The sequence below is a fragment of the Aquabacterium lacunae genome (genome assembly GCF_004310865.1).
GTDB classification, from domain to species: domain Bacteria; phylum Pseudomonadota; class Gammaproteobacteria; order Burkholderiales; family Burkholderiaceae_C; genus Aquabacterium; species Aquabacterium lacunae.
Map to the genome: position 1 here is coordinate 229,572 of NZ_SIXI01000004.1, position 57,671 is coordinate 287,242.

Below are 57,671 nucleotides of genomic sequence, written 5' to 3' on the forward strand. Positions count from 1 at the left end.
TGAGCGCAGCCCAGGTGGGCCAGGCCGCAGGCGGTGCCCTGATCGGGACGGGACTCGCAGGCTTCGCGGCCGGTGCAGCCACCAACGTGGCCGCCCGAGTGGGTGCTGCAGGTCTGCAGTACAGCACCAACCTGGACAACATCCGCACCGACGCCTACGTGCTGCTGCCCCGCCTGACCTACATCAGCAACCAGAAACTGCTGGGTGCGCACGTGGGCTTCACCGTGATGATGCCCATCATCGAGCGCCAGACCCGCATCAACGGCAGCAACAGCTTTGTCAACCAGACCGCCAACATCGCCGCCGGCTACAACGACACCAACCCGGCCATCAACGTGGGCGCCCCCACGGCTGCGGCCAGCGTCAACGCCGGCATCCAGTCGAATGTGAACAGCCAGGTCGCAGCGACGCTGGCGGGCCGCTCCGGCACGCGCGCCGGCCATGGCGACCTCGAATTCGCCCCCGTGTTCAACTGGGAAATTGGCGACCACCAGACCGCCACCCTGACGCCCACGATCGTGCTGCCCACCGGCCGCTATGACGCTGGCGCCCCCGTGAACCCCGGCTTCGGTGATTTCTACACATTCCGCCCGTCGTTCCAGTACGGGTTCATCGGTGACGGCTGGGACGTGGGCGCTCGCGCCATCTTCTCGTTCAACACCCGCAACAAGGACACCGGCTACAAGAGCGGCACCATGTTCAACCTGGACTTCGCCCTCATGAAGTTCGTGTCGGACGACGTGCGCCTGGGCCTGCAGGGTTATGTGGTGCAGCAACTGACCGACGACAAGAGCGATGTGGCCGCCACCCAGGCCACCATCAACGCAGCTGATGGCGCCAAGATGCGTGCCTACGCCCTGGGCCCGGCCCTGGGCTGGATCGTCAACGGCGGCGAAATGGTCGTCGAAGGCAAGCTGCTCAAGGAGTTTGGTGCACGCAATCGCTCGGAAGGCGGCACCTACATGCTGATGCTGTCCAAGCCTTTCGGTCTGTGATCGGAGTCGAGGGAGTCTCCCATGCATCTGCCAACGATCGCTCCCTCCCGTGGCACCACCGATGAACACGACGGCAGCCGCCGACAGTTCATGGTGAGTGCCGCCGGCGCAGCCCTGCTGCCGTTCGCCACCGAAGCGCAGGCCGACGTCGAATTGGAAGGGGTCACCCTGGAAGAAACCATCACCGTGGGCGGGCGCAAGCTGGTGCTCAATGGTGCCGGTGTACGCCGTCGGGGCTATTTCAAAGCCGATGTGACCGCGCTGTACCTGCCGGAAAAACGTACCACGCCCGAGTCGATCTTCAAGCTGGACGGCTATCGCCGCATCCAGCTGAACATCCTGCGTGATTTCACCTCATCGACCATTTCGCGCATCTTCATCTCCGACTTCAAGCAGGCGGCCACCGAAGAAGAGTTCAAGAAACTCATCGAAGTGATCAGTCTGGTCGGTGGCGCGTACAGCAACGTCAAACGGGTCACCAAGGGCGACGTGGTCGATCTGGACTGGGTGCCGGGCAAGGGCTGGATGGCCTTTCTCAATGGCAAAGGCCTGCAGGTCCAGGGTGCAGGCACTGACGCCATCAACAATGAACTGGCCTACCAGATCTACCTGCGCATGTACATCGGTGCCTCAGCGCCTGAAGACCTGCGCAATGGCCTGCTGGGACTGACCAAGTTGAACAGGGTCTGAGTCTGAGGCCTGCGCCGAGGCGCTTTGTGTCAAGAAGGCCGGAAGCCGTTGGGGTGTCAAGCTTTTGGGAACTGCGAAGCCAGTGCCGGAGGCAGCGGCGAATCCAGCAGCCCCGCCACCAGTCGCAACGCATTGGCGGCTTCGATGCGCATCAGCCCGCCCGGGCTGTGATTCAAGGCCTCTTCCACCCAGGCCCGCAACAACTGCGGCCGTATCGACCATGACAGCTCCTGCACGCCCGCCAGGGCGTGGATCAGCTCGTCGGCGCCCGGCGGCACACAGTCAGGCAGCTGGTCAGCCGGCACGCCGCAACGGCGCATGACCCCACGAAACCAGGCGCGGCCAGTGCCTTCAGGCGGTCCTTTCGGTACGACCACCGGCACCAGCCGGGCCAGGTAAGCCGAGAAAGTGGCCACATGAAACCGCTCGTCTTCGGACAACTGGCTGAGGTCTCGCCCCTGTCCGGTGATGGGTCGGATCAGGCCCAACGGCGCTCCGGCCGCCACCTCACCCATGCGGTGCCGCGCCACCAGCCACCACAGGCGGTCCATGGCTGACACCCGACCATCGGCCTTGAGCAAGTTGCGCAGGCTGATGACCAGGTCCCGACGGCTGCTCAGTGATTCGTATGCCAGTTGCCCCAGCAGACGCTCATACTCGGGCACCCGCCAGGCCGGGGGCAAGGCCAGCACGTCACGCAAGATACCGGGCGCCCAGGGGTGGCCGAAACTCTGCTCACGCCAGAAGCCTTCTTCAGCCTGCTGCCCAGGGCGCACCATGAACGCCAGCAAGGCCAGTCGCCGTTGGAGAGGTCCTGACAAGGCCCGCAGTCGGCCCAGAGCCTCGGTGGCTTCAGGGGTCAAGCCCGGTGGCGTGATCAGGCGGGCTGGCACGCGGGGTGGCAGCGACGCGGGCTCGCTGTCACCCGCCATGCCGGAGGCTCTGAAGGCGCTGTCGTCGAGCGCCATGCGAGGCTCGAGCACAGCGTCCTTCATCTCGAGCAGGGCTGGGGTGGGCAACGGCGGCAACAGGGCCCCGTAGAGGCGCATGACCCGCTCGCTCAAGGGTGGGTGGCCACTGAGCCAGCCGGCTGTGCCGGGCAGGTGCAGCCACAACACTGCCAGGGCGTCAGCGCCAGGGTGGCGAAAGCCGTCGACCTCAGACTGCCTTTCGTGCATCAGCTTGCGGAGCACACGACCCAGGCCATCAACGTCTCGGGTCAGGTGGGTGGCGCGGGCGTCGCAGCGCACATCCAGCTCGCGAAACACCGCCATCGGCAACAGGCGCCCAGCCACCCAGCCTGGCCAACCGATTGCCGCCAGCAACGCGCCTGCTGCCCAGCGCCACGGAGGCACCTGCCCCTCTGCATCAGGGGCCATCAGTCCACGCCCAGCATCGTGCACGCACGACAGGCCCTTCACCATGGCCACGATTTGCCGGTCGGTGCGGCCATGTCGCACGGCCAGTCGGGCGAAGGCATGGGCCAGCAACCCCTGCAACTCGCCGCGGTTCAGCCGGTTCAGCGCACCTTGCGTCACACACAGCGAAGCGTCTGCGGGCTGCCAGCCGGCCATCAGCACATTGATGCCCGGCTCCTGGGGCAGCACGAACACGCGGGGCACAGGCTGCCCGGCGGCCAATGCCACCTCATCGATCACGTTGAGCAAACGGCGGTACAGCGCGTCACCGCTGTCCTTCACCTCGAGCCCTCCCAGACGCAAAGCCAGGCCCTGGCTGCCGTGCCGGCGCAGTCGCCAGCCCTCCCAGGCTGTCACCAACAGCACCCCCAGCGCCAGCACCAGACTCACCAGCACGAACGGGGCCAGCGGCCAGCCGCGATGAAAGGGGAACACTGCCTTGAACACAAGGGCAAGCAGCACATTACCCACCACCAGCAGGGCCAGAAGGTGCAGCATGAAGAGCGGCCAGACCGGCCTGGGTGGCGGAACCTGATCCGACAGGGCCACAGGCGGCGCACGCCGAGTCACCGCACTCATGCGGCGCCTCGCGCAGGCGGCATCGCCTCACCCCAAGTAGGCAAGGTTGGCAAAGGCCGATGCCTGGCCAACCACGACACCACGCGCGAAGGCCAGCGTTCACAGGCCAACAGGTGGACCTGGGCTTCCCGGTTGTAATTCGCCAAGGCGAAGTCCAAGCTCTGCTCAGCCTGGCGCCAAGCGGCATGCTCGCCGTCGCTCAACAGGGCATGCGGGTCGTCCAGTACCGCCAGGGCCACCTCACGGGCGGAGGCCAGGGCCAGGCCACAACTGCGCAAGCTGGCCGCGTCGTGGCGTTGCACTCGGGCCAGCGCCACGGCTGCCTGCAGTTGCTGATCGGCTGCCCGACATCGCTCGGCCAGGTCATGACCACCAGAAACGGCAGCCAGTGCCTCGGAATGGGTCAGCCAGGCAGGGCTGCGCTGCGCCAGCAACAGCGCCACCTGACCAAAGGCCTGTACTGCGTTTTGCCGAAGGGACAACAGGCGCTGATGCACACCCACCGTCCAGAACAGCAGCAACGTGCTCAGCGCCATCAGGAGCCACACCCCCATGCTGACCCCTCAGTTGGCAGGCTGGGCCGCCTGCCGGGCGGCCAGCCATTGTTCATGCCCGTCGCGGCGCAATTCGCATGCGGGACACTGACCACAGCCATAGCCCCACGCGTGGCGCACCAACCGATCGCCGAGGTAGCAGGTGTGGGTGTGCTCTGTGATGATCGCGTTCAGGCGCTCGCCGCCCAGCGAGTCACTGAGCGCCCAGGTCTGGGCCTTGGTCAGCCACATCAGCGGTGTTTCGACCGTCATGGGGGCATCCAGGCCCAGGCTCAGGGCCACCTGCAAGGCCTTGAGGGTGTTGTCCCGGCAATCGGGGTAGCCCGAGAAATCGGTTTCACACATGCCGCCCACCAGCACGCTGGCCCCCCGGCGGTAGGCCAGCGCCGCAGCAAAGTTCAGGAAGATCAGGTTGCGCCCCGGCACAAAGGTGTTGGGCAGGCCATTGGCCGCCATCTCGATGGCTCGGGTTTCGGTCAGGGCTGTGTCGGAAATCTGGCCCAGCAGGCGCAGGTCCAGCAGGTGGTCGTTGCCCAGGCGCTCCCCCCAGGCCGGAAAGGCCTTGCTCAATTCACTGCGCACGCGGCTGCGGCAGTGCAACTCGACCCGGTGGCGCTGTCCGTAGTCGAAACCGATGGTCTCGACATGCGTGTAACGAGACAAGGCCCAGGCCAGACACACGGTGGAATCCTGGCCGCCCGAAAAGACAACGAGGGCGGTGCGGGGGTCCAGGGAATCGAGGGCGGACATGGGCGGGGCGAGCAGTTGCAGACAGGGAGGACAGCACTGTATCGGACTTGCCCCACAGGGCTGGCGCACGCAGCGGCAAAGCTCCCTTGTACACAAAGCCGATCCATCGCCCAAGCCCCTGTTCACCCGGGTTCGCGGGGTGAAAATGCCCATCATTTGCCCAGCCTGCGCGGTTTGCGCGACAATCTAGGGTTTTCGTCAAGAGTGCTCACCGATCATGGCCGCGTTCCAAGAAGAAACCGTCACTTCCGTCCACCACTGGAATGACACGCTGTTCAGCTTTCGCACCACGCGTGATCCGTCGCTGCGTTTTTCCAGCGGCCACTTCGTGATGATTGGCCTGCAGGTCGACGGCAAGCCGCTGATGCGCGCGTACTCGGTGGCCAGCGCCAACTACGAAGAACACCTCGAATTCCTGTCGATCAAGGTGCAGGACGGCCCCCTGACCTCGCGCCTGCAGAAGATCCAGGTGGGCGACAAGATCCTGGTGGGCCGCAAGGCCGTGGGCACCCTGGTGGTCGACGACCTCAAGCCCGCCAAGAACCTGTACCTGTTCGGCACTGGCACCGGCCTGGCCCCGTTCATGAGCATCATCCAGGACCCGTACACCTACGAGAAGTTCGAGAAGGTCGTGCTGGTGCACGGCGTGCGCCTGGTCAGCGAGCTGGCCTACCACGACTTCATCACCCACGAGCTGCCCAACCACGAGCTGCTGGGCGAGCTGGTGCGCGACAAGCTGATCTACTACCCGCTGGTCACCCGCGAAGCATTCCGCAACCAGGGCCGCCTGACCGACCAGATCGTCAACGGCGAGCTGGCCAAGGGTGTGGGCCTGCCGCAGCTGAGCCCCGAGAACGACCGCGCCATGATGTGCGGCAGCCCCTCGATGCTGAAAGACCTCTGCAAGATCCTGGACGACGCCGGCTTCCAGGTGTCCGAGTCGCAAGGCGTGCCGGGCGACTACGTGATCGAACGCGCCTTCGTCGAGAAGTGATGCCGGGGTGACAGGCGCCCCTGCGCCCTGCCCCTCTCATCAGGCCAGCCCCGTGCTGGCCTTTTTCATGCCTGGGCCGCTGGCGAGCGCCGCATGATCCAACGCAATCCGCGGTGCATGTCGGCGCGCAACTTTTCGGCGCGGGGATGATCCCAGTACTTGTCGAAGAAATAGTGCATCACGGTGTTGACGATCGGCTCCACGAAGGTCACGACGCCGGCGATGGTGAGGCTGCCGGTCATGGCATAGGTCACGGAAAATGCGGTGATCACGTGCATGACGCCGAAAGTTGCGGTCTTGGCCATGTGGAACTCCATGCGGTGAGGTGACTGAGAATGGTTCTCATTGTTCACCTCGCCATCCGATCAAGCAATTTGATTCAAACAACAAAACCGATAGCCCATGACAATCAACAAACCCAGCCAGCGCTCGTGGTTGCGCTTCATTGGCTCCTGGCTGACCCCGCTGATCGCCCTGGTGGTGTGGCTGGGCTTCTGGCCTGTGCCCATCCAGCCCGTGGCCTGGCAGGCCCCGACCGATGCGGGCCACACCGCCCCCCATGCGCCCAACACCCGGCTGGCAGGTCTTCAGCAATGGCCGCTGCCCGAGGGCCAGGAAGGGCCTGAGCACATCACGGCCCACCGAGGGCAGGTGTACACCGCCCTGGCCAACGGCGATGTGGTGCGACTGGGCCCTGAAGGCCAGCTCGACAAACTGGCCAACACCGGCGGCCGACCGCTGGGGCTGGAGATCTCGCCCGACGGCACCCTGTACATCGCCGATGCCATGAAGGGCCTGCTGGCCATGCGGCTGGAAGGCGGGGCCAGCACCCTCAAGCCCCTGGTGACCGAGGTGGACCACCCCGTGCCCAACGACCCCATCCGCTACGCCGACGCCGTGGCGCTGGACGTGCGCGGCAATGTGTGGTTCTCTGACGCCACACGCCGCTTCAGCGCCCGCGAAGTGGGCAGCACCTTCGACGCCAGCGTGCTGGACATCCTGGAAAACAGCTGCACCGGCCGCCTGCTGGTGCTCGATCCCGCCACGCAGCGCCACCGCGAAGCCTTGTCAGGCCTGTGCTTCCCCAACGGCCTGGCGTTTTCCGCCGATGGCCGCAGCCTGTTCGTGGCCGAAACCGGGCGCTACCGCATCCTGAAGGTCGATCTGGCTGCCTTGTCCACCACGCGCTCCAGCCAGGGCATGAGCAATGTGCCCAGCCTGAAAGACGCCATGGACCAGGGCGCCGCCCGCATCCTGATCGACAACCTGCCCGGCTACCCCGACAACCTGACCCGCGGCGAAAACGGCCGCCTCTGGACGGGCTTGACCAAACCCCGCAGCAAGCTGCTGGACCTGGCCGCCGACAAGCCCTGGCTGCGCGAGGTGATGGTGCGCCTGCCCAAGGCCCTGTGTCCCGTACCGCCGGCCTACGGCCATGTGATCGCCTTCGACGAGAACGGCCAGATCGTGGACGACCTGCAAGACCCGAAAGGCGCCTACCCGGAAACCACCGCCGCCACCGAGGTGGGCGGCAAGCTGTTCATCCAGAGCCTGCACGCGCACAGCGTGGGCTGGATGCCGTACAGCGGGCCGGCACGCTGAGCCGCATCAACACCGTATCAAGGCCTGAACCAGCCGTCGTACCCGGTCTTGCAGATCAACAGGCCCACCACCACCAGGAACACGGTGCGCACGAACTGCGCGCCGTGTTTCAGGGCCAGGCGGGTGCCCACGCTGCTGCCGGCGATGTTGGCCAGCGCCGCCGGGATGGCGAGCGCCCAGGCTACATGCCCGTGCGGGATGTAGAAGGCCAACGCGGCGGCATTGGTGGCCAGGTTCAAGCGCTTGGCGGCCGCGCTGGCATGCAGGAAATCCCAGCCCAGGCCGCGCACCATGGCGAAGATGAAGAAGCTGCCCGTGCCGGGCCCGAAGATGCCGTCGTACAGGCCGATGACCAGCCCGATCAGGGTGGCCAGCAGCGTTTCCACCGGCGCCGACCAGTGCGGCAGGTGATGCTGCCCCAGGTCCTTGCGCCACAGCGTGTACAGCCACACCGCCGCCAGCACGCCGGGCAACACCGCCCGGAAATGCTGTGAGGGCACCTGCGTGGACAACCAGGCCCCCGTGGCGCTGCCCGCCATGGTGGCCCCGAACGCCCACAGCAGGCGCAAGGAGGGCAGCCGCACGCGGCGCCCGTACTGCCACGCCGACCAGGCCGTGCCGGCAATGGCCGTGGCCTTGTTGGTGCCCAGCAGCGTGGCCGGAGCCGCGTTGGGGAACAAGCCGAACAGCGCGGGCACGGTGATCATGCCCCCGCCGCCCACGATGGCATCGACCAGGCCGGCGCTGGCCGCCGCCAGCAGCATCAGGCCGACGGAAACGGCATCGAGTTCAAGCAAAACGGCAGTCGATCAGAGGGGGGCGGTCAGGTGCGCACTTCGCCCTGGCCCAGCACCACGAACTTCATCGAGGTCAGGCCCTCCAGGCCCACCGGGCCACGGGCGTGGAACTTGTCGGTGCTGATGCCGATCTCGGCGCCCAGACCGTATTCGAAGCCATCGGCAAAGCGGGTGGAGGCGTTGATCATCACGCTGGCCGAATCGACCTCACGGATGAAACGCATGCCGTTGGGGTGGTTCGTGGTCAGGATCGAATCGGTGTGGTGCGAGCCATAGCGGTTGATGTGCGCAATGGCTTCGTCCAGCGAATCGACCACCTTCACGGCGATGACCGGGGCCAGGTACTCTTCGAACCAGTCTTGCTCGGTGGCGTCGACCACCTTCGCGCCCGGCACGTCGGCCAGGATGGCCTTGGCGCGGGCGTCACAGCGCATTTCCACGCCCTTGTCGGCGAAGACCTTGCCGATCAAAGGCAGGAAGGCTGAGGCTTGCGCCACGTGCACCAGCAGCGATTCGGTCGCGTTGCAGGGGCTGTACTTCTGGGTCTTGGCGTTGTCGGTCACCTTCACGGCCAGGGCCAGGTCCACCGCCTCGTCCACGTAGGTGTGGCAGTTGCCATCGAGGTGCTTGATGACCGGCACGCGCGCTTCGTTGCTGATGCGCTCGATCAGGCCCTTGCCGCCACGGGGAATGATCACATCCACAAACTCGGGCATGGCGATCAGGCGGCCCACGGCGGCGCGGTCGGTGGTGGGCACCAGCTGCACGGCATCAGACGGCAGGCCGGCTTCGACCAGGGCGGCCTGCACCAGCTTCCACAGCGCCAGGTTGGAATGGATCGCTTCCGAGCCGCCACGCAGCACGCAACCGTTGCCGCTCTTGATGGCCAGCGAAGCGGCTTCGATGGTCACGTTGGGGCGGCTTTCGTAGATCATGCCGAACACGCCGATGGGCACGCGCATCTGGCCCACGCTGATGCCCGTGGGGCGGCGGCGCACATTGGTGATCTCACCGACCGGGTCGGGCAAGGCCGCCACCTGTTCGCAGCTTTCGGCCATGGTGGCAATCACCTTGTCGGTCAGGCGCAGGCGGTCGACCATGGGCTCGGCCAGGCCATTGGCGATGGCGGCGTTCACGTCTTGCGCGTTGGCGACCTTCAGGGCCTCGGCACTCGCACGGATCTGGGCGCCCAGGGCCAGCAGGGCCTGGTTCTTGGCGGCGGTCGAGGCAGCGGCCATGGTGGTGGCGGCGCGGCGGGCGGCCTGGCCCAGGCGGTTCATGACGGCGTCAACCGAGTCGACGGCTTGATCGGTGGATTGGGCAGCGGTGTTCATGGGGCATGATTGTCGCAAACCCCGCGCCATGACGCACCAGGTCATCCACATTCACCCCGACGCCCCCCGCAAGCCGGCGGAGGGCCAGCCCTGCAATGGCTGTGGCGTGTGCTGCCTGGCCGAGCCCTGCCCCGTGGGCATGGTGATCAGCCGCAAGCGGGTGGGCGCGTGCACCGCGCTGCAATGGCACGAGGCCGAGGGCCGCTACCGCTGTGGCCTGCTGATGCGCCCGGCACGCTGGCCCTGGCAACGCCTGGCCCGGGCCTGGGCCGCGCGGGTGATCTCGGCGGGCAGCGGATGTGACGCCAGCCTGAGCGCCGAGCCCACGCCCGCCGAAGATTGTCCAACCCGCGACAGAGACGAAACAGGGCCCCCATGAGGCGGTTTCTTGGGGCTTGGCCTGGCCCCATGCTTGCATACGATGAAACCATCGAAGCCCGGAGCCCCACCGCCATGCGCAAGCTGCTGCAAAACACCCTGTTCGCCGCCATGACCGCCTGGGCGCTGTACGGCGTTCAGGCCCACATCGAGGGCCAGGAAGGCCACGGGCACATGGCGTTCCTCACCAGCCCCGTGAGCCTGGCTCAGCGGTGACCGAACATCATCAGCTGCGCCAGCGCCTGGCGCGCCGGTGACACCTGCTGAAGCAGGCCCAGCCCCAGGCCCCGCAAGGTGGCCAGCACGGGCGGGGTCCAGGTGAAGCTGCGGGCCAGGAAGTCGGTGCCCGCGATCAGCGCCAGTCGGTCGGGCTGGCGTTTGCGTTCGAAACGCGCCAGGGCTTGCGCCACCGCGGCCCGAGACCCTGCGGCCATGCCCTCGCGCGACACCTGCGCGGCCACCGGGCGCAAGGCCTCCAGCAACTCATGCACATCGCGCAAGCCGAGGTTCAGGCCCTGCCCGGCCACCGGGTGCAGGGTCTGGGCCGCATTGCCGATGCGCGCCACCAGGCCATCGTCGACCAGGCGCGCGTGGGCATTGAGCCCCAACGGGAAGGCCTTCAGGGGCGAGACCTCCAGGATCTCGCCCACCTGCTCGGGGAACAGTGAATTGAGCAAGATGCGGCGCTGGGCGTCGTTCAGCGCCAGCACCGGGTCGTCGGCCTTCTGCACGCACCACACCAGCGCCGCGCGGCGCCCCACGGTGCCGCCGGGCACCACGGCACCTGGCGGCAGAGGCAGCAAGGCGGCCGGGCCAGCCGGCGTGAAGCGCTCATGGGCCACCCCCTCAGGCCCGCCGGCCAGGCGCACCTGACCCACCCAGGCGGTCTGCCCGTAGTCACGGCTCAGCCCCTGCGGCCAGCTCAGCGCTGGCTGGTCGGCAAAGACACCCCCTTCAGCCACCACGGCCAGGTCAAAAGTTTCCGCGATGTCGGCGTCCACCTCGACCCCGCCGTCCACCGGCTTGAAGCCGCGCACGGGCGTGCCAAACCGCAGGTGCAGCCGCTGCCCTTGCCCGACATGCCCGGCCTGGGCAGCCACCGCCGCCTCGTAGGCCTTCTGCAAGGGGGCCACCAGGGTGCCGTAAGCCAGCACCGAGCCCAGCTGCGGCACACGTTGCTCGGCCGCCGTGATGCGCACCACGGGCTGCTGGGCACCCGGCCAGACCAGCGTGGGCTGCTGCTGGGACACCTGCACCTCGCGGATGGGGCACACCTTGCCCGAACCCTCGATGGCGCCCCACACGCCCAGGCGCTGCAGGAACTGCACACTGCCTTGCGACAGGGCCAGGGTGCGCGGGTCGCCCGACACGTCCTTGTCGGCCGGACGGGCGTCGAACACCGTGACGTCCAGCTCGGGCAGGCGCTGGGCGGCCGCCAGGGCCAGGGCCAGACCGGCCGGCCCGGCACCGATCACGGCCAGGCGCAGGCGCGCAGACGGGGTCGATGCATCGCGCACGGCCGCAGGCGGCGTGGCAGCTTGGGAAGGGGCTTGGGGCGAAGTGGGCATGGCTGTCGCTCGGACCAGGACACAGCCCCGATTGTCGCGCGAGCCCGGGCCCGGCGAGGGGTTTCGATGCGGCTTCCTATAATCGCGGGCATCGATTCGGCCCTGATTGGACCTTGCCTGTGGCTTCCCCTGCAACTCCCGTTGATTACCGCGCCCTGATGGCCCCCGAAATGGAAGAGGTCAATGCGGTGATCCATCGCCGCCTGAGCTCCCAGGTGGCCCTGGTCAACCAGATCTCGCATTACATCGTGCAGGCCGGGGGCAAACGGGTGCGCCCGCTGCTGCTGTTGCTGGTGGCCCGCGCCCTGGGCCACGACACGCCACACCGCCATGAAATGGCGGCCGTGGTCGAGTTCATCCACACGGCCACCCTGCTGCACGACGACGTGGTCGACGAATCGGAGCTGCGCCGGGGCCGCCAGACCGCCAACGCCATGTTCGGCAACGCGGCCAGCGTGCTGGTGGGCGACTTCCTGTACTCGCGCGCCTTCCAGATGATGGTGTCGACCGACCGCATGCGCGTGCTGGAAGTGCTGGCCGACGCCACCAACATCATCGCCGAGGGCGAGGTGCTGCAGCTGATGAACATGCACGACCCCGACATCTCGGTGGCCGACTACCTCAAGGTGATCGAATACAAGACCGCCAAGCTGTTCGAAGCCAGCGCCCGCCTGGGCGCCGTGATCTGCGACGCGCCCCAAGCCGTCGAAGACGCCTGCGCCGCCTACGGACGCGCCGTGGGCACCGCGTTCCAGCTGGTCGATGACCTGCTGGACTACGAAGGCACCACGGCCGAACTGGGCAAGAACATCGGCGACGACCTGCGCGAAGGCAAACCCACCCTGCCGTTGCTGGAAGCCATGTCGCGCGGCACCGCCGAACAGCGCGAGATGATCCGCAATGCCATCATCCATGGCGAGGTCGAGCGCATGCCCGACATCGTCGCCGTGGTCAAAGCCACGGGCGCCCTGGAAGCCACCCGCGAAGCCGCCGTGGCCCAGGCCGAGGCTGCCAAGGCCCACCTGGCGGTGCTGCCAGAGTCTGTGTTCAAGGAATCTCTGCTACAATTGGCGATTCATTCGGTGCACCGCTCAGCTTGAGTGGCAGCCGCCGAAAACGGGGTGTAGCTTAGCCTGGTAGAGCGCTACGTTCGGGACGTAGAGGCCGGAGGTTCGAATCCTCTCACCCCGACCAGGACACCTCACAAAGCCCCTGCATGCAGGGGCTTTGTGCTTTTCGGATGCGACCAGTCTGCTGCCTTAGGGACTTCAATTCGCGTGGCGACCGCCACGAGCCTCCGCCCCCAGCCCTTTGCGTGCCAGGTGCACCATCAGCAAAGCCGGTGGCATGCGCAACCAATGCCCGCGGATGTAGAGGGCTGTCTGCGCCAACGGCGTCCAGGCATCGGAGAGCATCGGGTGTTGCGGAACCAACGCACGGTCGAAACATGCGTCGAGTACCGCCTGGCGCCAGCCCTTCGCCTGACCAGGCGCTGCACCAGCCAGCGCCTCCAGACATGCTGCGGGGACCGGCTCCTCCAGTTGCCTTTGCAGCTGCCGCAACGCTTGTCGCAATGGTATGCACAAAGACAGGTGCTGAGCCCGCGACACCAACTGCCCCCAAAAGGCCTCACCACATTGAGCCACGTTGGCGCGGATCAGGGCCTGCAGGTCCAGCAAGCCTCGGAACCCTTGCTCGAAACTGCCCTCATGCATCAGGTGCGTGGCGCTGTGCAACACCATGTCGACATCACCAAGCACCCGGTACCCACCACGCACCGGCACAGACCCGGCCAACAGCAGGGCGGAAGAAGGGCTCAATCGTGCCGTCCGGGGCAAGATGGCATGGTGAACATCGACGACCGTGCCACGCCTGATGTGCACCATGGGCGGCAGCTCATGCATCCACCGACGGTAATAGCGCTGGTCATAGTCGGATTTGCCCGACGAGGACCAACCGGCAGCCAGCAAAGCCGACTCCACACGGTCGAGATCGGCACCAGGCACCAGGATGTCGACATCTGAGACGGTTCGGCCCAGACCGGCATCCATCCCGGCCAGGATGTAGGCCGCACCCTTGAGCAGTACCACCTGCACACCCAGGCCCTGGACTGCCCCCATGATCTCCTGAACCTCGAAGTCCAGTTCCAGATGCTGCCTGCGGGTCACCAACTCCGCAGCCACGAGATGGGCACGCACGGGGTCTGGAACTTCGGCCCATCGCCCCGACCGCCTGATCATGGCAGCCAGCCGCCCCATCACATCGGCTGCACGCGCCAGTCGGATGACTGTTTCCCACGCCTGGGGTGACGGCAAAGGCTCATCCTGCCGCCCAGACAGACACCGCACCAGCGTGCGAATCGCCTCATGCATGCTCGGCCTCCAGCGCATCGAACCAGGCCAAGGCATCGTTCAGACGGCTGTAGGTCAGCTCGTGGCTGCTGCTGCGATCCACCAGGTCTGCCAAGGCATGAAAACCAGCATGCCCATGCAGATGTCGATTGAAGCTGTTGCGCTGCAACTGCAGCAGCGTGTGGGGCCGTGACAAAGGCGCAGCCTGCAAATCAGCGCCCGCCATGTAACGGGGGAAAACCACCCAGGCGGGGCGCGCCCTGACATCGGCCAACTCAATGCAGTGTGAGGCCACCTGCAAATGGCACACCGTGCCCTTCTGTGTGTCTCGTGCGACGGGTCCCATGTTCAAGGTCCCCTTGCGTCCGCTGATCAATTCAATGGAAGCGTTCTTCAGGCTGATCGGCCGCGGATTGGGCACCAGCATGCCATCGACCGGATCCAGCATGGCGAGCTCATCCGACAGGAGGCGCCAGCCATGCAGCATCAGCGCCGCACACAAAGTGCTCTTGCCCGATCCCGGCGGTGCGGGCAGCAAGACCGCAAGACCGTTTTTTTCCAGCACCGCAGCGTGGATGTGAATCCACCTGTGGCAATGGCTGGTGACGCACCAGTTCAGCCCCCACTCAAAAAAAGCGTACGCTTCGCTGCGGGCCAATGGCGTGAAAGGCCGTCGACCGTCGAGCTCGAAGTGAGATTGCGGTGACCAAGGCCACCCACCCGCCTTGACGGCCACTCTGAAGTCCACAAACCCCGTGGGCTCCAGCCACGCCTGGTGCTCGGCGTACAGGGCATGCAGTCCGTCGGCGACCACTGGCACATCGCTTCGAACGTGCACCACAAACGGTGACACGCTGAGAAACAGGCCATCACCTTGCAACGCTTTCAGCAACTGAGGCCGGCTCCAATGCGACAAGACGGGCATCAGGCACCTTGCACAATGAAGCCTTGTTCGGCCAGGGCCACCATCAACGCGGCCACCTGCTCGCACTCGGTCGCTGTGGCTGACTGGTCGAGCAGCCTTTGCGCATATTGGTCAGCGGTGCCACCTGGGTGGTCGGCGATCATGGCCATCAGCTCGGCCGCCACGGGCGTGACTTCGTACAGCGAACCATCGGCCTCATCATGCACCACCCCACCCTCGGGCCAGCCTCGCAGGGCATACCGGCCAGCGTTAGGCCAATACCGAACGCCAGGCGTCAACACGAAGTGGTGCTGTTGATGAGACAGGGCGCGAACTGCCCAGGTTGAGTCGAATACACGCGGGCAAAGTACTGCAGCGTGGTGGGGAGGTCCCAGTTGACCCCGGCCACGGGACTCCAAACGCCTTTGTTTTCCCAAATGGCGCGCACCTGGGCCATGGTGATGAAGCTGTTGCCGCCGTACAGGTGGGCAGACAGGTAAGCTGCAGCCAGATAAACGCCGAGTTTGACCTGTGCCGAGGTGGTGTTGACCGGGTCAACATGCATCACCGACCGGAGCGTGGCGGTGCTGGAAAAACCGCAGCCGGTGTAGCTCTTGAACCCGCAGTGGGAATAGAGGGAGTTGACGAGGAATCGCCAGTCACCAGGCGACGTGGAGCACCGGGTGCGGCAATCGGCGAGCGGCAGGTAAGAACCCGTGGTGGTACGACCAGGCGCAGCACTCATGTGGCTGGCCACGAAGGAGGCGTAGCAAGACGGCCGGACGGTGCTGTAGGCACTGGTGCTGGCCAAAACCAGATCGGATTGCACAGCTGCCAACACGGGCGCTGCCGCCAACCCGGCGCGCATCAGATCTCGCCGAGACACAGGCGACTGCAAGCGACTGGTGCCGGCCGTTTCGGTTTTCGGTTCCTGCTGTCGTTCGCTCATGTCCACACCTTACGATTCACCGTTCTCACCCTGCACACCGGCTCACAACTGCTTCCAGAGGCCTTCGACTTCCGCCTGGCCCTTGAATTCAGACCCCAGCTTGCGAAGGACTGACAAGGTTTCCCGAGCGCCATTTTTATCACCGGACGCCAACTGATAGCGCGCCAGGGCCAACTTCAACTCAGGCTGAGACGGCTGGAGCTGCACGACCTGCTTTTGCAACTCCAGGGCCTTCGCCCACTGCTTGCCCTCTGCCAGCAACATGGCCCAGGTGTCGAGCACCATGGGATTCTTGGGGGCCAGCTTGTCCGCTTTCTGCACGAGCAGCAATGCTTCGCTTTTCCCTTGTTTGCCTTGGGCCCAGGCCAGGTTGTTCAGCGCCATCACGTTGTTGGGCTGCGCAGCGACCACTGCAGCGTAGAGCTTCTCTGCCAGAGGATACCGGTTTTCCGCCAAAGCGCGCTCCCCCATGTAAGTGAGGAACCCCCAATCTTTGGGGTGCTCCCTCATCCTTTGGGCGGACACCTTGTCCGCTTCTTCGACCTGACCAGACGCCCTGAGGGCCGCGTCCAGCTTCACCGCCAGGGTGGTCAACTCCGGCTGGAGACCTGACGCAGTGCGGTAGGGCGCCACGGCTTGTGCGGGCTGACCCGCCTGAACTTGAAGATCGCCTTCGAGCACAAAACCAACCGGCTGCTTGGGGCGTTGCGACTGAACCTGTCGGGCCACGGCCAGGGCCTCCGGGATGCGTTTGAGCTGAATGTTGACATTGACCAAAGCCGTCTGGGCAGCCAGCAATTGCGGCTCGACCTCAAGCGCCTTGTTCAGGCTGTCTCGGGCTGCCGGCCAGTTTTTGGCCGCCGCGTGCACTGAGGCGATCTGCACGTGCGGCATGCCAGATTCAGGCGCCTTCGCTGCAATCTTTCCATACGACGACAATGCCTGGTTGTGTTCGCCGGCGGCCACCTGAACGGCTGCGAGAGCCTCGATCACCCTGACATTGTCGGGCGCGGCCGCCAACGCCGCCTGCGCGGTAGACAGTGCGCCCCGAACGTCTTTCTGGCGCAACTGGTAACTCACCAAAGCCAGGCGCGGCTCCATGACATCGGGGCTGGCGTCGATCGCCTTCTGAAGCTGGGCCACCACCTCCGAAGGCGCCGCTCCGCGCACAGCCTTGAGTTCGGCAAACGCCATCAGCGCCGCAGAGTGCTTGGGCTCTGTGGCCAGGAATGCCGCCACTTTGCTCTCAGCCTCGGCCAGTTTTTTCTCCAAAACATCCTGGGCCACCAGCGCTTTGACCAGCGGAAAAAACTTGGGATGCTGAGCGATCGCCGCCTGCAACACCTGACGGGAACCTGCGGCGTCGCCCTTGAGCATGAGCACCCGACTGCGCAGCAGCACCGGCATGGGGTCGTCCTTGCGCTTGCCTTGCAGTTGGTCCAGCGCCTTCAGCGCACCCGCCAGATCGCCCTTCTGAACCAGTGTGTTGATCAACGCCATGTCGGCCATGACGCCCGTGTCCGTCGCCGCAATGCGCCGAAGGTCCTGAATCCCTTGCTCGGTCTCTCCACCCTGAAGTCGGCTGACAGCGAGTGCCGTCTGTTTGGCCGGGTCATTGGGGGTCATGCCTGCAGCCTTGCGCAACAAGGCATCTGCCTTGTCCTGGCTGCCCTGGAGGAGGTAGGCCTGACCAGCCGCAGCGATGAGGTCGCTGTCCGAACTGTCGATCACGTCCTCAGGGACCAAATCAATGGCCTTGTCCACCTGCCCAAGCTGCATGTAGGTCAGCATCAGCAGCCGACGAGCCACCGTGGAGTTAGGCGACGCCTTGACCGCCTTGCGCAACAAGGGTTCAGCCTGGAGCAAAGCCCCCGACTTGAACTCGACGACACCCGCCAGCTCCTGCACCTGAGGATTGTCGGGAGACTTGATCAGCAACTTCTGAAGGATCTCGCGTGTCTTGGGCAGGTCATTGGCCGCAAACGCCACCTGCGCTTCCATGAATTGCGTGAAGGGCAAGCCAGGGTCGAGTTTCTGCAGCTGCCCCAAGGCTTCAGAGGCCTCTTTCACACGTCCCAGGCTGAGGTGCACCCGCACGATGCCGACCAGCGCATCGCGAGCGCGGGGCTTCACTTCAACTGCCTTGCGATAGGCCTCAAGTGCCTCATCTGACCTCTTGAGGCCGTAGTGATACAGGTCACCCTTGAGTTTCCATGCATCCGCGTCGTCAGGGTACTGTTTCAAGACTGAGGCCAACAGGGCATCGGCCTCATCGTACTTGCGTGCGCCCGCCAGGAATCTGGCCTTGAACACCTTGGCGCCGGCGTGCTCGGGCTGCAGCTGCAAGGCGGCGTCCACCACCTCCTGCGCACGCTCTCCTCGGTTCAGGCCGAGGTGAGCCTCGGCCACCAGCACCAGAAGGTCGGTTTGTGCCTTGGGGGTCGACAGCTTTTGGCGAGCAAACTGGTCAACGACTTTCTGATGCTGCAACTGAACCAGCATGGTTTCAACAAGCCGCGGCACCACCAGATCAGGGCTGTACCCCAGACTCAGTGCCTTGCGGTACTCGCTTTCGGCGCCGACAGCATCACCTGTGGCCTGAAGAGATTGCGCCAGCAGCCACCGAGCTTCTGCCGAGTCAGGCTGCTGCTGGATCAGGTTCTTGAGCTGAATCACGGCGGCCGCATGGTCGCGCTTTTCCGCGTAAGCCTTCGCAGACGACATCAGCTCGGCAGGGTCGCTGCCACTGCATGCGATCAAACTGCCACAGACCAGCCACACAGCCAGCCAGACCGATCGCCTGGTTTGAAAAACAAGAGACACAAAACCCCCAAATCTGGACACGGTCAGCGAAGCCCAAGGCGGTGCATCAGGTCATACAGAGTGGGTCGGCTGACCCCAAGCAACTCTGCGGCCTGCAACACATTGCCATCCACACGAGCCAGTGCGGTGATGACCGCACGGCGTTCAGCCATCTCACGCACCTTGCGCAGGTCGAGCCCCTCGTCCGGCGACAACGACTCATCCAGCGGAGGCAAGCCGAGGTCGTCCGGCAGGATGCGCGGGCCATCTGCCATGATGCAGGCGCGCTTGATGCAATTTTCCAACTCTCGAATATTGCCAGGCCAGGCGTGGTGCTCAATGGCGCGCACGGCCTCGGGAGACAGGGACAAGGCGGCTCGCCCTGGCTGGGTGGCAAACCGCGCCACAAAAGCATGAGCGATCAGCACGGCATCACCCAAGCGCTGGCGAAGCGCTGGGATCTCGACCACGATTTCTGCCAGGCGATAGAAGAGATCTTCGCGGAACTGCCCCTGCGCGATCAGTTGCTTGAGATCCTGGTGGGTCGCACACACGATGCGCACATCCACACTGATCTCCTGACGCCCGCCCACGCGCTCGATGACTCGCTCCTGCAAAAAGCGAAGCAGCTTGGCTTGCAGAGGCAACGGCAGGTCACCGATTTCGTCCAGCATCAAGGTGCCACCGTGCGCGGTCTCGATCTTGCCTTGAGTGGTCTTGACCGCCCCCGTGAATGCACCTTTTTCATGCCCGAACAACTCTGTTTCAAGCAGATTTTCGGGAATGGCAGCGCAGTTGATCGCCACGAATTTGCCGGTATGGCGGCCGCTGGCCTGGTGCAGCCCTCTGGCCATGACCTCTTTGCCTGTGCCACTCTCGCCCAGCAGCATGACCGTGGCATCGGTGTTGGCCACTTTTTCGATCATGCGGCATACCTTCAGCATACCGGGGTCGCGGGTGATCAGCCCCGCCATGGCGTCAGGCGCCTGGGCATGGCGCAAGCGGCGATTTTCCTGCTGCAACTCGTGCAACCGGAAAGCGCGCTCCACGGTCAGGGCCAAAACCTCCGGCTCGAAGGGTTTGGCCAGAAAATCATATGCGCCCTCGTCCACGGCCTTGAGCGCATGCGCTTGATCGTTCTGTCCCGTCAACACAATGACCTTCGTGTCTGGGAACGCTGCCATGATCTCGGCCAGCAAGGCAAAGCCTTCGGTGGCATGGTCGGCGGCTGGAGGCAGGCCCAGGTCCATGGTCACCACAGGTGGCTGATGGCGTCTCATCAACGCCATGGCCTCCTGTCGGTCAGCTGCCGCCACAGACTCCAGGCGATCGAGCGACCAGCGAATCTGCTTTTGCAAGGCCAGATCGTCTTCCACGACCAGGACGGAAGGGGTTTTCGCTTGGCTCATGGTCGCACTCCGGCCTCAGGCACCCCGAGCGTGCCCGTGTCCAGCAAGGGCAGCATCAAGCTGATCCGGGTACCGCCCCCAACCTTGCTGTCCACATTCATCTTGCCCCCCAACTCTTGCACGTATTGAGCGCTCTCGAATGCACCAATGCCCATGCCTGCAGACTTGGTGGTCTGAAAAGGCCGGAAAAGGCGCGCACGGACAAACTCTTCGCTCATGCCGACACCATTGTCCTGGACTTCCAGGCAAGCATGGCTGCCAAATCGGTGCGACTTGACCCACACCCGGTGTCCGGTCGATTCCGTAGCGTCCAACGCATTGTGGATCAGATGTCCGACCACACGCGCCAGACGTTCTTCGTGGCCTCGCGCCCAAAGCCCTGGCTGAAGATCGAGATCCAGCTCGCGGCCCCGGGCCTTGGCCAAGGGCAGCGCGCCTTCCACAACTTTGGCCAGATCAACCCCGACAGGGCCGCCTGAGGCCGGGCTGCCGCCCTCCCTCAGCTGCAACATCAGCTGCTTCATGCGCTCGAGCGCGTTGTCCACGGTCATGACCATGTCGTCCTGAAACTCGGGGTTGTCCTTGAGGCGACGCGCATTTTTGGTCATCAAAGACAGCTGAGTGACGATGTTCTTGAGGTCATGAACCACAAAGGCCGACATGCGATTGAACGATTCGAACTGTCGGGCTTGCATCAAGGCTTCCGAGGCGCGCAGTTGGGCCAGGACGCTGGCAGCCTGACACGCTGCAGTCTTGAGCAAGTCTGTGACTTCCCAGTTGATGTCCCAGGCCGTGCGAGACGCTGCCAGCACCACAAAACCGATGTCCTCCCCACCTATTTTCAAAGGCACGATGAGCCAAGCAGCCTCGAGTTCGGCCAGCCAACGCGGCACATCGACCCGGTCGTAACGTTCCGGGTGCTGCCGATGCTCGACCAGATTGATCACCCATCCCGTCTTCGCCATGAAGCCCATCAGCGGCGAGTCAGCCGGCTCGGTGCACACAGCCTCAGGCATGTTCCACCGCGCCACTTGCGCGAAGGCATCGCTGCCCAGCGGCCGAAGCCACAGGGCACCACCCGGGCTTTCGACCATGCCTGCAAGCCCCTGAATGACCCGCTGGTTCAAGGCATCCGGATCATGGTGTGCCGACAGCGCTCGGGTGAACTTGAGCCACTCGTCGCGGTAGTCGTAGCGATAACGGAAAAAGTGCTTGCCCAGCCAGACCCGCAGGGTGGCCCGTACCGTGCCCGAAAGCGCAAAAGCCACCAACAGCACCAATGCGCAGAACATGAGGCCGACGCGCAGCACCTGCCCCACGTCACCACCAAACAGCTGGATGTAATAGCCCGAGGCGGCCACCAGCATCAAGTAACAACCCGCCAGCAAAGCAGACAGTGAGTGGAAGGCCACCTGCCTGGAGAGCTTGATGCGCTGAGCCCAATTGTGCTGACGCCAGCCCGCCACCATCAGCAGGGGGACCATCAGGGCGTGCACATACCCGCGAGCGGCCAAGGTCGACGCATCCAGGCGGCCCAGGATCGCGGCTTCTGAGAACAAATAAAAATCGAACAGGAAGGTGCCCGCCAACCCCAGACAGACAGGCTTGATGCCCCATCGCCCGTCCACGGACACCCCCCGGTAAACCTGCTCGATCAGGACCAGTCCGGTGACCGCCATCAACGTGAATGCCAAATGGCTGCCAGTCAAGCCGCCCCACAAGGGCAACAGGATGGCAAGGACGGCCACCACACGATCAAATGCGATCGAGCGGACACCACTGACACGCCGGCGCGTCAAAAGCCACCAGAGGCTGAGGATCCAAAAGGCATAGCGCAAGGCATCGAGCCAACGTTCGGCCAGCACCCAGGGAGAATCGAACCAGACCGTGAACGGCGCGCTGGCGGCCCAGGCGATTGAAATGACAGCGGCTGGCAGCAACAGCCGACTGCCTTGCCGGTTGCGCCATGCGAACAGCACCCACACGGCAAGCGCCATGTGGGCAAGCCCGGCCATGACCAGCCCGGTCAGCAACAGCTGAGGCTGAGTCATGCCCACCAGGCTCACTGCGCGCCCTTCCCTGTCAGCACCACCCCGATGGTTTCGAAGAGGACAACCAGATCGAGAAAGAGCGAGTGGTTCTTGACGTAGTACAGGTCGTACTGCAGCTTCTGGGTGGTGTCTTCCAGCGTCGAGCCGTACTGGTAGCGGACCTGCGCCCACCCGGTCACGCCGGGCTTGATGCTGTGACGGACCGCATAAAAAGGAATCTGCTGGGTGAGTTGTTCAACGAAGAACTGCCGCTCGGGACGGGGCCCGACCAGGCTCATGTCCCCCTTGAGCACACTGAACAACTGAGGCAGTTCGTCGACGCGGCATTTTCGGATCACGCGCCCCACGCGCGTGACGCGGCTGTCACCCGCGGTGGCCCACCGAGGAACGCCGTCTTTTTCAGCGTCGGTACGCATGCTGCGGAACTTGACGACATGAAAGAGGCGCCCTCCCTGCCCAACACGCTCCTGGCTGTACAGGATCGGACCACGGCTGTCCAGCTTGATCAGGATGGCGGTCAGGAGCATCACGGGAGCGGCCAGTGCCAGCAACACCAGAGAGCCCATCAGGTCGACCAGGCGCTTGACGAGGGTGCGAACCATGCCCTGCTCGAAGCCATCACCAAAGATCAGGTACCCAGCCGACATGGTGTCCAGGCGAATCTGCCCCACTTTTTGCTCGAAGTGGGTGGCCACGTCCATGACCCGAACCCCGTCAAGCTTGCAGTCAAGCAGATCGCGCATGGGCATGCTGCCACCACGCCGCTCGGTCAAGGCGACAATGATTTCATCGACCTCCTGCTCGACCACGATGTCGGACAGCTTGCGAGGGTGCCGGTACAGCCGTTGCGAGGGCATGTCGATCTGCGTTTCGTTGGGGCTGACATAAAAACCCACCACATCCACACGCGGATCGCTCTGCAACAGCGACTCGGCGGCCGCCTGCGCCCTCAGCCCAGCACCGTAGATCAGCACGCGGGTGCGTGTGACGGACGCTGGCAGCATCGACACACTCAACTCGCGCTGCAAGATGACCAGGGCCTTGGCGGCCATGAGCACCGCAAAAACCAGCCAGATGCTCTTGTCAATGACCTTTGGCATGAGAACCAGAAGGCCCAGCGTGATGGCGCCTGAGGCCACCCAGGCCACGCCAGCGCGGATGCGCATCACGCCCAGAGAGAAGGAACGCGCGTTTTCGTACAAGCCCAGGGTGGCATTGACCATGACGAAGTTGGCCGCCACCAGCGCTCCGGTGAGGGATGCGTCCAGGATGGAAACCGGTTTTCTCAGGCTGGCCTGCAGCCAGACCGCAAAAAAAGCGGCCACCATGACCGCAGCGGCCTCCACCGCCACCTGCAAAGCCGACCGTTTGTGAAAATAGTGCCCGAAGATTTTGATCATGTGCGGCGCTTCCGGCATTGAAACTGCCGGACATCGCTCCGAAACTACTGGTAACAGGCGATCTTACGCGGATCCCTTCACTCGAGCACTCCCTAAAAGAAGCGTCCAACCGAGCAGGAAATGCAACAGAAATGCCACGCGGGGGAACTCATGTGCGCTGATCAAGAGGCCCAGCAAAGCCATGCTCCCCACCGCAGCATGCAGCCCAGCCCACCGGAGAGCCGCTCCTGAGCGCAAAGCCCAGAGCGCCATCCCACCGAAAATGATCAGGCCAACCACACCACGCTCAAGCCCAACCTCCAAAAAGAGGTTGTCACTGTGCCAGGGGACAAAGTGTCGGGTCGCGACCGGCCACCACCCGGATAAACCCTCAGTGAATTGCCAATTGCGCCCCGTCATGGTCTTTCCAGCCTGACGCCAGCGAACTTCAAACACACGGATTTCAGCGCCAGGACTCAAGACGGAAAGCGTCACTTGCTGAGGGACCCGTGACCGCGCCGCACCCCCCGGAGGTTTTGGGGCCGATGCCGGCCACTCCCACGACCGAGTCACCACCCCAAGACTTGCAGGCCAGTTCACATCCAGCGACTCACACTGCATCGGATGAAACAGCCACTGATCACACCGACTGATGCGCACCGTCAGGTCCCGATTCGACCGGGCTGTCAGCGCAAATCCATCAGGCCCGCTGCTGCCCCACGAAACCGCCTGGTTGAGGCCAAACGCTCCACCAAGATCTGCCCGAGTGGGCGGCCCTGCCAAAAGCAAGTGGGCGGGGAGCCCGGCCGCCGGCGGCACCCAGCGGGCCCGACCGGCCATCTCAGCCGAGCCGGTCGAGGCACTGTACGCAGCGGGCACTTGGGCCAAGCCCAATCCGGCCACCCAATGTGTGGTCGAGGTCATCAGCGTCAGTTGCTGCCCCCAGTGACGCCATCGGCCCACAGCGTCAGCGGTGCTCTGCTCCAAGCGACTCACCGCAAAACTGGCAGACACCACCAAGGCCAGCCACCACAGGGTCAATGCGCCAGAGATCCAGCCGTGCATCAGGCGCCGATGAGGGCTGACCTGACGCCACACGGGCCGCACCGCCAGCCCATGCAACCACAACACCCCAACGGCTGAGGCAACCAGGACACCCCGCGAAAATGTCGTGACCACCGCGTAGATGCCCAAGGCCACCAGACCCGCCCACATGCACCGGCTGGCCGTTGACCGTGCCAGCCAGAGCGACCACCACGTCCAAGGCAAGGCCATCGCAAGATAGGCATCGATTGCGCCCCCTCCAAGGCTCATGTCCCAGAACGTCCCCGCCGTTCGGTACTGGGTTGCCATGTCCCAGACGCCCACCGTGACATGGCGCTCCCAGACAACGGCCAGACCGACCCAGCACAACCCTGCGCACATGGCTGTGCGCCAGCAAGACAAGGTGCGGGCGCGGGCCAGCCAGGGAGACAGCAGCCACAGGGTCAGCACCGGCCAGACCGATCCGCGAAGCGCACGCCATGGCGCTGCAGCGCCCTCGTGGTCGGCCCATCGCCAACCCTCGTGCCAGGGCACCACCACCGCTGCGTCAAGGTGACGCAAGCCCTGGAAAACGCCCCAAAAGGCCCACGACCACAGAAGCAACCAAGCGGCAGGATGACCGAACTCCAACGCCTGGGGTGGCGCCTCACCGTGTGACCTCTGCCGCCACCGGGCCAGGCACCAGCCGCCCGCCGATGCCGCAACGAGCAGTTCGAACTCGTCCACCTGCCGCCATCCAGTCCACAGTCCCGCATGGGCCAGGGGCAGGCATGTCAACAAGACAGCCATGCTGAACACCGGACGAACAGCCCCTAGCCAGCACCAGGGCATCAACCAGAACACCGCTGACCAGCCACCGAACCAGGGGTGAGCATGCAACACAGCCGCTGACCACGCCAGCAGGCCCAGGGCACCGCCCCACCACGCAGTCGTCACGGCAGACGAAGCCCAGCGACTCACACCAGCAACTCGACCGCAGCAGGGTGGCTCAGGAATGCCGCAGGGCTTGCGGACGCACCGTAGGCGCCCGACTGGAAAACCACCAGCAAATCACCAGGAGAGGCTCTCGGAAGTGTCACTGCCTGGCCGAATGTATCCAAGGGCGTGCAAAGGGGGCCGCTGACCGTGACGTCTTCGGTGGGAAGGCCCGCGTGGAGGCGATTGCCCAGGCACATCGGGTACGGGCGTCTCAACACCTGGCCCAGGTTGCCACTGGCAGCCAGGTGGTGGTGCATGCCACCGTCAATGACGACATGAACGCGTCCACTTGAGACTTTTCGCTCCATGACCTGCGCGACATAAATGCCCGCCTCTCCAACCAGGAATCGACCCAACTCGATCACCACACGGGCCTGCGGCCACTCGCGGGCCACGCGCTGGCCAATCACCTCCAGGCCTGTGCGCATTGGGGCAAGGTCCAGCGCCTGTTCATGCGCGAAATAGGGGATGCCCCAACCGCCCCCCAGGTTCAACGATCGAACCGGAGCAGGCAGCATGGGCTGCCAGGCCTTGAGCATGTCCAGCGTGCGGTGCATGGCCTGAAGCAACACCTCTGCCTGCAGAACCTGTGATCCTGCGTACACATGGAAGCCCTCGAACAACAAGGCGGGATGGGCCGCCAGGGTCAACGCTTCTGGTACGTCTGCAGCGTCCAGACCAAAGACCTGTCCAGCCCCTCCCATGCGCATGCCAGCGGTACGCAGCTCGACATCCGGATTGACGCGCAGGCCCACGCGGGCCCGAATGTGCAACTGCTCGGACACGACGATGATTCGATTGAGCTCAGCCAAAGACTCCACGTGTAGCAAGACACCAGCGGCCACCGCTTGCCTCAGCTCGGCATCACGCTTGGCGGGCCCAGCAAAACTGATGGACTGTGGCGCACCCCCCGCGTTGAGCGCGGCGGTCAACTCGGCTGCCGATGCCACGTCCATGCCGTCCACCCGGCTGGCCAGCCAACTCAGCAACGCAGGCATCGGGTTGGCTTTCACGGCGTAATGCAGATGAAAAACCGGAGGCAGCACGCCACGCACCTCCTCCACGCGTCGCGCGAGGGAGAGCCGCTCGATGGCAAAAAAAGGGGTCTGTCCAGCACGCTCTGCCAGACGTGACAACGGCACCCCCCCCAAGCACAACTGCCCTGCATTCACCTCAAATCCACGCATGAGACCTCCATACGACACGGTCCAGCTTGCCATTCGGATTTCTTGGCAGGTCTTCGCTCACCCACACCACATGTCGTGGACACAGATAGGCCGGCGCGTGTTGCCGAAAATGCGCCAGCAAAGCCCGTGTGGCGTCATGGCCAGCCTCTCCCCCAGCAAGGGCTGAGACAGCCAGGCAGATCTTTTGCCCGAGTGCCGGATCATCCAGACCGATCGCCACCGCCTCCCGGGCCAGACCGGAGGCCAGCGCGACCTGTTCAACCTCGGTGGGGCTGACCCGATACCCCGATGTCTTGATCATTTCGTCAGTCCGCCCCACGAAGTACAGAAACCCGTCTTCGTCTTTCCTCACGAGATCTCCAGAGTACACCGCCTGCTCAGGCGGCGTCTCTTGAGTGCCCGTCGCGCCTGCGGGCGGCCAGGAACGAAATCTCAGCGATTGATCCTCCGGACGCCGCCAGTAGCCCAGCGAGACCAATGGCCCTGCATGCACCAGCTCCCCGATCTCGCCGGGCGCACATGCTTGCCCCTGTGCATTGATCACATGAACTTCGGCATAAGGAATGGCTCTGCCCATGGAATCAGGTCGTTGAGACAACTCCTGCGGCGGCAGGTAGGTCGACCGAAACGCTTCAGTCAGCCCGTACATCAGAAAGGGAGTGGCCTGTGGCGCTTTGGCTTGCATGGCTCGCAACACGGGTATCGGCATGCGCCCGCCGGTGTTGGCCCAGAATCGGAGCGAATCGGCACACCCCTCTGGCCACTCCAATGCCACCAGCTGGCTGAACAGCGGTGGCACTGCCGTGATGCCAGTCACCCGATGACGCGCGATGGCCTTGAGCACATCCTGCGGAAACAGGTGATTCAGCAGCGCCACCTGGGCGCCACTCCACAGGGCGGTCGTGAGCTGACTGAAACCCGCATCAAATGACAGGGGCAGCACCGCCAGCAGCACATCGTCAGGGCAGAGCGAAAGGTAAGAGGACACGCTGACGGCTCCCGCAATCAGATTGCGGTGAGACACCATCACACCCTTGGGCAGACCTGTGCTTCCAGATGTGTAGAAGATGACGGCCAGCCCATCGGGCTTCGCGGCCACACGAGAAACTGGTGCGCACGATGGCTGCAGCCACTGCCACGGCGAACCATCATCCGCAGCCGGCAGGATCGCCACCTGCGAGGGCCCCGAATCAGGCCCCTGACCCCACACGGGCGCCAGCACGGACCAGCGGTTGTCCAGGGTGACGAGGCCCCATGCGTCACAGTCCCGCAGGATGTGATGCACCTGCGCCGCCTTGAGCACCGGGTTGATGGGCACCAGCACGCCGCCCGCCATCAAAACGCCCAGCATGGCCGCCACACCGTCGAGGCGCTTGTCGAGCCAGACACCCACGCAATCCCCAGGCTGCAAACCTGCGTCCAGCCAGGACTGGGCCCAGTGGTTGGCACGCTGAGCCAAGGCGCGGAACGACCACACCTGCTCGGCTGAGCCTGCGGCCGGTCGATCAGGCCACGCCTCGGCCGCACGCAAGACCACCTGCCCCAGGGTCAAAGGCAAATCGCTCAAGCATGGCAGGTCAATGTCAGACATGCTGCGATGTTAAGCGAGGCCTCTAGAATGAGCGCATGCCTGACCTCCAAGATGTGCTCCACGTGCTGGACCGCGCCCTGCAGTTGCAGGGTCGAGCCCTGCACTTCACGCCCGAAACGCCTTTGCTGGGGGCCTTGCCTGAGTTGGACTCGATGGGCGTGGTCGCCTTGCTGTCAGAACTGGAAACCCACTTCGGTGTGTTCTTTGACGACAGTGCCATCAGCGCAGACTCTTTCGCCACGGTGGCGCAAGTGTGCAAACTGGTCGAGCAGGCCACGGCCTCTTCCTGACATGGGCACGCCAGCCGGGACGCCCATCCACTTCACTGGCACACGCGGCCCCCTGTTCGGCGTCTTGCACCAGCCCTGTTCTGCCCATTTCAAAGGACTGGTGCTGCTGCTGCCACCTTGGGGAGAAGAACTCAATCACACCCGGCGACTGGTGCGACAGGCGGCCACACGAATGGCCGACATGGGGTGGATGGTGCTGCGCCATGACCCCTGGGGCTGCGGCGACAGCGGTGGAGAGCTTCACGAAGCCACCTGGCGCGACTGGCAGAACGATGCTTTGCAAGCCTGGGAGTGGCTCACGCGGCAAGCACCCACAGCCCATGCCGGCGGCCTGAGTCATTGGGTGTGGGGCGTTCGGGCCGGCGCCTTGATGTCGGCATCGCTGCTTGACGCCTTCCAGGGACGGACGTCGGCTTTGGCATCTCCGCAACATGTGCTTTGGTGGCAGCCCGTGCTGCACGGCAAGCACATGGTTCAGCAATGGCTGCGGCAACAACAGGCTGCACGCTGGACTCGGAGCGATGCCACCACCACGACGCAAGCCACCACAGCCCCGACCTTGTGGCTGGGAGGGCAAGCGCTGTCAGCCGATCTGCTGGACCATATGCAACGGTGCCCCATGCCCAATCCCCCCCAAGGCGCAAGGCACCTGGTGTGGCTGGACACCGCGGCACCCGACACCATCGCCTCCACGCCCCACCCAACCCCAGCGCAAGCGCTGACCCTGCAGGCTTGGCAGGCTGCAGGCTGCAGTGCCCATTGGCAGAATGTCGAGGGCCCGAACTACTGGTTGACGCTGGGTCTGGAAAGTGCGTCGCACCTGCTGGACCAAACACTCGCATGCATGGACGCTGCACATGGCTCCCCCTGATCTCTGCACAACCCCTCAAGACTGGGTCAGCATTGACAGCCTGTGCTTTGAGCGCGCGGTACCCCTGACCTTGTCACCTGCGCCTGCAATCGCACCCATCCACAGCATGGCCATCTTGAGCCGTCCTGCCCGCGCGCACCGCTCTGGCATCTGCGTGGTGATGCTGTCGGGCGGGCTGCAGGCACGCACAGGCGCCCATCGCATGTTCACCACCCTGGCCCGAGCGCTGGCCGCAAATGGCCACAGTGCTGTGCGGTTTGACTGGCCTGGGCTGGGCGATGCAGATGGATCGGCAATGCCGTTTGAACAACTGGCCCCCATGCTGCCGCAGCTCCAACAGCAGTGCTTGGCGGCGATGCCTGACACAGACCGCATCGTGTGGCTCGGGCTGTGTGATGGCGCATCGGTGGCACTGATGCATTTGGCAGACCCAACCACCGTCCGACCAGATGCCCTGATCCTGCTGAACCCCTGGGTGCGCAGCGAGCAAAGCCAGGCCCAGACCGTGGTGCGGCACTACTACAAGCAACGCCTGCTCGAAGGCAGTTTCTGGCGCAAATTGTTGAGTGGCCAGGTGGGGCTGGATGCTGCCCGATCGGCCAGCCGCCTTCTGAGGGCCAGTCGACAACGCACGCCCGCCCAACCGGGCTTTCAGCAGCAGATGGCCAAAGGCTGGAAAAACTTCGGTCGCCCCCTGTGGCTGGTCGTGGCGGGTCAGGACCTCACAGGGCTGGAATTCATGGAACATGCGGGGCGCGATCTTGCTTGGCGCGGCGCTTTGGAGGCCCCCGCGGTCCATGTGTCCACCATGGCGGGCGCCGACCACACGTTCTCAGGGTCACAGGACATGCCAGAACTCATTCGGCTGATGATGGAGTGGTTGTCCGCGCAATGGCCGCAAGGCCCCAATTGACACGTTGCCGCGCTGAGGCCAGGCACACGCCCCCCACATGCCTCAGCAATGCAGGCCAACACCTTGGGTCACGCCAGCGAAACGCCACGAGTCCCCACAGTGGGCGCCTCACGCTCATCCAGTCCTTTTTATAGGCGTCGTCGCCCATCAGGAAGTCCACCGTCGACACCCTGTCCACGTCCATGACATGGGCCATCATGGCCGCCAACAACACCGACCCCACTGACAAGGCGTCGAATCCTGGCCGCTGGGCCAGCTTGTAGATGTCTGCCTGACCGTCGTGCACCAGCCAGACCTGAGCTGCCACCACCTCTCCGTCCAGGCGCAAAAGCCCCAAGCGCAGTGCACCTTGTTCAGCCGCCAGGCTCATCAAACCGGGCATGAACTGCGGGCACGGCTCAACACCTTTCCAGCTGTCGGCATACACCGCCTGGTAAGCCTCAATGGCCTCGCTCAGCACCTCTCCAGGCTCTGACACGATGTCGATGGATGTGCTGCTGCGGCGCGCCAATTTGCGACGCGCACGCTGCACGGTGTTTCGCAAGCGCGACGGACGCTCGGCCCAGTAGGCTTCAAACCCGCCCGCCAGGGAGACAGGCTCCAGCCAGTTCACGCCACACTCAAAGTGCCAGCACGCAAAACCCGCCAAGCGAAGGGCTCGCTCAACATCCGACACCCAGAGGTCAGACGCACGGAATGGCTGCAGCCTGACCGAATGCACCTCAGTGCGACGCTTCAACCACCTCGCGCCGGCCTGTGGATCGATCGGGGCGGCGGAAAGGCCAGGCCCTCCGCAGGGCCCGAAACGCGGTGTGTAGTAACTGCTCAGCGAATACAGTGCCCCTCCCGCTCGCACCACAGGCAGGGCCACACCAGCCTCGGCGACGGCGCACTGAGCCCAGTTCAAGCGCTCGTCCCCCGAGCGAGGAAAGCCATGGTCCCACAGCAGGTCGAACCACTCGGGCTGCTGGTAGAGGCACTGGCTCACTGCAGGGCCCCCACCAGCAACGCACGCCCCTTGGGCAAGGGCTCCACCCTCAACGGATGGCGATAGACCTCCGTCAGGGCTGACACCTCGGCGCCATCCACAAGTGGCGGGCTGTCAGCCACCCATTCAGGTTGCCAGTGCCCGGGCCGCAGATCACCCGCCTGCGCGTCCTGCACTGCATCAAGGCCCACCCGCAGGTTCCCGCCACTGGGCACCCCCTCCGGAACACGCCAAGTACCCCGTCCCACCACCAGATTGCGCCACACCTGTCCGCCTGACAACGGTCCTGCCACCTGCAGGAATCGCCCACCGAAAGGATGCAGATTGACCCAGGAGTTGTGCACCGCATGCAACTCGTTTCTGGCCCAGGGCTGCCCCTCTTCCAGCATGGAAAGAACAGCCCCGTTCTGAGTGCTGCGAGACTGCCCGATGACGTTGCCAATCAGAAAAACCTGCCCGCCATTCGGGAAGTTCAACTCATAGCTGGCTTGCCCCCCCGGGTTGTCTGTGATGCGGTTGGCCACCAACTTCGACACCTGGGCCCTGCTCTTGACCAGGTGCCCCACCTTCCCGTGGTGGAAATGGTTGCCACGCAACTCCAGCAAGCGGATGCGCCCGGCATACACCGCATGCGCATAGCCCATGCCATCACCCAGGCGCGCGAACTCAGTGAAAGACACTTGCACTTCGGTTGTTGCCTCATCAGGATCGCCGTTGATCAGAATCCCTGACTCACTGTCCTGAAAAACACAATGCTCGACTCTGAGGCGACCACCCTCGAACCGGATACCAGCGCCGTTGCGGTCCGCCACACGCGCGCCCTGGAAGGCCAGGTGACGCACCTCAAAGCTGCCGCCGCCCAGGACCAGCAGGGCCTTGCCTTCGGCCAGATCCGAACTTGCCATCAATCGGGCCAGGCCACCGTCGCCCCGGATCGAGACGCTTTTGCCGCGCCAGACCGCGCCATTTGTCCAATGGACTCCCGGCTGCAGCAAGACCACGTCCCCGTCAACTGCTTGCGCAGCTGCGTCGGCCAGGCTGCCCACCCTCTTGCGCGTTTCCCCTCGCAGCAACCAGATCGCAGGGGATTCCTGGAAGGGGTTCAAGGAGCCTGGCACCTCCCGCATGGCCGACGGCTCGACTGACGAATCAGGAGAAGCAGGCACATCGCTGTCGAGTTGGTCGTTCAACCACCTCATGGCACCCAGCGCAGGAGAGCCCAGCATCTGAAGACGGGGGTGACCATCCAGCCGCCGCTCCAGATGACGCAAGATCTCCAAAGGAATGAAGCCGGAGCAGTCCCAGCAAGCCACCAGTCCAGCGCTGATGACAATCGCCACACAGGCACCAGCAGCGACGAGAAAATGCCTGAAACGTTTCATGAACCAAGGGGTGTACACGCCAGAGGCCTGACGCATGCAAAGGGCGACAGACAAGCCGGGACTCAAGGAGCAGCACAGCCGGCGCAGAGGGCGGCCTCCTGATCTGGGACTCTACACCCGGCAAGAACTGAGAGATGATTCGTCATCCCTCGCGATCTGCCGCCGACATGCCCACATCGACTGAACACTGCCTCCAGACATCCTTGGTGATCCCTTCTCACAACCGGGCCTCCTTGATTGGCGAGACCGTCGAATCTGCACTCGCACAGACTCATCCGTTTGCATCGATCACCGTGGTGAACGACGGTTCAACCGATGACACCTTGAAGGTGCTGGCGGAGTTCGGCCATCGTATTCAGGTCATCAGCACCCAGAATCAGGGGGTTCAAGCCGCACGCAACATTGGCATTGCCGCAAGCAACTGCCCACTCGTCGCCTTTCTCGACTCTGATGACCTGCTGGCGCCCACTTACCTGGATGAAACCGCAGGATGGATGGTCGCTCACCCTGAGGTAGACGCCACCTACAACAACTTCCTGACGATCGAAGACGCGCACACACGCCCGCCAAAGCTCACACAAGCCAGCTTCGACTGGCTGGAAGGGTCTCGTCGAGACGGAGACTTCCACCTGGACATCCCCGACCTTCTGCTGAGGTCACTGCGCTTTCAGCCCTTGTTTCCGAGCGGACAAATGGTGAGGCGCACCTTCCTGCAACAGCATGGTGGGTACGACCCTCGTTTCAGAGGGGTCGGCTCCGAAGACTGGGAATTCACTCTGCGGGTGATCACGAACGGCCAGTTGGCTTTGTGCGAGAAACCCCTGGTGAAGGTGCGCAAGCATGCCGCAAATGAGTCCAAAGACAACGTTCGGATGCGGATGGGAGAAACCGAGGTGCTGGCCCACTGCTTGGCTCACCACCCAAGCGCCTCAGCGTTCAAGCAGGAGATTACACAGTCCATCGAAGAGCGCCTCCACGCCGCCTTGAATTCGGCCTTCGACAACCGCGACTTTCACTCAGTGCGCCACATCGTAGCCAAAATCTCATCCCCATTGCCAGCCAAAACCCGCCTGAAGACTTTCATCTCCTCCTCTCCTGCGCCAGTGAGCGATTGGCTCTGGCACGCAATCCAGTTGTTGTCGCGCTCGGGGGCGTGAGCTGTCGAGCTTCATCCTGCCAGAGGCCGGTCGATATAAGGGCAAGTCGCGGTCCAGCCTGGCTGGCGCCACCCTCGATCGGCACACCGGCAGATCGACACAACTTTGAAGCAGTTGTAAGCAATGGATACCAATTCAGGACTCAGGATTTTTCACGCTGGCAGCGAGTGCCTCGCTGGCTATGATCGGCGCAAGTTTTCTCTGCCAGAGGTCCGCAAGATGTTCAAATCAGTAGCCGAGATAAAGGCCGTTGGCCTCTGTGCTGCAGCAGCACTGACCTTGAGCCTGGCCGGTTGTGGCGGAGGGGGGCCGAAGACAGAAACGCCAAGCGCACTGAACACTGGGGGACAGCTTTCCGCTTCAGGCGGCGGCGGGACAGTCTCATCGGCCAACCAGCCAGCTGCCTCGGTGACTGTGATGACCGACCCTTCCCTGGCGAACATTCTCCAAGACAACGTCAGCGGGTTCACCTGCGCACAAGGCGCCATCACCTGCGTACAGGTACGGTCGAGCAGCGCATCGGCACAGAGCAATGTCCCGATGACTTTCGGACAACCCTTCCGCCAGGGAGATCTTCCCAGCGGCAAACACCTGGTGGCCAAAACTTCTGGCGGTGCGATCATTCCTGTGCAACTGGATGCGCTGGCCAGCCGCGCCGATGGATCGGCTCGGTTCGGCGTTGTGTCCATCCAACTCCCGACCCTTCAGGCAGGGGGGAAGGAGGTCGTCAGTTTCTTTGTGACCGACCAAGCGCCCGTCACGCCACCCCGCCCCGTCGGAACAAACTACTCGCTGGACCTCACCATGCGGCTCTATCAGCCGCAGATGACCATGCTGACCTTCGGTAACCCAAATGGCTGGACCGATGGAACACCCTTCGTGGTCGGCGAAACCGTGGAACTGGATCTTGGCGGTGAAGTCCATTCGATCACCATCGACGCCCAACTGGCGGGTGGGAGCCTGACCAATACCGAGCGCCTCGCCAAAGCGTTCATGAACAAAATCAATCAGGACTCCACACGTTTCTTGGCCCACAAGATCGGAGACGTCGGGGCCTGGAACAACCTCTGGATCACCACCCGATCCAATGAGGGTGGCGCCTTCACGGTCACACGACGCAACACTGGGGGCTCAGCTCCCATCACCATCACCAACAAGGTGAATTACGCCGCGGCACGAACGCTGACCGCTTCAGCAGGCAATGCCGTTCGCACGGCCATCAGCCAGGATGCAAAGCTGCACCTCAGGGGGCCTGTGGCCCACGAGTACACGGTCGTCGTCCCGTTCAAGGACACCGCAACGAATCAGGCGCACCCCCAACTCACCGCAAGGCTGCATGTCCGCTTGCTCGATGGTGGCGCACGCGCTCGCACGGATGTGGTCATCGAGAACAACTGGGCCTACAGCCCATCTCCAGGCAATTACCTGTATGAACTGACCGGCACAAGCAACGGCCAGACCGTGCTGTCGCAACCAGCGCTGACGCACTACCACCACGCTCGCTGGCACAAGGTCGTGTGGCAAGGGCAGGCTGTTCAGGCCCAGGTACGGCACCACATGCCCTACTTCATGGCCACGCGGGTCGTGTGGAATTACAACCTGAAGCTGACCGTTCCAGACAGCCTGCTGCAGACCGAAAGCACTCGACTGGCCAGCGCCACATCAGGTCCGATGGCGAACGTGTTCCTGACTCCATACTTCGGCACCACAGGGGGGCGTCAGGAGATCGGGCCGTACCCGCGCTGGACCGCCCTGTTTCTGGTGACGCAGGATGATCGGGCACGCGCCAGCATGATGGCCAACGCCGACGCGGCAGGCAGTGTGCCGATCCACTACCGTGATGAAGTGACAGACGCCCCACTGGACCTGGACCGACACCCTACGGCCGCCACACTGTTTGGCTACAACTCGGGCACCAACAACGACAGGTTCCCCGAGGTGCTGGACACGGGCACCATCTGGACACCAGACATTGCTCACCAAGGCTCGTTTGCCTTTGTGCCCTACCTGATCACCGGAGACCAGTTCTATCTGGACGAGTTGATGTTCTGGGCTGCCTGGAACATGACGGCGATCGCTCCCGGCTATCGGAATTATGCAGACGGGATTCTGAATGACCAGGTGCGTGGTCAAGCCTGGGGACTGCGGGCACTCGGTGAAGCCGCGCGCATCGCGCCAGACTCGCACGGACTCAAGGGCTACTTCAATACGCGGCTCCAGAAAAACATCACCTGGCACAACCAGAAGACCGCGTATGGCAGCGATGTGTCCCCCCTGGGTCTCCTCGAGAAGCCGGACCAGCGCGGCCTGTCCGGGCTGTGGCAAAACGATTTCCTGAGCATCGTGATGTCTCAACTGGTCGACGACGGCGTCACAGGCATCAAGCCTGCGCTGGACTGGATCAGCGAGTACAACGTCGGTCGCTTCACGCATGAGACTGAAGGCTACTGCCTGTACAAGGCCGCTCGTGACTACGTGAATGTGCGAGACGGTTCCGGACAGTTTTACACCACATGGCGCTCGCTGTACCAAGCCAACTTCCCGGAAACATCCTGCCCCGCAGGCGTGGACCCCAACAGCCTGCCAGACAGCGCCAGCGCGCACTCGGCCATCGCCCGAGCCATGCTTGCCGCGTCGTTCAACGCGCAACTGAGTGTGAGCGCCAACAGCGCGCTGACCGCCGAGGCCCTGTTGGGTTACCGTAACTGGACGTCACGAACCCCGCTCATCGACGGAAAGTACGCGACAGAAGATCCCACCTGGGCCATCATTCCGCGCGCCAACTGACACTTCCACGCGGCACAGAAGCCAGCCCGACGGCTGGCTTCTTTTCTTTTTGACACAGACGTCTGTACGATGCTCGCCTGCCTTGTGCGTCCTGAATGAACACCCTGCGAAAGTCCTTGCTGCTCACGTTCTTTTCGACGAACGGAGCAACTGCAGTCCAGTTTGCTGTGACGGTCGTGCTGGCACGCCTGCTTTCCCCTGAGGACATTGGCGTGTTCTCCATCACGGCCGTGATGGTCTCCATCGCACACCTGTTTCGCGATTTTGGTGTCGGGGCCTACCTCCAGCAGGAAAAGGAGTTGACCCCAGAGAAAGTCAGTGCCGCATTTGGCATGCTTCTGACTTCCTCCTGGTTGATTGCACTGGCCGTGTTCGCGCTCAGTTGGCCAGCCAGTGCTTTTTATGGACAAGAGGGGATTCAGGATGTGATGCAAGTGATGGCCATCGGGTTTGCCGTGATCCCATTCGGCGCCGTGACGCACAGCATCCTGACCCGTGAGTACAAGGCTACCGAGCAAGCATACGTTCGGATTGTCGGCACGGCTGCTTACGCGATTTCTGCCATCAGCCTGGCTCACGCGGGCTTCGGCTATATGTCGATGGCGTGGGCCAGCCTCATCAACATCATCGCGACCGCTTTGGGGTATCTGCCATTCAAACCCGAGGTGATGACCTGGCGACCACGCTTCCGTGGCTGGAGAAAAGTGATGCACTTCGGTGCTGGTGCGACGCTCAGCAACAGCCTCGAAGCCGTGCACACCGCCATGCCAGACATGATGCTGGGCAAGCTCAGTGGCCCGCACGATGTGGGACTGCTGAGCAGAGGATTAGGCACCACCAACCTGTTGAACCAGGTGATAGGCCCCACTTTGTCTTACGCGGTCCTGCCTTACCTTGCCAAGGCGCACCACAGCGGACAGGCCTTGGATCAGCACCTGGAAAAAGCACGGGCCTACGCCACAGGCATCATGTGGCCTGCCCTGGCATGCACCGGCTTTTATGCCCAGCCCCTGATTGCGTTCCTTTATGGGGAGAAATGGCTCCCGGCCACCCCCATCGTTCAGTGGGGATGCCTGATGCTGCTCCTGTCAACTCCTTTCAGCTTCAATGGTGCAGCCTACATGGCGATTGGTCGCCCCTTGCTCGCTGTACTTCCCACGCTGGCCAGCCTGATATTGCGGGGAGCGCTGATTCTTTGGCTGTATGACGGCACCTTGGAATCATTTGCCGCCGGTTTGTGCATGGCAGCGGTGGCGGGATACCCCATCCATGCCTGGCTGCAACACCGCATTCTCGGAGTCAGTGCCCGCGCGTTTCTGCGAAGCCAGTACAAGAGCTTCTGGGTCTGCGTGGCATGCGGCTGCGTTGGTGCAGCACTGGCCCATCTGAGCAAGCCCTGGGCCGCGGGATGGCAGTTGCTGCTGGCAGGCCTGATCATTCCCGTCTGGTGGCTGATCTGCCTCAGAATGTTGAGGCATCCCCTTCTGGCAGAGGTTCAACCCTTGGTGGTTAGATTCCCCCGGTTGGCTGGATGGCTCCAAGCTTGAGTGTCGCCACACGCCGTTATGCATCCCTCTCACCCATTGCCCCAACGAATCCAACAACTGCTCGCTGCTGCAGCATCGCGTTGGCACAAACGCCGATATCAAACGGCCGTCAAGGGCATTTTGCAAACCCCTCCAGTCGAGCGTGGGAGCAGAGATTTCACGGCACTGTCCATGGTGCACCAACGCGATGTGCTGCCCTACCTGTGCGCCCTGAAATCGTTCGCGCGGCACGCCGAGCCCTCCGATGTGGCGGTTGTGTGCGACCCCAGCATCGACGACGCATCTCGGGCGCTATTCCGCAAGCACATCCCGCACATCAGGTTGCTGGAAGCCTGTGACTTCCAGCATGACAGTCATCCAACCGGCGGAACCTGGGAGCGACTTGCCGCGATTGCACACAACGCCAGCCGTCAATACACCGTTCAGGTGGATGCGGACACGCTGACCTTGGATTCCATCCCAGAGGTCACTGACGCCATTGATGCGGGCCACGGATTCGTGATCGGTGAAGAAACAGGCCAACGCATCGTGTCGTTGGCGGCGACAGCGGCGCATGCGAGCCAGTGGACGGATGAACACATCCAGGCCTTCATCGAGAAACGCATGCACGCGCATCCTCCAGCACTGTCGCTGTACGTGCGCGGATGCTCGGGATTCACTGGTTTCCCAATCGACCCGCTGATGACCGAAAAGATGCGCGATTTTTCTCGCAGGATGCAGGCCATTGCAGGGCAGCGCTGGACGGAATGGGGCACTGAGCAGATCACCAGCAACTACCTGGTCGCCAATGCCAAAGGCAGTGCGGTATTGCCATTTCCTGCATATTGCACCCCAGATTCGTCGTTGCAGCATGTGCGCTTTGCGCATTTCATCGGCTACATGCGTTTCACGAATGCCCTTTATCGCGACGCCACGACGGCACTCATCGGGCAACTGAGCCATCAGGCGCTCGCTTGATCGACGCAAGCCATCCGGGACTCCCGTGAACAAGCTCCCTTCACCTCCTCAATCGTGCCAGACCGGTTCACTGAACTGGCTCAAGGAGCATGCGCAGTTGATGCTGTTCAAGGGGCTGCTGATCTCGATGCGCCAGCAAAAGATTGCGAACCGGCTGAGCATCCTGACCTTTCACAAACTGCCAGCAGCCCCCGATCCGCTGCTCCCCAGAGAACTTCTGGCCTCCGACTTCGTCCAGATGCTGGCGCAGCTGAAAGTCACCCGAAAAGTGCTGCCCCTGGAAGATGCGCTGCAACGACTCCGTCAAGGTCGGCTCCCCGAGGGCGCGGTGGTCCTGACCTTCGACGATGGCTACGGTGACTGGCATCAGCACATCACGCCATCGCTGCTTCGACATGACCTGCATGCGACGTTCTTCATCACCACAGGCATCCTCGACGGACAAGCGCTCTGGCATGAGCGACTGATCGAATGCATACGGCGCATGCCAGCCGACGGCCTGACTGCGCCTTGCCCATGGACAGGGGCCGCTCATACGCACACAGCCACTCGGGAAGAGCACCTTCACCTGGCGCTCAAACATGCCAAAACCCTGACATTGAGGCAGAGAGAGGAAATGCTGAGCGCACTGGAGCACGAGCTTGGCGGAACGACACCGGGCGACTTCCGGGAGGCCGATGTGCGGCAGTTGTCCAATCAGGGTTTTGGCATCGGTGCCCACACTCAGCAACATCCCATATTGCTGCACTGCTCCCCCCACGAAGCCCGGGAGGAAATCGCGAGATCCAAGCACACCCTGGAGCACATCACACGAGCCCCAGTCCCTTTCTTTGCATATCCGAACGGCAAGCCTGGAGGAGACTTCGACAGCACCCATGTAGAAATGGTCAAGCATTGCGGATTCAAGGCAGCCTTCACCACCAGTGCTGGCACTGTCGACAGATCCAGTGACTGGTTCCAGCTGCCGAGACTGGGCCCCTGGAAAGCTTCAGCCACCGGCTTTGAACTTCAACTGATCCGCAACCTGTTCCACGTCGAGCGACGCGTCTGACACCCATGGCTGACAAGCATCACCCCTCGGCCCGCATACTGCTGATCGCCAATACCTTTCCACCCATCCACGGAGGATCGGCCGTGGTCTATGGAGGACTGTGCGAGCACCTGCCATCAGGCAGCATCCACGTCCTCACGGCATCCAGGCGCCACACAGACCGCCAGGAGATTCGTGGGCACCAAGCGCATGATGCATCGACCGGCTACCCGGTCGACCGCATGGATTACCTGCGCCCCCCCAGTCTCCCGCCATCAGGATCCATATGGGAATCGCTACGTCGCTTGCTCTGGATCGACCTGCCGCTCAACATCAGGATCCTGCTGAAGGTGCTGCACATGATCCGCAAGCATCGACTCAACGTCGTGTGCGTGGGTGAGTTGGTGTCCCATGGCTGGCTCGCACCGGCTTTGAAAAGACTGACCTCGTGCCGAATCATCATGTACATCCATGGAGAGGAGGTCACCACCCACACGTCGGGCCGTCTCAGTGGCGACCGTCGAGCCAGTTACCTGGCCAGCGCAGATGCCGTGGTAGCCGTGAGCAGCTTCACTGCACAAGCCCTGCAGCAGATGTTGAGGGTGCCGGCCGAAAAGATACGGCTGATACCCAACGGCGTGGATACCCGCCGCTTTCATCCCGCCGAGCCCGACACAGAGTTTCTTGCCCGTGAAGGGCTCTCAGGATGCCGCTTTGTGCTGACGGTGGCGCGACTGGTCGAACGCAAAGGCATCGATATGGCAATCCAAGCCATGTCGATCGTGAAGCAATCGATTGCGGACGTGAAGCTCGTGATCGTGGGTGAGGGACCTCACCGCACGGCTCTGGAGGCGCGCATCGAGCAGTTGGGGCTGCAGCACGCTGTCCGATTGACCGGTAGCCGCTCCTTCGAAGATGTGCTCAAGCTCTTCCAGGGATGTGAACTGTTCCTGATGCCGAACAGAACCCTGCCCGACGGCGACACAGAAGGATTCGGCCTGGTGTTCCGTGAGGCAAACGCATGCGGTAAAGCCGTCATCGGCGGTGCGGCTGGTGGCGCGGTGGACGCCATTGCTCACGGTCAATCCGGCTATCTGGTCGATGGCACTCGACCCGAAGACATTGCCGCACGCGTGATCGAACTCCTTTGCGATGCTCCGTTGAGAACCCGGATGGAAGCAACTGGGTTGGCACTGGCCCGTGCTGGAAGCACGGCTGCAGTGGCTCAGCAATTCCTGCACCTGTGCGAGGCACTGGTGGCGGGTGCAGATTCGCCCACGCCATGAATCATTGGTTCGCGATGCATTTCGAGCTGCGCCGGGGGCAGGTCGACACACCCTCTCACGCGATGGAGGGTCTCAGAGGTCTCGCAGTGACGCTGGTGTTCCTCGTTCACTATGTCACGCTCACCTCCCCTTGGGTGACGCGCGACGGGCTGACCGACCAATGGGCACAGTACATCCACCGCTTGGGCAATGCCGGGGTCGACCTTTTCTTCGTGCTCAGTGGCTACCTGATCTACCGGACTCTGATGACTCGGCCGCAGCCATACATCGGCTTCATGCGCCGGCGCATCCGACGCATCTACCCAGCCTTCCTGGTGGTCTTTGCAGTGCACCTGGCGCTGGCGCTGTCCATGGGCAGCAGCAAGCTGCCGACAGATGGTGTCGAACGGTGGATCTACATTCTGCAAAACCTGCTGCTTCTGCCTGGCCTGTTTCCCATCGAACCCCTCATTGCCGTCGCGTGGTCATTGAGCTACGAGTTCTTTTTTTACATTGCCCTTCCATTCTGGATCTCAGGTCTGCGGCTTCGCCAACAGCCAGCCAGCCGCCGAATCCTCCTGCTGTGTGGGGTAGCGCTCGCCATGCTGCTGACTCCGCAAATCTTGGGCTCACACATTCGCATGACGCTGTTCGTCGCTGGAATGATGGTTCACGAACTCATGCAAGGTGGACGACGCGTCTCGGCTGCCACAGGCATGACGGCTGGCCTTTTGGCACTTGCATCCACACAGCTCGCGCCGTCGGGTCCATGGAGCGGAACCTGCATGACGGGTTCACTCAGTGTGGGATTTGGCCTTCTGTGTGCTGCAAGCCTGAATCACCAGACGAGCAAACTGACGACCATCCTGTCGTGGCCACCGATCCGATGGCTGGGCAACATGAGTTACTCCTATTACCTGATGCATGGTCTGGCGCTGCATGCATGGGTGAACGTGCTGGCAAGGCTGGCACCACCCGATCAGCATCCTGATGCCTTGTTTTGGCTGAGCATGCTGCCCGCGTTCATGTTCACCCTGCTGCCCTCTGCCGCACTGTTTCTGTTTGTTGAAAAGCCGCTGTCACTGACTTCTTCATCCGCCGCCCCGTCCAGGGCGACAGCGACCTGATCAGACTGAAGTCAAGGCCTGGCCAAACGGACTGTCAGGGTATCTTGAGCCCTTCCGTAGCGCCGCAGGACGTGGTGGATCAATGCAGCCCGAGCGGCATGCGCAAAGGGAGATGCAGACCACAACAGCCACCGGACCATCTCCCATTTGCCTGCAGCAGCCCCATCCTGCCGGATGTCATGCCCTGCCGTGTTGCACAGGGTCCAGAAGAGCTTGCGCATCGCCTTCAGGCGCCCAGACCAAGTGGCTTCGTGCTTGGCGGATAACAGCAACGAATTGCGGGTGATGTAATAAGTCTTGAGCGCGACCCTGCGTCCACCGAAGGACCGGGATTCCTTGTGCAGGACACGAGCAGCAGGTATGACATAAGCGGCAAAGCCGGCCTTGACGGCCCTGCGGTAATAGTCGGTCTCTTCCAGTTGCAGGAAAAAGCGTTCATCGAGCAAACCAACCCGCTCAAAAATGATCCGGTCGATCAACAAGGCAGCACCGAACGCATGGTCGAGCAGAACAGGCTCGTCACGCGAGGCTGAAGGCAGATTCGCAACCGGATCCAACTGAGCGATGGAAGGCTCATCAAAATAATAGATCGATGGATGCAGAAGACATGGCCCGATTTCTCTGGCTGCCCGGAGCACAGCACACATGGCCCCAGGCAGAACCTCGGTGTCATTGTTGAGCAACAGCACATGTGAGGCGCCGCGTTCGAGGGCCCAGCGAACCCCCACGTTGTTTCCTCCCGCCCACCCCAGGTTCTCTCCGGTGGCAATCACGGAAACACCGGGAAAGGCCGTTCTGATGGCGTCGGCTTCTGGAGCGCCAGAGCCGTTATCAACGACCAACACTTGCAACCCGGCTTCGACATCGCTCGCCAGCGAGGCCAGACACTGCAAAGTGTCCTGCAAGCCATTCCAGTTCAGGATAACGACAGTGAGTCCTGATAAGGACAAGCTGGCCGAGCCTTTGTTTTCTTGCGCAAACACATCAAACTCCTGACGTATGCTGAACCGGCAGACGCAAGCTGCCGGCGAAGATCAGAGAATGCAGGCCAGTCACCCTGTGTCTCATCCACTTCGCCATCCAGACAGGCACAGCGACGGACAAGACAAAAATGAACGCCCCGATCAGCAAAGGATGCTCCGACAACCAGGGCCCTTTGGCAGCCAGCCTGAAAAGCGGCACTTGAATGAACTGATGGAGCAGAAAGATCTCAAGGCTGAACTGTCCGATCGTGCGAAACAGGCTCAATCGACCAGCCCCAATGCGGGACATCAGGCACAACATGAGCAGTCCCATCAGGTTGGCTGCCAACAGAGCCAGGAACCAACCTGGCTGGGCAATGCCTGGCAATGCAAAGGTACCCACCTCAAATTGGCGGTCGGATTGCATCACCCACAGATGAGCCGCTGCAGCTCCAGCGGTCACGGCCAGCAAAGCAAGCACATGACGCCATCGCGAACCCGCGATGTACATGCCAACCCACGACAGGCATGGCCACACCAGGGCGCAGATCGCCAGGGCATGGAGTGCAGGGCCACACCCCCACCAGAGCACGGCGCCACCAGAAATCTTCAGCAATTCGGCTGGCCATAACAATGCGACCCCAGCAGAGCCCAGCACAAGGCCTCGGGCCCAGACACTGTCGCGCTGTGCAAACTTTCCAAGCAGCACAAAGGTCAGCAAGGCCGGCAGGAACCACAACACGGACATGCCGCAACCGTCCTTGATGACGCCCATGCCGGCTTGCATCAGGCCGGTGACAAATCGCTCATGTTCAAAAGCGCCCAGCATCAACCACTGCCCCAAGGCCGCCAAAGCGTAAAACACCAGCCAAGGCACCAGGTACCGAGGCGTTCGTTTGCGGAGAAAAGTCCAGCCATCATCTTGGTTGCGATCAAGTCCGATCCTTGAGACCAGGAAGAATGCCAGCACATGCACCGTCAAAGGATGAAACCAGGACGGGGCGACCAGCCGAAATCCATCGTTGTGATCAGCAACGACCAGGAGGATGGCAAGGGCCTTGAGGCCGTCCAGATGGATCCAGCGGTGATTCATGGGGTGTCCGACGGCTGGGCGTGAGCTGTGTGAGCCTGCGGTCGGCGCAGCGCCAGGTTTGGCGCCGCCGAGTGTGAGGCGTGGTCGCGGACCTGAACCCAGACCATTTGCAGGAGCATCACCAGGTAATAAGGCAGTTCGAAATAAGCGGCGCTCAACGCTGCGCCTCCAACTGCGTAAACAAGCAGGCACGCACTCAGCATGTCTGCCAGACTGTGCGCCCACCCCAACTGCAGCGGATTCTTCCGGGCAAGGCGTCGGATGCGCCACCAGTTGTAGAACGCATTGCCCAACAGTGCAACAAACAGCAGCAGCCCCACGAATCCCTGATCACCCAGTACTTCGAAGTAGATGCTGTGAGTGGCCGCTGCATAGCTCACATCCGGCGTTTCGACAAAGCCCAGAAGTCCCGGTTCGTATCGAAAACGGTCGAAGATGCCGTCGAACTGTCCGGCATGGTATCCGCCGCCAAACACTGGATTCTCGACGGCAATGGCACTCGCTCGTTTCCAAGCCGTGACCCGCCCCATGAAGGAATCATCGTCATTGGCCTCCTTGATCGTGTCCATCCGATCAAACCAGCGATCTGGTGCCAGCTGAACGACCAGCATCGCCAGCATGGCGGCCAGCGCCATGCCGACCAGCTTTCGTTTGCTGAGCATGATCAGCCAGAGTCCCATCACGATCAACGAGAGCAAGCCGCCACGCGAGTTGGTCGCCAGAACCGCCAGAAAGGTCAGGAGGCCCACTGCAATCACACCCCATCGCAACAACCATCGCTCGGCGTGACGACCGACATAAATCAGGAGCGGAATGACCATCAGCAGCACGATGGCGTAATGGTTGTTGTCACCGAATTTTGGGATGCCATGGGCATTGTGATTCCCGGCACTGCTGAGGTATTTGAGTCCATCCAGCATGCCGTGAAAGCTCACGCTGATCGCAATGAGGATGACATAGATGTTCAGTCGTTCGCGAGATGTGAGAAACACCGGAATGATCAGACACAGCAGCACGGTCTTGGCCATGTTGCTGAACAACTCCCAGTTTCTAGGCAAACCCGAATAAGCCAGCAAGGCGCACATCAGGCCATGCAGGATCAACAGCAGCATGATGATCGATGTACCCCCACCCCAATAGGCGGTCTGCCCCCCACGTCGTGTCATCACCAGTTGCACCAGTGAGATCAAGGCAAACAGCTGGACCACAGGAACACTGAGCATGAAGCCGTAGACGTGAGACTGGATGGCGATCATTCCGCCCCAGCTCCAAAGCAGAAAGGCGCACAAAGGGCTGCGCAACGCCAATGGCAGGAAGGCAACAAGAAAAGACAAGACCAGCAGGTCTCTCATGGACGCTTCCCATCAACGGCTTTTCCCGTGTTGGTCTTGAGCGCGAACAAACGGTCGATCCAGCTGACAGCCTGATTGCTTTCAACGTGGCGAGTGTGCAGCAGCAGCAACAGAAAAAACACAAGCATGGCCAACAGGAAGACTCCTTCCAGCATGAATCACCCCCTTTGGTGGAACAGCCGCTGATAAGTTCGCAGGACGAGCTTCAGTGAATGGTATTCAACGACATGCTGACGAGCCGGATGTCCGGAAGGGACGCCCGACGCACGCGCTGCCCCGATGGCATGTGCCATCGCAGACACATCCTCTGTGGGCACCAATTGTCCAAACGTTGCCTGCTGCAACAAGCCTCGATTGCCGCCAACGTCGGTGGCAATGATCCGCAGGCCGGTCGCCATCGCTTCCTGCAGCGTGCAAGAGGTTCCTTCAGCCCGAGAAGGCAACACAAAGCAGTCCATGAAGCGGAGGAGTTCTGGCACGTCAGCACGCGTTCCTGGCAACCAGAGACGCTCTCGAATGCCTGCCTGTGCCGCATCACGCTCCAGAACACCACGCAAAGGTCCATCACCCACGATCACGAGGCGAGCGTCGCTGGATGTCACCGGGTCTGTCCTCACCCAATGTGCAAAGGCCTGGACAAGCAATTGATGATTTTTGATGGGCTCAAGCCGCCCGACTGCACCGACCACCCACTCTCGCCCCCTGTTGAAAGGAAAGCCCTCAGGGGGATCATCTTCACCCTGCAGGGGGCGGAAACGATCAGTGTCCACCCCGTTGGGAATCAGCGAAACTCGCTGACGGTCGATTCCAATGACATTCAGCAAATATTCTTCAAGCTGGGCCGAAACAACGACGAATCGATGAACAGATCGTTGATAAAGGCGCCGCAGCCACTGGTATTTGATGTTGCTTCCATCAGGATCCGATATATCCCATCCGTGCTCAGCATGAATGCGCAAAGGAACCCTTGCCGCCCACGCAACGGGCATGAACTCCAGTGCAGCCAGATTGCATGTGTGCAGAACATCGGGCGCGAGTTGCCTCAACAGCCGGTAAACCTGTGGGTACATCGCAAAGGGTTGTCCGGGTCTCTTGTGAAGCGACACGAACCGGACGTCATCACGCTCGATGCGGAGAGCGAAATCATCATCAATCTGGGTCAGCGCAACAATCGTGTGTCGAAACTGGTCGTGCGGCAAACCATTGACCAGTTGAACAATGACGTTCTCCAGCCCACCGGCTGCGAAGCGATAGACCAGGTGCACGATGTGGGTGCGCGACGTCATGCTTGCACTCCCTGCGCCTGGATGCGCTCGAACAGTTTCAGCTGCCCCTGCGTGGTGGCCTCCCAGCTGAACCGCTCGGCGTGTCGGCGTGTGGCCTCTCGCTCGGGGGGATCAGCCCGCAGTGCCAGCCAGGCATCGGCCAGCGCCTCAGGGGTGCGGGCGTCCAGCAAGCGCCCGGCTGCTGCACAAGTGACCACCTCGGGTGTACCCCAGATGTTGGTGGCCAGCACCGGGGTGCCGCAGGCCATGGACTCCAACAACACATTGGCCCAGCCCTCACGGCTGGAGCAAAGGGCCAAAGCGTCGGCTGCGCTGTACCACCAGGCCAGTTCTTCGTGCGCAATCAGACCAACGAAGCGCACACGATTGGCCACACCCAAGGCTTGCGCCTGCTGTTGCAAGGCCTGTTGTTCTGGGCCAGCACCAGCGATCAGCAGCTGAACATCGGGCAAATGACGCATGGCCTCGATGGCAATGTGGTGTCCTTTGCGCTCGATGAGATGCCCCACAGACAGCAGGTACGCCGCATCGGGCTGCAACCCCAGACGCTCCCGGGCCTCTTGGCGCAGCTTGGGGCTGAAGCGCTGCAAATCAACACCGTTGCGCAAGGTGTGCAAACGGTCAGGGCTGGCGCCCAGTTCGGCCAGGGTGTCCATCAAGGCCTGGCACACACCAATGGAGGCATGGGCCGCAGCGGCCGTCTGCAGTATGAGCTTGCGCGGCCAGGCATGCTGCGGAATGAGGTTCAGGTCGGTACCACGCGCCGTGACCACAAAGGGTTTGCTCAACCACCTGGACAGCAACATGGCGGCGACACCGTCGGGGTAGTAGTAGTGGGCGTCAATGAGGTCAAAATCGAACCCCTCCCGCTGCAGGCGGCGAATGGTCGGCCAGGCACCGACGGCCAGCGTCCATGGCGCCACATTCATGCCCACCTTGGGCGGCAAGACATAACGGGGGTGATGCACCTCGATGCCATTGCGTGTCTCGTGGCGCGGCGTGGACGCAAACTGCGCGTACTCGCCGAACCGTGGGTGGGTGGAGGGGAACCAGGGCACAGGGGCCACCACTTTCACCTCGACGCGGCCCGTGCGCATGAGCTCACGCAGGCGCGTCTCGACGAACACGCCATGGGCGGGTCGTACCGCACTCGGGTACAGGGTGGAAAACAGAAGGATGCGGGTGGCGCGGCTCACCGGGCAGCCTCCTTGGCGAGGGCCACCACACGATCGGCATTGCCCAACCAGGTCAGGTTCAAGCGGTCGATGGTGTCATGCGCACCCTGAGCCAATCGCTGGCGAAGCCCTGTGTCTTCACACAGGCGAGTGAGCGCCGCCTCCAGTTGGCCTGGCGCCTGATCCTGAAACAGCACGGCATTGAGCCCGTCGGTCAGCACCTCTTGCAGGTTGGGCACCGCAGGTGCGACGATGGCTTTGCCCAGCGCCAGATACTCCATCAGTTTCAGTGGCGATGCATAGGCCGTGACCGCCGGCTGCAAGGCCACATCGAATGCCGCCACGTGGGCGGGCACACGGTCACGATCGATCACCCCGGTGAAGGTCACACGCTCAGCCAAACCCAGGTGCCTGGCTTGCTGCTCAAGTTCTGCGCGCACAGGCCCATCGCCCACGATGAGCAGATGGATGTTCGACGGTGCTGCCGGGGTGGCCATCCAGGCAACGATGCGGTCAACTCCATGCCAGTCACGCACGAATCCGGTGAAACCCAGGACCAACCGCCCCGACAGCCCCAACTGCGCCTTGGCCTGATCAGGCTGGGGCGCTTGCGCAAAGTGCGCGCGGTTGATGCCGTTCGGGATGACCACCACCCGCTCACGCGGCACACCACAGGCCAGCACGTGCTTGGCCAGCACATGGGTCACCGGCAGCACACGGTCGGCCCCACGCCATGCAGCGCCTTCGGCCCATGCAGCCAGCCAGGGCAAAGCCAGCCCGCCACTGTGCCTGGAGCGCTCCTCCACCAGCGGCGCATTGACTTCAAGCAGCAATGGCACCCCGAGCCGGCGACTCGCCATGCGTCCAGACAACAGGAACAGGTTGTAGCGCTCGTAAATGACGTCAGGCTGAAACTCTTGGGCCGCTGCCATCAGTTTGCGATAGGCCACCAGGCTGTAGGCCAGCTCCATCAGCTCGTACACCGCCTTGGGCAGCTTGGCCTTGAGTTGGTGCACCCAACCCATGTCACTGCCCATTTGACCTGGGCTGTCGCTGTGTTCAGGCATGGGCGCCACCACACGCACCTCGTGGCCCTGGCTGCGCAAGGCTTCGATCATCTCTTCTATGTGCACGGCCTGACCATCTTTGGAGGCTGTGCGGTGGTGGTACAGAATCTTCATGGGTGGTCTTGAACTGCGCGCTCCTGCAAGCGCAGAAATGCGTCAAACATCATCAGCATCCACAAGCCGTCAGCATGATCAGCCAAGCCCTGTTGATGCGCTTTCACCCAGCGATGCAGCTCGGCGGCATCGAACAGGCCGCTGTCCAGCATGCGATCACTCAACACGGCCTGCTGCATGCGCTGCGCCAGCGGCCCCCGCAACCAGCGGGCCAGCGGCACCGAAAAGCCCATCTTGGGCCGGTACAGCACATCGTGCGGCAGCAAGGGCTCGAAAGCCTTTTTGAACACGTGCTTGCCCTCTCCCCCATGGATCTTGTGACGGCTGGGCAAGGTTGCCAGCCACTGCACCAGTTCGTGGTCCATCAGGGGTTCACGCACTTCCAGCGAGTGCGCCATGCTGGCTCGGTCCACCTTGGTGTTGATGTCTCCCACCAGCCAGGTCTTGAAATCGATGTACTGGATGAGTGCCAGTGGATCGTCGGTGCCTGCACGCGACGCATGCGCCTGGAACAGCTCCTGGCTCTGGTAGCCGCCCAGTGCTCGTTTGAAGCCGTCGCTGTAAAGGCGTGACCTGGCATCGGCACGCAAACGGGACATGCTGTGGTGATAGGCCTGAGCCGCGTCCATGGCCAGGGCCTGGAATGTGGTCTTGGCCCTCATGAACCGGGGCGCCCAGTCCATCTTGGGGTACAGACGCCCCAGAGGGTTGAACACCATCTGACGCAGGCCAAGTGGCAGCGACTGCCGTGCGGATTCCTCGGCCAGGTGCATGCGGTAGCGGCGGTAACCACCCATGGCTTCATCACCGCCATCGCCCGACAGCGCCACGGTGACGTGCTTGCGCGCCATCTGGCAGACACGGTAAGTAGGGATGGCAGAGCTGTCCGCAAAGGGCTCGTCGTACAGATGCGCCAGTCGATCGATCAGGTCAAAGTCATCGCTGCCGACGATCTCCAGGCGGTGATCGGTGCGATGTCGATCAGCCACCATTTGGGCAAACTCGGATTCATTGAACTGCGGGTCATCGAAACCGATGGCACAGGTGCGGACAGGCTGTCCGGCATGCCCTGCCATGGCCGCGACCACCGCGCTGGAGTCCACCCCCCCGGAGAGAAAGGCCCCCAGAGGCACATCGGCGATCATGCGCAACTTCACCGATTCCTTGACACGCGCCAGGAGCTCGGCCTGCGCGTCGGCCTCCGCAATCGGGTTGTCCAGCGTGAACTGCACATCCCAATAGCACTGTGGCGTGGGCGCCTTGGGCTGCCCCCTGCGCCAAGTGAGTGTGTGGCCGGCAGGAAGCTTCTGCGCATCGCGGTAGATGGACCTGGGATCTGGCACATAGCCCAGCGAAAAGTAATCCTCCACCGCGCGAGGATCGATCGTTCGCACGAAGCGGGGATGCGCCGTGATCACCTTGAGCTCTGAACCAAACACCAAGGTGCCGTCTGCCAACACGGCGTAGTGCAACGGTTTGACACCCAAGCGATCTCGCGCCATGAACAGCGTCTGCTGACGGCGGTCCCAAATGGCGAAGGCGAACATGCCCCGCAAGCGGTGGACACAGGCTTCACCCCATGCGAGCCATGCCTGCAGGATCACCTCGGTGTCGCTGCGGGTCCGGAAACGATGCCCCAGGGCCTCCAACTCCTGCCGCAATGTCTGGAAGTTGTACACCTCGCCGTTGAACACAATGACCACTGAACGGTCCTCGCTGAACAACGGTTGCTGCCCCATGGACAGGTCAATCACAGACAAGCGCCGATGGCCCAGTGCCACACCCGGCTCCAGGTGAACATCGGCTTCGTCAGGCCCTCGGTGAGCCTGTACGTCATTGATGCGAGCCATCAGCGCAGCGTCAAACAAACGGGTGCCCTGGAGGTCAAACAGGCCTGAAATACCGCACATCAGCGCTGTCCTTGTGTGGCCAGGAGGGCTGCATCGATCTGCGCGTCGTGCGCCCTGGCGAACCGGGTCAGCCGAGCCACCGCCTCGGCATCGTCCTGGGTGTACAACGTGATGATTGCACCGTCATCACCCTGCCCACGCAGCAGCTGCCAGCCACCCAACAGCTTGGCATGAGCCGGACGCACCTCGATCTGTCCATTGAGCCAGAACAACTGCCACACCCTCAACCCCTTGCGTGATGCACCGGGCGCCAGATGCCGCTCCATCACCTCGGACTCCTTGAGGGTGACAAAGCCTTCGCGCCAAGGGACCTGCCTTGCGCGCTCAGCCGACACCGACCACATCGGGTCTTCGTTCTGAGCCAGGCGGTTCTCGGCACTGATGAGTTTGGAGTCGCCGCCCTGCCTGCGGTAGTAGGCCAGATGCAGGCCCACCTCCCCCTGATCGACTGGGTAGACCCGGTGAACACTTGCTCGGGCCCCGCGGTAGTCTGGCTCCCAGCGCCCGTCGGGTGCGCGCCCAGCGCCCATGGCCGCTGGGGCCGCGAGGAGCACCGGCTCGGTCGACAAGCTGTCTCGCACGTGCGTGAGCCATGCCCAGGGAAGGGCCAGCGCCATGGCGGCGAGCATCACAGCCACAGCACCTCGAAGGCGCCAAGGTACGGCTGCGATCGGCAGTGCCTGAGGCTGGCCAGCGCCTGCGGACGTTACCGAAGCGGGATCATGCCAACGCCCACCGAGCCAGAACAGCAAGAGCAGGACAAACCCGAAAAACACCCAGCCGTAAATCAAGTGGTCGACCCCTGTGGCGATGGTGTTGCCCGAGTAGTGACCGAGCATCACGATGAGGTAGGCCCGCAACCAGTTGGCGATCAAAGCCACCGCCACCGACAACACGAGGAAGCGGACACGCAAGCGCATGCTGGTGTAGTTGAGGTAACCGTACAGGCAGCCCGCCATCACGGAGGCCACGAGGTAGCGAATGCCACTGCAAGCCTCGACCACCGACCACGAGCCGGAGGGAATGACGAACTGCAACCCCTCTCGGTACACAGGCACACCCGACGCCCGAACGGCCAAAACTGTGAAGTCGGCCGTGCGGTTCATCAACCATGGCAGCAGGAAATCACCAAATGGCACGCACAGGAAGACAAAGCACAGCGGGAAAGTCAATGCACGGGCGAGGGCCCAGCCACCGACCAAAGGCACCGCCATCACCATCATGGCCACCAGCGCAAACTGCCTGAGGGCATTGACGCTGACCAGCTCGCCAGCCAACCATGCCAAAGCGATCAAGGCCATGGGCACCACGGCACTGAACGCCGGCAGAGGAGAAAGCGACTGCCACTGTTGCCGTGCGCGCCAGATCAGCCACAGACACAACGGCGGCACCACAAAACCATGTGCGTAGGTCTCTGACCGTTCCCAGATGTCCACCATGGACAACGCAGTGGGTAGCCACGTCAGCAGCACCAGCACCCAAACCAGGCCAATGCCCGCCCATGCCAGGCGCCAACGAGCAGGCAAGGTCTGGGGGTTCATGAACGGACTCCTTGCGGCCACAAGGCATCCAGGCCGGACAAATGGGCCTGCCAGCTGAAATGCTCGACGACGAAGTGGCGAGCATTCAGTCCGGCCTGCACATGCGCCTGCGGGGACGAAAGCGAGCGATCGATCGCCTGGCTCCACTCCTCGGGTGAATCAGCCACCCACAGCCCTTGCGCCGGAGTGGCGGAAATGGCCTCGGCACAGCCGTGAACCGTGATGACGGGCTGGGCCATGGCCATGGCTTCCAGGATCTTGTTCTGGATGCCCCGGGCCACACGCAAGGGCGCCACCACCGCATGTGCATGTTGCAGATAGGGGCGAACGTCTGGCACGGTACCCGTGACGGTCACGCCAGGCCCTTGGAGGGCGCGAACTTCGGGCGTGGGGTTGCGACCGACCACATGGAAGGTGGCATGAGGCCACCGCTGTCGCACCTGCGGCAGCACTTCCCTCGCGAACCAGATGACACCATCCACATTGGGCCAGTAATCCATGGCACCGGTGAACACAATGGGTCGGTCAGTCGACGCGAACGGCGATGGGCTGTGAGGCTCGGGCGCAAACACACTGGCATCCACGCCATTGCACAGGGCTTGAACCTTGTGCTGGCTCTCAGGAGCCAGCGAGCGAAAGAGCGCCGCCTCCTTGTCGGTCACCAGGAAAGCGTGCTCGGAAATGGCCACAGCCTCTCGCTCAAACGCCAGCAGGCATCGGCTTTCACGTTGGTACAACCAGGCCATGGGGCCACGACGCGCCTGCGCGTACTGCGCCCACTTCACAGAATCGACATCGACAAGGTCAAGCAACATGGGCACCTGCGCAATGTGGGGCATCGCAAACTGGGCCATGGCACCAGAAAAGACCACCGCGGCCTCCGGACGGTGATCACGGACCACCGACGCCACCCAATCGCGCATGCGCTGGCTGCGATAGAACCGCACTGACAAGGGTTCCTCACACAGCATGGCTGGCAGGCTGCGGAGCTTGCCCCATGCGGGTGAGAGGCGTTCGACATGCAGATCCGGGCACAGCGCACGCAAAGCGGGCAGGTGCGCTTCGTCTTGCGGATCATCGATGAATGTTCCCAGGAACACCCTGTGGCGCCTCTGCAGGTGCTTCAGCAGGTGGTACGACCGCACCTTGTCGCCCTTGTCCGGGGGGTAAGGCATGCGGTGGACGAGGTACAGAACATTGCCCATGTCAGCCCAGATTGCGGACGATGAAGGGCCCCAGCCAGTTCGCCAGACCGATCGGCATCTTGCGCCACGTCTGGATCATCAGCTTGTACTTGCGATTGGAGGGGTTGTTCTGCGGGATGCTGTCCCGGGTGTACAGACGGTATTCGTAATGCAGCGGCTGCGGTTCAAAACCCCAGTTCTTCTTGAACGCATACGAGCCGGTCTCTTTCTTGCTGCGACCGTAATCGAACACCTTCAAACCACGCGCACAGGCCCGGCGCATCAACTCCCAGTACTTGAAATCGTTGGCTGCCAGGTCGCGGGCAGCCACAGCGTCCCCGGCGTAATACGGCAGCACTTCATCACGGAAGTAAAAGCTCATGACACTGCTGACGGGGACCCCCTCGGCATCACACACGGTCATGACCTCGCAGTCACGACCGAAGGTGTCCATCAGACACTGGAAATACTTGCGAGGCATGGCCGGCGTGCCATGGCGATGGACATTGTCGGCATACAGCGCAAAAAAACGCCCGACGTCTGAATCGATCTCGGAGGTCAGCCCGTTCTTGATGCCCTTGCGGACCATGGCACGCTGCTTGCGCGGGATGGCCAACATGTTCGCCTCTTCGTCAGGCAGGATCTCCTTGCGGAATGTCACGTAAAGGTCCTGCAAGGGCCAATCGTCATGTCGACGCGACACATTGCGAAACTCGAGGTGATCCACCTGCAGCTGCCGGGCCAGCTGGTCTGCATGCGCCTCCAGCGCGTTGCCAGCCTCCTGACTGGCAGCCAACAACCCGCCGTAAACGGCAAAAGGCAGACTGGTCAAAGACCGGCCAAACAACAGGCTGTCCACATGGGCCATGGGCAAGACACCGACGACCGTCTGGCCTTCCAGTGCGCACAGATAGTGGGTGTCGTGACCGAACACGTCCCGCACCACATGGGCCCAGGCAGCCCTGTGGAAGAACGTGGCCTGAGGATGGTCCTGCACGAAGGCATCCCAGGCCTGAGCCAACGCCCGATCCCAGGGCTCGAGGCGCACGACGCGCAACTTGACCGGCTCACGCATGCTGCACCTGGGTCTCGGCCGTCGGCAGGAAGATCTGATCCATGCGTCCCCAACGGAAATCCGCAAGCAAACGCTCCAGCCTGGGCTGCATCCGCGACAGGTTCAGGTAGTGCCTGAACTTTGACTTGGGGTCAGCGCCTGCCACGCGAGGCTGCTCGGGATCCACCTCCCAAGGGTGGAAGTAAAAAACAGCCGCCTGACCCTCACGCTCATTGACCTGCCGAATCATCCAGCGGGAGAGCGCATACGGGAACAGGCGAAAGAACCCACCCCCACTGGATGGCAGGTTTCGCCCGGCGAGGTGCAAGGTGGTCGGTGGCACCTCGATCAAACCCTGACGGGCCGCGTAGGCGAACCGAGGGGCATCCGGCATGCCGTAATGGTCATGGGCAATCGGGTAGATGCTTGAGCTGTAGCGGTGACCCGTCTGCAGCAGCACATCCAACGCCCACAGATTGTCCTGACCAATCGAAAAACTGGGGGCGCGGTAGCCCAGTACCGCCTGCCCTGCAGCATCCTCCAGCGAGGCCTTGGCTCGCATCAAGTCTTGACGGAAGCCCTCGGGTGTCAAATCACTGACCCGCTCATGGCCATGGCCATGGCTGGCCACCTCGTGACCGCGCCTGGCGATCTCGTGAACGAGCGCGGGGTAGCGGTCCGACAACCAGCCCAATGTGAAGAATGTGGCCCGGGTGTCATGACGGTCCAGCATGTCGAGGATCAGGTGCACATTGCGCTCGACGCGGCACTCTCGGGTGGGCCATTCGTCTCGGCGGATGTAGGGCGCAAAGGCCGAAACCTGGAAGTAATCTTCCACATCGATGGTCAGGGCATTGACAACCGACCGATGCGGGGTGGGGGACACGGTCACTGTTTCTCCTGCAACTTCTTGAGTGCGGCCATCAGCTCGAGGCTGAGTTTTTCCTGTCGCAGCAAGCTGCGCTCGATGCGTGCCATCTGGGCAGCCAATGAAGCAGATGGCAGACCGTCAGCAGCCACCGCGCCAGCCACACGGGGCACAGTGCCATGTGGAGCAGCATCACCCGACGTGGACTCGGCCACGGCAGGCATGGCTTGCGAGGGATCGCCCTCGATCTCTGACAGCCAACTTTGCTCTTCGTGCAGCTCTTCGATGACGGATGCCAGCATGGCGGCTGAGACGTGTGATTCACCCGCCAGAAAGGCACTCAGCAACACGCGATCACACAAGGTGTTGATGCGGCGAGGCAGGCCACCGGTGTACTCGTGGATGGTGGCAAACACTGCCACATCGAACGACGGCTTGCCCGTGGAGCCAGCACGCTTGAGTCGGTGCTCGATGTAGCCACGGGTTTCATCTTCTGCCATGGCACCCAGGTGACAGCTGGCCGTCACCCGTTGCCTCAGCTGCAGCATTTCAGGGCTGAGCAAAATGTTGCGAAACTCTGGTTGCCCGACCAGGAATGTTTGCAGCAATGCGCGATTGCCATGCTGGAAGTTCGACAACATGCGCAACTCTTCAACCGCCTGGGGTTTGAGGTTCTGCGCCTCGTCCACGATGAGCAGGCAACGCTTGCCCAGGGTGGCCTGGGTGATGAAGAAGGCTTCCAGCGCCATCAACAACTCTGCCTTGTTGACGTCCCGAACGCGCACGCCAAATGCGGCACCCACCATGCGCAAGGTGTCATCGGCCCCCAGCTGGGTGCTCACCAGCTGCGCGGCCACCACGGCCTTGGGGTCGATGCTGTCGAGCAGACTGCGCACCACCGTGGTCTTGCCTGCACCGACTTCCCCTGTGATGACAATGAACCCTTCAGCGCGCATCACACCGTATTCAAGGTAGGCCCGAGCACGCCGATGCGGTTTGCTGCCGAAGTAGAAGGTGGGGTCTGGGTTGAGCTGAAACGGTTTGCTGCTCAGCCCGAAAAACGACTCGTACATGGTGTCAGAACTGGTGCAGGAGGTTACCGATCAGCTCGTTTTCGTGGGTGGCACTGTTCAGCGTCTGCGAGCGACTTTGACGCCACTGCAAACCACCTGATGTGCGCAATCCAAAACGGGTGGAAAGGCCCAGTTGGCCCGTGTGTGTGGCACTGCGAACACCCGTTCGCGGCGCCTCACTGCTCTGCGCCGACCAGCCAGCCGACAATGTGGCCACGGGTGTGAGCCGGTGACTGAAGGTCAACTGCCAACCGGTGGTCTGAATCTCGCCGCCCTGATCAAGGTCATCGCCGACCTGGCGAGCGTCACCAGACAATGTGCGGGTGTCACTTTGAGTCCAGTTCACGGCATAGGTCTGTCGGGTGGTGGTCCAG

The 57,671-nt window shown here is 62.8% G+C and carries 50 protein-coding genes and 1 tRNA gene (2 of these 51 cut by a window edge); 18 read left to right on the forward strand and 33 right to left on the reverse strand.

The genetic code is table 11. From position 1 onward, the window contains the following. Window positions 1-995, forward strand: the 3' portion of a protein-coding gene (locus EYS42_RS10925; RefSeq protein WP_130968198.1) for a SphA family protein. 247 nt of this gene lie to the left of the window's left edge; only the last 995 of its 1,242 coding nucleotides appear in the window; the start codon falls outside the window, past its left edge; the stop codon is at window positions 993-995. A gap of 21 nt (window positions 996-1,016) precedes the next feature. After that, window positions 1,017-1,685, forward strand: a complete 669-nt coding sequence (locus tag EYS42_RS10930) for a chalcone isomerase family protein (RefSeq protein ID WP_130968199.1) — start codon at window positions 1,017-1,019, stop codon at window positions 1,683-1,685. A 56-nt stretch (window positions 1,686-1,741) separates the two neighbouring features. Here the strand turns inward: EYS42_RS10930 and EYS42_RS10935 are convergent, their stop codons facing one another. The 3 genes from EYS42_RS10935 to queC form a co-directional block, all read right to left on the reverse strand. Continuing rightward, entirely contained in the window at window positions 1,742-3,601 is a 1,860-nt protein-coding gene (locus EYS42_RS10935) for a M48 family metalloprotease (protein ID WP_165456731.1), read from the reverse strand. Window positions 3,602-3,678: 77 nt separating this feature from the next. Next, window positions 3,679-4,236: a hypothetical protein gene (locus tag EYS42_RS10940; RefSeq protein ID WP_130968201.1), complete on the reverse strand. Its 558-nt coding sequence runs from the start codon at window positions 4,234-4,236 to the stop codon at window positions 3,679-3,681. Window positions 4,237-4,245: 9 nt separating this feature from the next. Next, on the reverse strand, window positions 4,246-4,986 hold the full coding sequence (gene queC / locus EYS42_RS10945) for a 7-cyano-7-deazaguanine synthase QueC (RefSeq protein ID WP_130968202.1): 741 nt from the start codon (window positions 4,984-4,986) through the stop codon (window positions 4,246-4,248). Between the two features lie 217 nt (window positions 4,987-5,203). Here queC and EYS42_RS10950 point away from each other — a divergent pair, with 217 nt between their 5' ends. Then, window positions 5,204-5,980, forward strand: a complete 777-nt coding sequence (locus tag EYS42_RS10950; RefSeq protein WP_130968203.1) for a ferredoxin--NADP reductase — start codon at window positions 5,204-5,206, stop codon at window positions 5,978-5,980. A 65-nt stretch (window positions 5,981-6,045) separates the two neighbouring features. On the opposite strand, the gene EYS42_RS10955 is transcribed toward EYS42_RS10950, so the two are convergent. Next, window positions 6,046-6,285, reverse strand: a complete 240-nt coding sequence (locus tag EYS42_RS10955) for a DUF2061 domain-containing protein (protein ID WP_130968204.1) — start codon at window positions 6,283-6,285, stop codon at window positions 6,046-6,048. A gap of 97 nt (window positions 6,286-6,382) precedes the next feature. Between EYS42_RS10955 and EYS42_RS10960 the strand changes: the two genes are divergently transcribed. Continuing rightward, a complete protein-coding gene (locus EYS42_RS10960) occupies window positions 6,383-7,582 on the forward strand; it encodes an SMP-30/gluconolactonase/LRE family protein (RefSeq protein WP_130968205.1) in 1,200 nt (399 codons plus the stop codon). Between the two features lie 17 nt (window positions 7,583-7,599). Here EYS42_RS10960 and EYS42_RS10965 read toward each other — a convergent pair whose 3' ends face one another. Together EYS42_RS10965 and EYS42_RS10970 are read right to left on the reverse strand one after the other, a co-directional pair. After that, window positions 7,600-8,346, reverse strand: coding sequence for a sulfite exporter TauE/SafE family protein (locus tag EYS42_RS10965; protein WP_130968466.1), 747 nt, complete (start codon window positions 8,344-8,346; stop codon window positions 7,600-7,602). Window positions 8,347-8,405: 59 nt separating this feature from the next. Next, window positions 8,406-9,659 (reverse strand): glutamate-5-semialdehyde dehydrogenase, encoded by a 1,254-nt coding sequence (locus tag EYS42_RS10970; RefSeq protein ID WP_425358901.1) that lies wholly within the window; start codon window positions 9,657-9,659, stop codon window positions 8,406-8,408. Between the two features lie 82 nt (window positions 9,660-9,741). On the opposite strand from EYS42_RS10970, the gene EYS42_RS10975 reads away from it, so the two are divergent. Beyond that, on the forward strand, window positions 9,742-10,092 hold the full coding sequence (locus EYS42_RS10975; RefSeq protein ID WP_130968207.1) for a hypothetical protein: 351 nt from the start codon (window positions 9,742-9,744) through the stop codon (window positions 10,090-10,092). A 29-nt stretch (window positions 10,093-10,121) separates the two neighbouring features. After that, a complete protein-coding gene (locus EYS42_RS10980) occupies window positions 10,122-10,307 on the forward strand; it encodes a hypothetical protein (protein WP_130968208.1) in 186 nt (61 codons plus the stop codon). Here the strand turns inward: EYS42_RS10980 and EYS42_RS10985 are convergent. Further along, a complete protein-coding gene (locus tag EYS42_RS10985; protein WP_130968209.1) occupies window positions 10,298-11,659 on the reverse strand; it encodes an FAD-dependent monooxygenase in 1,362 nt (453 codons plus the stop codon). The genes EYS42_RS10980 and EYS42_RS10985 overlap by 10 nt on opposite strands. Before the next feature lie 158 nt (window positions 11,660-11,817). Between EYS42_RS10985 and EYS42_RS10990 the strand changes: the two genes are divergently transcribed. Beyond that, window positions 11,818-12,759 carry a polyprenyl synthetase family protein gene (locus tag EYS42_RS10990; RefSeq protein ID WP_130968467.1) on the forward strand — a complete coding sequence of 314 codons (942 nt, stop codon included), beginning with the start codon at window positions 11,818-11,820 and terminating at the stop codon, window positions 12,757-12,759. 17 nt (window positions 12,760-12,776) lie between these two features. Continuing rightward, window positions 12,777-12,853, forward strand: a tRNA-Pro gene (locus tag EYS42_RS10995). Window positions 12,854-12,927: 74 nt separating this feature from the next. On the opposite strand, the gene EYS42_RS11000 is transcribed toward EYS42_RS10995, so the two are convergent. The 10 genes from EYS42_RS11000 to EYS42_RS11045 all read right to left on the reverse strand — a co-directional run bounded on the left by EYS42_RS11000 (window position 12,928) and on the right by EYS42_RS11045 (window position 28,304). Continuing rightward, window positions 12,928-14,067: a nucleotidyltransferase domain-containing protein gene (locus EYS42_RS11000; RefSeq protein WP_130968210.1), complete on the reverse strand. Its 1,140-nt coding sequence runs from the start codon at window positions 14,065-14,067 to the stop codon at window positions 12,928-12,930. After that, the gene (locus EYS42_RS11005; RefSeq protein WP_130968211.1) at window positions 14,024-14,935 is read right to left on the reverse strand and encodes an HprK-related kinase A; all 912 of its coding nucleotides are present in this window, start codon (window positions 14,933-14,935) and stop codon (window positions 14,024-14,026) included. Before EYS42_RS11005 ends, EYS42_RS11000 begins: the two co-directional genes overlap by 44 nt. Further along, the gene (locus EYS42_RS11010; RefSeq protein ID WP_130968212.1) at window positions 14,935-15,141 is read right to left on the reverse strand and encodes a hypothetical protein; all 207 of its coding nucleotides are present in this window, start codon (window positions 15,139-15,141) and stop codon (window positions 14,935-14,937) included. Before EYS42_RS11010 ends, EYS42_RS11005 begins: the two co-directional genes overlap by 1 nt. 68 nt (window positions 15,142-15,209) lie before the next feature. Further along, window positions 15,210-15,863 (reverse strand): hypothetical protein, encoded by a 654-nt coding sequence (locus tag EYS42_RS11015; RefSeq protein WP_130968213.1) that lies wholly within the window; start codon window positions 15,861-15,863, stop codon window positions 15,210-15,212. A gap of 42 nt (window positions 15,864-15,905) precedes the next feature. Then, window positions 15,906-18,707, reverse strand: a complete 2,802-nt coding sequence (gene prsT, locus EYS42_RS11020; RefSeq protein WP_342635520.1) for an XrtA/PEP-CTERM system TPR-repeat protein PrsT — start codon at window positions 18,705-18,707, stop codon at window positions 15,906-15,908. Window positions 18,708-18,709: 2 nt separating this feature from the next. Beyond that, a complete protein-coding gene (gene prsR, locus EYS42_RS11025; RefSeq protein WP_130968215.1) occupies window positions 18,710-20,074 on the reverse strand; it encodes a PEP-CTERM-box response regulator transcription factor in 1,365 nt (454 codons plus the stop codon). Then, complete coding sequence (prsK, locus tag EYS42_RS11030) at window positions 20,071-22,125, reverse strand: XrtA/PEP-CTERM system histidine kinase PrsK (protein WP_130968468.1); 2,055 nt, start codon at window positions 22,123-22,125, stop codon at window positions 20,071-20,073. Before prsK ends, prsR begins: the two co-directional genes overlap by 4 nt. Before the next feature lie 11 nt (window positions 22,126-22,136). After that, window positions 22,137-23,525, reverse strand: coding sequence for a TIGR03013 family XrtA/PEP-CTERM system glycosyltransferase (locus EYS42_RS11035; protein WP_130968216.1), 1,389 nt, complete (start codon window positions 23,523-23,525; stop codon window positions 22,137-22,139). A gap of 1,979 nt (window positions 23,526-25,504) precedes the next feature. Further along, window positions 25,505-26,746, reverse strand: coding sequence for a pyridoxal-dependent decarboxylase, exosortase A system-associated (locus EYS42_RS11040; protein ID WP_245503609.1), 1,242 nt, complete (start codon window positions 26,744-26,746; stop codon window positions 25,505-25,507). Beyond that, on the reverse strand, window positions 26,700-28,304 hold the full coding sequence (locus tag EYS42_RS11045) for an acyl-CoA ligase (AMP-forming), exosortase A system-associated (protein WP_130968217.1): 1,605 nt from the start codon (window positions 28,302-28,304) through the stop codon (window positions 26,700-26,702). Before EYS42_RS11045 ends, EYS42_RS11040 begins: the two co-directional genes overlap by 47 nt. A gap of 35 nt (window positions 28,305-28,339) precedes the next feature. Here EYS42_RS11045 and EYS42_RS11050 point away from each other — a divergent pair, with 35 nt between their 5' ends. The 3 genes from EYS42_RS11050 to EYS42_RS11060 all read left to right on the forward strand — a co-directional run bounded on the left by EYS42_RS11050 (window position 28,340) and on the right by EYS42_RS11060 (window position 30,378). Next, a complete protein-coding gene (locus tag EYS42_RS11050; RefSeq protein WP_130968218.1) occupies window positions 28,340-28,594 on the forward strand; it encodes an acyl carrier protein in 255 nt (84 codons plus the stop codon). Between the two features lies 1 nt (window position 28,595). Next, entirely contained in the window at window positions 28,596-29,465 is an 870-nt protein-coding gene (locus tag EYS42_RS11055) for an alpha/beta hydrolase family protein (RefSeq protein ID WP_130968219.1), read from the forward strand. Window positions 29,466-29,571: 106 nt separating this feature from the next. After that, the gene (locus EYS42_RS11060) at window positions 29,572-30,378 is read left to right on the forward strand and encodes a hydrolase 1, exosortase A system-associated (protein ID WP_165456734.1); all 807 of its coding nucleotides are present in this window, start codon (window positions 29,572-29,574) and stop codon (window positions 30,376-30,378) included. Here EYS42_RS11060 and EYS42_RS17085 read toward each other — a convergent pair. Together EYS42_RS17085 and EYS42_RS11070 are read right to left on the reverse strand one after the other, a co-directional pair. After that, complete coding sequence (locus tag EYS42_RS17085; RefSeq protein ID WP_165456735.1) at window positions 30,323-30,991, reverse strand: GNAT family N-acetyltransferase; 669 nt, start codon at window positions 30,989-30,991, stop codon at window positions 30,323-30,325. The two genes, EYS42_RS11060 and EYS42_RS17085, sit on opposite strands and share 56 nt — an antisense overlap. 371 nt (window positions 30,992-31,362) lie before the next feature. Beyond that, a complete protein-coding gene (locus tag EYS42_RS11070; protein ID WP_165456736.1) occupies window positions 31,363-32,766 on the reverse strand; it encodes a right-handed parallel beta-helix repeat-containing protein in 1,404 nt (467 codons plus the stop codon). 116 nt (window positions 32,767-32,882) lie between these two features. Here EYS42_RS11070 and EYS42_RS11075 point away from each other — a divergent pair, with 116 nt between their 5' ends. The 7 genes from EYS42_RS11075 (at window position 32,883) to EYS42_RS11105 (ending at window position 42,618) form a co-directional block, all read left to right on the forward strand. Further along, window positions 32,883-33,905 (forward strand): glycosyltransferase family 2 protein, encoded by a 1,023-nt coding sequence (locus tag EYS42_RS11075; RefSeq protein WP_130968223.1) that lies wholly within the window; start codon window positions 32,883-32,885, stop codon window positions 33,903-33,905. A gap of 123 nt (window positions 33,906-34,028) precedes the next feature. Continuing rightward, window positions 34,029-36,692 (forward strand): RIFT barrel domain-containing protein, encoded by a 2,664-nt coding sequence (locus EYS42_RS11080; RefSeq protein ID WP_130968224.1) that lies wholly within the window; start codon window positions 34,029-34,031, stop codon window positions 36,690-36,692. 95 nt (window positions 36,693-36,787) lie between these two features. After that, window positions 36,788-38,239, forward strand: a complete 1,452-nt coding sequence (locus EYS42_RS11085) for a lipopolysaccharide biosynthesis protein (protein WP_130968225.1) — start codon at window positions 36,788-36,790, stop codon at window positions 38,237-38,239. A gap of 171 nt (window positions 38,240-38,410) precedes the next feature. Beyond that, entirely contained in the window at window positions 38,411-39,196 is a 786-nt protein-coding gene (locus EYS42_RS11090) for a hypothetical protein (protein WP_130968226.1), read from the forward strand. Window positions 39,197-39,221: 25 nt separating this feature from the next. Beyond that, window positions 39,222-40,247: a polysaccharide deacetylase family protein gene (locus EYS42_RS11095; protein ID WP_130968227.1), complete on the forward strand. Its 1,026-nt coding sequence runs from the start codon at window positions 39,222-39,224 to the stop codon at window positions 40,245-40,247. Between the two features lie 5 nt (window positions 40,248-40,252). Next, window positions 40,253-41,512 (forward strand): glycosyltransferase family 4 protein, encoded by a 1,260-nt coding sequence (locus EYS42_RS11100; protein ID WP_130968228.1) that lies wholly within the window; start codon window positions 40,253-40,255, stop codon window positions 41,510-41,512. Continuing rightward, complete coding sequence (locus EYS42_RS11105) at window positions 41,509-42,618, forward strand: acyltransferase family protein (protein WP_130968229.1); 1,110 nt, start codon at window positions 41,509-41,511, stop codon at window positions 42,616-42,618. Before EYS42_RS11100 ends, EYS42_RS11105 begins: the two co-directional genes overlap by 4 nt. Window positions 42,619-42,629: 11 nt before the next feature. On the opposite strand, the gene EYS42_RS11110 is transcribed toward EYS42_RS11105, so the two are convergent. The 14 genes in view from EYS42_RS11110 to EYS42_RS11170 are tightly spaced (at most 4 nt apart) and all read right to left on the reverse strand, a layout consistent with a single transcriptional unit that may run on beyond the window. Next, window positions 42,630-43,601 (reverse strand): glycosyltransferase family 2 protein, encoded by a 972-nt coding sequence (locus EYS42_RS11110; RefSeq protein ID WP_165456737.1) that lies wholly within the window; start codon window positions 43,599-43,601, stop codon window positions 42,630-42,632. A gap of 1 nt (window position 43,602) precedes the next feature. Then, window positions 43,603-44,673 (reverse strand): acyltransferase family protein, encoded by a 1,071-nt coding sequence (locus tag EYS42_RS11115; protein ID WP_130968231.1) that lies wholly within the window; start codon window positions 44,671-44,673, stop codon window positions 43,603-43,605. Continuing rightward, the gene (locus tag EYS42_RS11120; RefSeq protein ID WP_130968232.1) at window positions 44,670-46,025 is read right to left on the reverse strand and encodes a putative O-glycosylation ligase, exosortase A system-associated; all 1,356 of its coding nucleotides are present in this window, start codon (window positions 46,023-46,025) and stop codon (window positions 44,670-44,672) included. The genes EYS42_RS11115 and EYS42_RS11120 overlap by 4 nt, the downstream gene beginning before the upstream one ends. Then, the gene (locus EYS42_RS17090; RefSeq protein WP_165456738.1) at window positions 46,022-46,180 is read right to left on the reverse strand and encodes a hypothetical protein; all 159 of its coding nucleotides are present in this window, start codon (window positions 46,178-46,180) and stop codon (window positions 46,022-46,024) included. The genes EYS42_RS11120 and EYS42_RS17090 overlap by 4 nt, the downstream gene beginning before the upstream one ends. A gap of 3 nt (window positions 46,181-46,183) precedes the next feature. Continuing rightward, entirely contained in the window at window positions 46,184-47,311 is a 1,128-nt protein-coding gene (locus EYS42_RS11125; protein ID WP_130968233.1) for a TIGR03088 family PEP-CTERM/XrtA system glycosyltransferase, read from the reverse strand. Continuing rightward, entirely contained in the window at window positions 47,308-48,507 is a 1,200-nt protein-coding gene (locus tag EYS42_RS11130) for a glycosyltransferase family 4 protein (protein ID WP_245503610.1), read from the reverse strand. Before EYS42_RS11130 ends, EYS42_RS11125 begins: the two co-directional genes overlap by 4 nt. Then, on the reverse strand, window positions 48,504-49,667 hold the full coding sequence (locus EYS42_RS11135) for a glycosyltransferase family 4 protein (RefSeq protein WP_130968234.1): 1,164 nt from the start codon (window positions 49,665-49,667) through the stop codon (window positions 48,504-48,506). The genes EYS42_RS11130 and EYS42_RS11135 overlap by 4 nt, the downstream gene beginning before the upstream one ends. Further along, on the reverse strand, window positions 49,664-51,577 hold the full coding sequence (locus EYS42_RS11140; protein WP_130968235.1) for an XrtA/PEP-CTERM system amidotransferase: 1,914 nt from the start codon (window positions 51,575-51,577) through the stop codon (window positions 49,664-49,666). The genes EYS42_RS11135 and EYS42_RS11140 overlap by 4 nt, the downstream gene beginning before the upstream one ends. Further along, window positions 51,577-53,118 carry an exosortase A gene (gene xrtA / locus EYS42_RS11145; protein ID WP_130968236.1) on the reverse strand — a complete coding sequence of 514 codons (1,542 nt, stop codon included), beginning with the start codon at window positions 53,116-53,118 and terminating at the stop codon, window positions 51,577-51,579. The genes EYS42_RS11140 and xrtA overlap by 1 nt, the downstream gene beginning before the upstream one ends. Beyond that, window positions 53,115-54,323 carry a TIGR03087 family PEP-CTERM/XrtA system glycosyltransferase gene (locus tag EYS42_RS11150; RefSeq protein WP_130968237.1) on the reverse strand — a complete coding sequence of 403 codons (1,209 nt, stop codon included), beginning with the start codon at window positions 54,321-54,323 and terminating at the stop codon, window positions 53,115-53,117. The genes xrtA and EYS42_RS11150 overlap by 4 nt, the downstream gene beginning before the upstream one ends. A gap of 1 nt (window position 54,324) precedes the next feature. Continuing rightward, window positions 54,325-55,377, reverse strand: a complete 1,053-nt coding sequence (locus tag EYS42_RS11155; RefSeq protein ID WP_130968238.1) for a FemAB family XrtA/PEP-CTERM system-associated protein — start codon at window positions 55,375-55,377, stop codon at window positions 54,325-54,327. Continuing rightward, window positions 55,370-56,248, reverse strand: a complete 879-nt coding sequence (locus EYS42_RS11160) for an XrtA system polysaccharide deacetylase (protein WP_245503612.1) — start codon at window positions 56,246-56,248, stop codon at window positions 55,370-55,372. The genes EYS42_RS11155 and EYS42_RS11160 overlap by 8 nt, the downstream gene beginning before the upstream one ends. Further along, window positions 56,245-57,297 carry an XrtA/PEP-CTERM system-associated ATPase gene (locus tag EYS42_RS11165; RefSeq protein WP_130968239.1) on the reverse strand — a complete coding sequence of 351 codons (1,053 nt, stop codon included), beginning with the start codon at window positions 57,295-57,297 and terminating at the stop codon, window positions 56,245-56,247. Before EYS42_RS11165 ends, EYS42_RS11160 begins: the two co-directional genes overlap by 4 nt. Before the next feature lie 4 nt (window positions 57,298-57,301). Further along, window positions 57,302-57,671, reverse strand: partial view of a TIGR03016 family PEP-CTERM system-associated outer membrane protein gene (locus EYS42_RS11170; protein ID WP_165456739.1) — the end only. It continues 1,103 nt past the right edge of the window; 370 of the gene's 1,473 nt are visible here — the last part of the coding sequence; its start codon lies off the right edge, out of view; it ends in the stop codon at window positions 57,302-57,304.

Bases quoted from the DNA above. Each gene is read 5' to 3' on its own strand.
- EYS42_RS11120 (WP_130968232.1), bottom strand. From the start codon at position 46,025: ATGAGAGACCTGCTGGTCTTGTCTTTTCTTGTTGCCTTCCTGCCATTG.
- EYS42_RS11165 (WP_130968239.1), bottom strand. From the start codon at position 57,297: ATGTACGAGTCGTTTTTCGGGCTGAGCAGCAAACCGTTTCAGCTCAAC.
- EYS42_RS11055 (WP_130968219.1), top strand. From the start codon at position 28,596: ATGGGCACGCCAGCCGGGACGCCCATCCACTTCACTGGCACACGCGGC.
- EYS42_RS11035 (WP_130968216.1), bottom strand. From the start codon at position 23,525: ATGATCAAAATCTTCGGGCACTATTTTCACAAACGGTCGGCTTTGCAG.
- EYS42_RS11080 (WP_130968224.1), top strand. From the start codon at position 34,029: ATGGATACCAATTCAGGACTCAGGATTTTTCACGCTGGCAGCGAGTGC.
- EYS42_RS10940 (WP_130968201.1), bottom strand. From the start codon at position 4,236: ATGGGGGTGTGGCTCCTGATGGCGCTGAGCACGTTGCTGCTGTTCTGG.
- EYS42_RS10970 (WP_425358901.1), bottom strand. From the start codon at position 9,659: ATGAACCGCCTGGGCCAGGCCGCCCGCCGCGCCGCCACCACCATGGCC.
- EYS42_RS11100 (WP_130968228.1), top strand. From the start codon at position 40,253: ATGGCTGACAAGCATCACCCCTCGGCCCGCATACTGCTGATCGCCAAT.
- EYS42_RS11005 (WP_130968211.1), bottom strand. From the start codon at position 14,935: ATGCCCGTCTTGTCGCATTGGAGCCGGCCTCAGTTGCTGAAAGCGTTG.
- xrtA (WP_130968236.1), bottom strand. From the start codon at position 53,118: ATGAACCCCCAGACCTTGCCTGCTCGTTGGCGCCTGGCATGGGCGGGC.
- EYS42_RS11105 (WP_130968229.1), top strand. From the start codon at position 41,509: ATGAATCATTGGTTCGCGATGCATTTCGAGCTGCGCCGGGGGCAGGTC.
- EYS42_RS17090 (WP_165456738.1), bottom strand. From the start codon at position 46,180: ATGCTGGAAGGAGTCTTCCTGTTGGCCATGCTTGTGTTTTTTCTGTTG.
- EYS42_RS11085 (WP_130968225.1), top strand. From the start codon at position 36,788: ATGAACACCCTGCGAAAGTCCTTGCTGCTCACGTTCTTTTCGACGAAC.
- EYS42_RS11015 (WP_130968213.1), bottom strand. From the start codon at position 15,863: ATGAGCGAACGACAGCAGGAACCGAAAACCGAAACGGCCGGCACCAGT.
- EYS42_RS11150 (WP_130968237.1), bottom strand. From the start codon at position 54,323: ATGGGCAATGTTCTGTACCTCGTCCACCGCATGCCTTACCCCCCGGAC.
- EYS42_RS10955 (WP_130968204.1), bottom strand. From the start codon at position 6,285: ATGGCCAAGACCGCAACTTTCGGCGTCATGCACGTGATCACCGCATTT.
- EYS42_RS11115 (WP_130968231.1), bottom strand. From the start codon at position 44,673: ATGAATCACCGCTGGATCCATCTGGACGGCCTCAAGGCCCTTGCCATC.
- EYS42_RS11050 (WP_130968218.1), top strand. From the start codon at position 28,340: ATGCCTGACCTCCAAGATGTGCTCCACGTGCTGGACCGCGCCCTGCAG.
- prsR (WP_130968215.1), bottom strand. From the start codon at position 20,074: ATGAGCCAAGCGAAAACCCCTTCCGTCCTGGTCGTGGAAGACGATCTG.
- EYS42_RS11075 (WP_130968223.1), top strand. From the start codon at position 32,883: ATGATTCGTCATCCCTCGCGATCTGCCGCCGACATGCCCACATCGACT.
- EYS42_RS10980 (WP_130968208.1), top strand. From the start codon at position 10,122: ATGCTTGCATACGATGAAACCATCGAAGCCCGGAGCCCCACCGCCATG.
- EYS42_RS11040 (WP_245503609.1), bottom strand. From the start codon at position 26,746: ATGGCAAGCTGGACCGTGTCGTATGGAGGTCTCATGCGTGGATTTGAG.
- EYS42_RS11090 (WP_130968226.1), top strand. From the start codon at position 38,411: ATGGTGCACCAACGCGATGTGCTGCCCTACCTGTGCGCCCTGAAATCG.
- EYS42_RS10935 (WP_165456731.1), bottom strand. From the start codon at position 3,601: ATGCTGCACCTTCTGGCCCTGCTGGTGGTGGGTAATGTGCTGCTTGCC.
- EYS42_RS11125 (WP_130968233.1), bottom strand. From the start codon at position 47,311: ATGACGTCGCGCACCCACATCGTGCACCTGGTCTATCGCTTCGCAGCC.
- EYS42_RS10930 (WP_130968199.1), top strand. From the start codon at position 1,017: ATGCATCTGCCAACGATCGCTCCCTCCCGTGGCACCACCGATGAACAC.
- EYS42_RS11140 (WP_130968235.1), bottom strand. From the start codon at position 51,577: ATGTGCGGTATTTCAGGCCTGTTTGACCTCCAGGGCACCCGTTTGTTT.
- prsK (WP_130968468.1), bottom strand. From the start codon at position 22,125: ATGACTCAGCCTCAGCTGTTGCTGACCGGGCTGGTCATGGCCGGGCTT.
- EYS42_RS10965 (WP_130968466.1), bottom strand. From the start codon at position 8,346: ATGCTGCTGGCGGCGGCCAGCGCCGGCCTGGTCGATGCCATCGTGGGC.
- EYS42_RS11135 (WP_130968234.1), bottom strand. From the start codon at position 49,667: ATGAAGATTCTGTACCACCACCGCACAGCCTCCAAAGATGGTCAGGCC.
- EYS42_RS10975 (WP_130968207.1), top strand. From the start codon at position 9,742: ATGACGCACCAGGTCATCCACATTCACCCCGACGCCCCCCGCAAGCCG.
- EYS42_RS11155 (WP_130968238.1), bottom strand. From the start codon at position 55,377: ATGCGTGAGCCGGTCAAGTTGCGCGTCGTGCGCCTCGAGCCCTGGGAT.
- EYS42_RS11060 (WP_165456734.1), top strand. From the start codon at position 29,572: ATGGCCATCTTGAGCCGTCCTGCCCGCGCGCACCGCTCTGGCATCTGC.
- queC (WP_130968202.1), bottom strand. From the start codon at position 4,986: ATGTCCGCCCTCGATTCCCTGGACCCCCGCACCGCCCTCGTTGTCTTT.
- EYS42_RS10985 (WP_130968209.1), bottom strand. From the start codon at position 11,659: ATGCCCACTTCGCCCCAAGCCCCTTCCCAAGCTGCCACGCCGCCTGCG.
- EYS42_RS10990 (WP_130968467.1), top strand. From the start codon at position 11,818: ATGGCCCCCGAAATGGAAGAGGTCAATGCGGTGATCCATCGCCGCCTG.
- EYS42_RS10960 (WP_130968205.1), top strand. From the start codon at position 6,383: ATGACAATCAACAAACCCAGCCAGCGCTCGTGGTTGCGCTTCATTGGC.
- EYS42_RS11000 (WP_130968210.1), bottom strand. From the start codon at position 14,067: ATGCCTTGGCCTGGTTCGATGCGCTGGAGGCCGAGCATGCATGAGGCG.
- EYS42_RS11045 (WP_130968217.1), bottom strand. From the start codon at position 28,304: ATGTCTGACATTGACCTGCCATGCTTGAGCGATTTGCCTTTGACCCTG.
- EYS42_RS10950 (WP_130968203.1), top strand. From the start codon at position 5,204: ATGGCCGCGTTCCAAGAAGAAACCGTCACTTCCGTCCACCACTGGAAT.